This is a genomic window from Bizionia sp., assembly GCF_048259285.1.
Classification (GTDB): Bacteria; Bacteroidota; Bacteroidia; order Flavobacteriales; family Flavobacteriaceae; genus Algorimicrobium; species Algorimicrobium hallyeonense.
Genome location: NZ_JBLXHU010000008.1, coordinates 1 through 57671, shown reverse-complemented (window position 1 = coordinate 57671; position 57671 = coordinate 1). Strand labels below are relative to the sequence as shown.

Annotated in this window: 45 protein-coding genes and 1 riboswitch; of the genes, 15 read left to right on the top strand and 30 right to left on the bottom strand. The window is 34.6% G+C overall.

The annotated features are described in order from the left end of the window. Positions 1 to 26: 26 nt before the first annotated feature. Complete coding sequence (locus tag ACN0QX_RS05965; protein WP_417195872.1) at positions 27 to 3266, bottom strand: VPS10 domain-containing protein; 3240 nt, start codon at positions 3264 to 3266, stop codon at positions 27 to 29. A gap of 97 nt (positions 3267 to 3363) precedes the next feature. Here ACN0QX_RS05965 and ACN0QX_RS05960 point away from each other — a divergent pair, with 97 nt between their 5' ends. Further along, entirely contained in the window at positions 3364 to 4491 is a 1128-nt protein-coding gene (locus ACN0QX_RS05960) for a vWA domain-containing protein (RefSeq protein ID WP_417195871.1), read from the top strand. Between the two features lie 78 nt (positions 4492 to 4569). Next, a complete protein-coding gene (locus ACN0QX_RS05955; RefSeq protein WP_417195870.1) occupies positions 4570 to 6036 on the top strand; it encodes a magnesium chelatase in 1467 nt (488 codons plus the stop codon). 31 nt (positions 6037 to 6067) lie between these two features. On the opposite strand, the gene ACN0QX_RS05950 is transcribed toward ACN0QX_RS05955, so the two are convergent. From ACN0QX_RS05950 to ACN0QX_RS05905, 10 genes are all read right to left on the bottom strand, one after another. Next, positions 6068 to 6622: a PepSY domain-containing protein gene (locus ACN0QX_RS05950; RefSeq protein ID WP_417195869.1), complete on the bottom strand. Its 555-nt coding sequence runs from the start codon at positions 6620 to 6622 to the stop codon at positions 6068 to 6070. 91 nt (positions 6623 to 6713) lie between these two features. Next, the gene (locus tag ACN0QX_RS05945; RefSeq protein WP_417195868.1) at positions 6714 to 8348 is read right to left on the bottom strand and encodes a M1 family metallopeptidase; all 1635 of its coding nucleotides are present in this window, start codon (positions 8346 to 8348) and stop codon (positions 6714 to 6716) included. Between the two features lie 90 nt (positions 8349 to 8438). Beyond that, positions 8439 to 10250: an acyl-CoA dehydrogenase family protein gene (locus ACN0QX_RS05940; protein WP_417195867.1), complete on the bottom strand. Its 1812-nt coding sequence runs from the start codon at positions 10248 to 10250 to the stop codon at positions 8439 to 8441. 103 nt (positions 10251 to 10353) lie between these two features. Continuing rightward, positions 10354 to 11544, bottom strand: coding sequence for an acetyl-CoA C-acyltransferase (locus tag ACN0QX_RS05935; protein WP_417195866.1), 1191 nt, complete (start codon positions 11542 to 11544; stop codon positions 10354 to 10356). A 4-nt stretch (positions 11545 to 11548) separates the two neighbouring features. Further along, entirely contained in the window at positions 11549 to 13957 is a 2409-nt protein-coding gene (locus tag ACN0QX_RS05930) for a 3-hydroxyacyl-CoA dehydrogenase/enoyl-CoA hydratase family protein (protein ID WP_417195865.1), read from the bottom strand. 1 nt (position 13958) lies between these two features. Then, entirely contained in the window at positions 13959 to 14414 is a 456-nt protein-coding gene (locus ACN0QX_RS05925; RefSeq protein ID WP_248400478.1) for a MarR family winged helix-turn-helix transcriptional regulator, read from the bottom strand. Between the two features lie 116 nt (positions 14415 to 14530). Further along, positions 14531 to 16300, bottom strand: a complete 1770-nt coding sequence (locus tag ACN0QX_RS05920; RefSeq protein ID WP_417195864.1) for an AMP-dependent synthetase/ligase — start codon at positions 16298 to 16300, stop codon at positions 14531 to 14533. A gap of 120 nt (positions 16301 to 16420) precedes the next feature. After that, positions 16421 to 20110, bottom strand: coding sequence for a phosphoribosylformylglycinamidine synthase (gene purL, locus ACN0QX_RS05915; RefSeq protein WP_417195863.1), 3690 nt, complete (start codon positions 20108 to 20110; stop codon positions 16421 to 16423). A 165-nt stretch (positions 20111 to 20275) separates the two neighbouring features. After that, complete coding sequence (locus ACN0QX_RS05910) at positions 20276 to 22117, bottom strand: endonuclease (RefSeq protein ID WP_417195862.1); 1842 nt, start codon at positions 22115 to 22117, stop codon at positions 20276 to 20278. 12 nt (positions 22118 to 22129) lie between these two features. Further along, positions 22130 to 23341, bottom strand: coding sequence for an RsmB/NOP family class I SAM-dependent RNA methyltransferase (locus tag ACN0QX_RS05905; RefSeq protein ID WP_417195861.1), 1212 nt, complete (start codon positions 23339 to 23341; stop codon positions 22130 to 22132). A 158-nt stretch (positions 23342 to 23499) separates the two neighbouring features. On the opposite strand from ACN0QX_RS05905, the gene ACN0QX_RS05900 reads away from it, so the two are divergent. Beyond that, positions 23500 to 24552, top strand: coding sequence for a WD40/YVTN/BNR-like repeat-containing protein (locus ACN0QX_RS05900; RefSeq protein WP_417195860.1), 1053 nt, complete (start codon positions 23500 to 23502; stop codon positions 24550 to 24552). Positions 24553 to 24584: 32 nt separating this feature from the next. On the opposite strand, the gene ACN0QX_RS05895 is transcribed toward ACN0QX_RS05900, so the two are convergent. From ACN0QX_RS05895 to ACN0QX_RS05865, 7 genes are all read right to left on the bottom strand, one after another. After that, the gene (locus tag ACN0QX_RS05895; RefSeq protein ID WP_417195859.1) at positions 24585 to 25034 is read right to left on the bottom strand and encodes a sensor of ECF-type sigma factor; all 450 of its coding nucleotides are present in this window, start codon (positions 25032 to 25034) and stop codon (positions 24585 to 24587) included. A gap of 16 nt (positions 25035 to 25050) precedes the next feature. Beyond that, positions 25051 to 25545: a hypothetical protein gene (locus ACN0QX_RS05890; RefSeq protein WP_248400468.1), complete on the bottom strand. Its 495-nt coding sequence runs from the start codon at positions 25543 to 25545 to the stop codon at positions 25051 to 25053. Between the two features lie 31 nt (positions 25546 to 25576). After that, complete coding sequence (locus ACN0QX_RS05885) at positions 25577 to 26119, bottom strand: RNA polymerase sigma factor (protein ID WP_248400466.1); 543 nt, start codon at positions 26117 to 26119, stop codon at positions 25577 to 25579. A gap of 123 nt (positions 26120 to 26242) precedes the next feature. Continuing rightward, positions 26243 to 28072, bottom strand: a complete 1830-nt coding sequence (locus ACN0QX_RS05880; RefSeq protein ID WP_417195858.1) for an ABC transporter ATP-binding protein — start codon at positions 28070 to 28072, stop codon at positions 26243 to 26245. Next, positions 28073 to 29803 carry a phospho-sugar mutase gene (locus tag ACN0QX_RS05875; protein WP_417195857.1) on the bottom strand — a complete coding sequence of 577 codons (1731 nt, stop codon included), beginning with the start codon at positions 29801 to 29803 and terminating at the stop codon, positions 28073 to 28075. A gap of 60 nt (positions 29804 to 29863) precedes the next feature. Next, the gene (locus tag ACN0QX_RS05870) at positions 29864 to 30805 is read right to left on the bottom strand and encodes a glycosyltransferase family 2 protein (RefSeq protein ID WP_417195856.1); all 942 of its coding nucleotides are present in this window, start codon (positions 30803 to 30805) and stop codon (positions 29864 to 29866) included. Positions 30806 to 30848: 43 nt separating this feature from the next. Beyond that, on the bottom strand, positions 30849 to 31379 hold the full coding sequence (locus ACN0QX_RS05865; protein WP_248400458.1) for a DUF4199 domain-containing protein: 531 nt from the start codon (positions 31377 to 31379) through the stop codon (positions 30849 to 30851). Between the two features lie 285 nt (positions 31380 to 31664). On the opposite strand from ACN0QX_RS05865, the gene ACN0QX_RS05860 reads away from it, so the two are divergent. Further along, positions 31665 to 31916, top strand: a complete 252-nt coding sequence (locus tag ACN0QX_RS05860; protein ID WP_248400456.1) for a type B 50S ribosomal protein L31 — start codon at positions 31665 to 31667, stop codon at positions 31914 to 31916. A 77-nt stretch (positions 31917 to 31993) separates the two neighbouring features. Further along, entirely contained in the window at positions 31994 to 33169 is a 1176-nt protein-coding gene (locus ACN0QX_RS05855) for a GlmU family protein (RefSeq protein ID WP_417195855.1), read from the top strand. A 30-nt stretch (positions 33170 to 33199) separates the two neighbouring features. On the opposite strand, the gene ACN0QX_RS05850 is transcribed toward ACN0QX_RS05855, so the two are convergent. Beyond that, entirely contained in the window at positions 33200 to 34783 is a 1584-nt protein-coding gene (locus ACN0QX_RS05850) for an ABC transporter substrate-binding protein (protein WP_417195854.1), read from the bottom strand. Positions 34784 to 34838: 55 nt separating this feature from the next. Here ACN0QX_RS05850 and ACN0QX_RS05845 point away from each other — a divergent pair, with 55 nt between their 5' ends. Then, entirely contained in the window at positions 34839 to 35750 is a 912-nt protein-coding gene (locus ACN0QX_RS05845) for a T9SS type A sorting domain-containing protein (protein WP_417195853.1), read from the top strand. A gap of 121 nt (positions 35751 to 35871) precedes the next feature. Here ACN0QX_RS05845 and ACN0QX_RS05840 read toward each other — a convergent pair whose 3' ends face one another. Further along, positions 35872 to 36168: an N-acetyltransferase gene (locus tag ACN0QX_RS05840; protein WP_248400439.1), complete on the bottom strand. Its 297-nt coding sequence runs from the start codon at positions 36166 to 36168 to the stop codon at positions 35872 to 35874. 117 nt (positions 36169 to 36285) lie between these two features. On the opposite strand from ACN0QX_RS05840, the gene ACN0QX_RS05835 reads away from it, so the two are divergent. From ACN0QX_RS05835 to cls, 3 genes are read left to right on the top strand one after another with little or no spacing between them, the layout of a single operon-like run. Then, a complete protein-coding gene (locus ACN0QX_RS05835) occupies positions 36286 to 36966 on the top strand; it encodes a YqiA/YcfP family alpha/beta fold hydrolase (protein ID WP_248400437.1) in 681 nt (226 codons plus the stop codon). Between the two features lie 34 nt (positions 36967 to 37000). Beyond that, positions 37001 to 37930, top strand: coding sequence for a lytic transglycosylase domain-containing protein (locus tag ACN0QX_RS05830; RefSeq protein WP_376860625.1), 930 nt, complete (start codon positions 37001 to 37003; stop codon positions 37928 to 37930). Beyond that, the gene (gene cls / locus ACN0QX_RS05825; protein WP_417195852.1) at positions 37930 to 39384 is read left to right on the top strand and encodes a cardiolipin synthase; all 1455 of its coding nucleotides are present in this window, start codon (positions 37930 to 37932) and stop codon (positions 39382 to 39384) included. Before ACN0QX_RS05830 ends, cls begins: the two co-directional genes overlap by 1 nt. A gap of 1 nt (position 39385) precedes the next feature. Here cls and ACN0QX_RS05820 read toward each other — a convergent pair whose 3' ends face one another. Next, entirely contained in the window at positions 39386 to 39952 is a 567-nt protein-coding gene (locus tag ACN0QX_RS05820; protein WP_248400432.1) for a DUF2892 domain-containing protein, read from the bottom strand. Next, the gene (locus ACN0QX_RS05815) at positions 39942 to 40838 is read right to left on the bottom strand and encodes a DUF6263 family protein (protein ID WP_417195851.1); all 897 of its coding nucleotides are present in this window, start codon (positions 40836 to 40838) and stop codon (positions 39942 to 39944) included. The genes ACN0QX_RS05820 and ACN0QX_RS05815 overlap by 11 nt, the downstream gene beginning before the upstream one ends. Before the next feature lie 167 nt (positions 40839 to 41005). On the opposite strand from ACN0QX_RS05815, the gene rpmH reads away from it, so the two are divergent. The 3 genes from rpmH (at position 41006) to ACN0QX_RS05800 (ending at position 45053) form a co-directional block, all read left to right on the top strand. Then, positions 41006 to 41167, top strand: a complete 162-nt coding sequence (rpmH, locus tag ACN0QX_RS05810; RefSeq protein WP_066252696.1) for a 50S ribosomal protein L34 — start codon at positions 41006 to 41008, stop codon at positions 41165 to 41167. Between the two features lie 95 nt (positions 41168 to 41262). Next, positions 41263 to 44115: a carbamoyl-phosphate synthase large subunit gene (carB, locus tag ACN0QX_RS05805; protein WP_417195850.1), complete on the top strand. Its 2853-nt coding sequence runs from the start codon at positions 41263 to 41265 to the stop codon at positions 44113 to 44115. Positions 44116 to 44201: 86 nt separating this feature from the next. Then, positions 44202 to 45053 carry a T9SS type A sorting domain-containing protein gene (locus ACN0QX_RS05800; RefSeq protein ID WP_417195849.1) on the top strand — a complete coding sequence of 284 codons (852 nt, stop codon included), beginning with the start codon at positions 44202 to 44204 and terminating at the stop codon, positions 45051 to 45053. Positions 45054 to 45103: 50 nt separating this feature from the next. Here ACN0QX_RS05800 and ACN0QX_RS05795 read toward each other — a convergent pair whose 3' ends face one another. The 8 genes from ACN0QX_RS05795 to ACN0QX_RS05760 form a co-directional block, all read right to left on the bottom strand. Next, positions 45104 to 45808 carry a DUF3307 domain-containing protein gene (locus ACN0QX_RS05795; RefSeq protein ID WP_417195848.1) on the bottom strand — a complete coding sequence of 235 codons (705 nt, stop codon included), beginning with the start codon at positions 45806 to 45808 and terminating at the stop codon, positions 45104 to 45106. A 1-nt stretch (position 45809) separates the two neighbouring features. Then, positions 45810 to 46418 (bottom strand): transcriptional regulator, encoded by a 609-nt coding sequence (locus tag ACN0QX_RS05790; RefSeq protein ID WP_417195847.1) that lies wholly within the window; start codon positions 46416 to 46418, stop codon positions 45810 to 45812. A 183-nt stretch (positions 46419 to 46601) separates the two neighbouring features. Then, positions 46602 to 47147: an acyl-CoA thioesterase gene (locus ACN0QX_RS05785; protein WP_248400422.1), complete on the bottom strand. Its 546-nt coding sequence runs from the start codon at positions 47145 to 47147 to the stop codon at positions 46602 to 46604. 1 nt (position 47148) lies between these two features. Next, a complete protein-coding gene (locus ACN0QX_RS05780; protein ID WP_248400421.1) occupies positions 47149 to 47517 on the bottom strand; it encodes a 6-phosphogluconate dehydrogenase in 369 nt (122 codons plus the stop codon). Positions 47518 to 47532: 15 nt separating this feature from the next. Further along, on the bottom strand, positions 47533 to 48930 hold the full coding sequence (gene rmuC, locus ACN0QX_RS05775; protein WP_248400419.1) for a DNA recombination protein RmuC: 1398 nt from the start codon (positions 48928 to 48930) through the stop codon (positions 47533 to 47535). Positions 48931 to 49041: 111 nt separating this feature from the next. Further along, a complete protein-coding gene (locus ACN0QX_RS05770; protein WP_248400418.1) occupies positions 49042 to 49836 on the bottom strand; it encodes an ABC transporter ATP-binding protein in 795 nt (264 codons plus the stop codon). An 18-nt stretch (positions 49837 to 49854) separates the two neighbouring features. Further along, positions 49855 to 50877, bottom strand: a complete 1023-nt coding sequence (locus tag ACN0QX_RS05765) for a FecCD family ABC transporter permease (RefSeq protein WP_248400417.1) — start codon at positions 50875 to 50877, stop codon at positions 49855 to 49857. A 25-nt stretch (positions 50878 to 50902) separates the two neighbouring features. Then, positions 50903 to 52060 carry an ABC transporter substrate-binding protein gene (locus tag ACN0QX_RS05760; protein ID WP_248400416.1) on the bottom strand — a complete coding sequence of 386 codons (1158 nt, stop codon included), beginning with the start codon at positions 52058 to 52060 and terminating at the stop codon, positions 50903 to 50905. Between the two features lie 222 nt (positions 52061 to 52282). After that, a riboswitch (cobalamin riboswitch) is annotated at positions 52283 to 52517 on the top strand. A 116-nt stretch (positions 52518 to 52633) separates the two neighbouring features. On the opposite strand from ACN0QX_RS05760, the gene ACN0QX_RS05755 reads away from it, so the two are divergent. Genes ACN0QX_RS05755 through ACN0QX_RS05745 form a run of 3 tightly spaced genes read left to right on the top strand, consistent with a single transcriptional unit; the run spans position 52634 to position 57443 of the window. Next, complete coding sequence (locus ACN0QX_RS05755; RefSeq protein ID WP_248400414.1) at positions 52634 to 54379, top strand: TonB-dependent receptor plug domain-containing protein; 1746 nt, start codon at positions 52634 to 52636, stop codon at positions 54377 to 54379. A 4-nt stretch (positions 54380 to 54383) separates the two neighbouring features. Beyond that, the gene (locus ACN0QX_RS05750) at positions 54384 to 55463 is read left to right on the top strand and encodes a YncE family protein (RefSeq protein ID WP_248400412.1); all 1080 of its coding nucleotides are present in this window, start codon (positions 54384 to 54386) and stop codon (positions 55461 to 55463) included. A gap of 21 nt (positions 55464 to 55484) precedes the next feature. Then, positions 55485 to 57443, top strand: a complete 1959-nt coding sequence (locus tag ACN0QX_RS05745; RefSeq protein WP_248400411.1) for a DUF5074 domain-containing protein — start codon at positions 55485 to 55487, stop codon at positions 57441 to 57443. Positions 57444 to 57671: the final 228 nt, after the last annotated feature.

Sequence of the window (57671 nt, the reverse complement as noted above, 5' to 3'; positions counted from 1 at the left end):
TTCTTACCTTCATTATATTAATTTCTTTAAAACATTTTAACAGGTTTAAAAGGGTTGAGTTGTAGTTTTTCCATTTCAGATTGATAGGTTCTCCAAGATTCTTTATAGAAAGCATTTGTTTTATTAATAGCTTCGTTAAGGGCGTCTTCTGCGTGTTTTATCAAGGTGTCTTCAGTAGTTGTTATCCCATTTTTACGAGATCTAGAATACCAACCTGCTGTTCCTAATCTACTACTTACGGGAATATCATCTGAATTCGTAATACCTTGACGCTTATCTGGTTTTCCTAAATATAGGTTGATAAGTTCATCTGCCTGTTCAGAAACCTCTTTAGACTGTTTTATGGCATCCTTGTATTTTTCTTTATTTAATTTTTTTAAATCTGATGCATATTTATCGGCAATCTGCTTGCTTTCAACAAGCTGTTTTACAGCATTTGCCATTTTTTCTTGGAGCACTTCTAAACGTTTAGATGTATTATAAATGGCATCCATATTAGCTTGTGTAACATTTAATCGCGGATCTGATTTAACTTCAATATTTTTTTCAGACGTTTCCGTTCCATAAGTCATGACCACACGGTATGTTCCAGGCTTAACCGAAACACCACCCGATTCGCTTGTTTGTTTTCTAATGGATCTGGATGCACGAGGAACACCAGCTTCATCCATATACCACGTCCATTTATGAACTCCTGTTTCTTTAGGTGTTTTACGTTTTAAGGTTCTAATTAGTCTGTCGCCATCATAAAACTGTAAGGTGATGGTGTCCTTGGTGGCCATAGATTTCTCTTCGACTTCTGAAGTATCTTCGTCATCAAGTGAAACTTCTGTCTGATCTTCTGCTTCAGATGATTCTTTTAGTTTTTGTTCTTTTTGTTCTTTCGCTTTAATTGAATCTACTTTCACGAAATAGGAGAGTTCAGCACCATAACTGCGATTTTCACCATGATACGTAGCATCTGCTCCAAAACGACTTCCGGTTGGTTGTTGGTAAGTGGCTTGATAGGCAATTGGAGGACTAAACAATTCTAAATCTGCGTTGAGCATTTGCTTGTTTTTTGCCATGGCTCGTAAGGGTCTAATATCATCCAAAACCCATGCTGCACGACCAAAGGTACCAATTACTAAATCGTGTTCTCTTGGTTGAATCACTAAATCCTTAACCGATACTGTTGGGAAACCTTCGGTCCATTTTGTCCATTTGTTTCCAGCGTCTATAGATATATATAAACCATCATCTGTTCCTAAAAATAGTAAATTGGGTTCTTCTAAATCTTCAATAATTGACAGTGTGTAGCTTTCTACATCGTCTGCATTAACAATACGCGTCCACGTTTTCCCGTAATTAGTAGTTCTATAAGCATAAGGCTCATAGTTAAAACGTCTGTAATCATTCGCAATCAGTAACGCTTCACCCTTATTTTTATTCGATGCTTTAATCTGTGGAATCCAGCTACCAGCTGGTAACCCTTTGATGTTTTTGGATACGTCAGACCAGGTTTCGCCACCATTTAGGGTAATGTGAACACGACCATCATCGGTACTAACCCAAAGCATGTTGCTTTCAATAGGTGAGGGTTCTATTACCAAAATAGTACAATGGTTTTCAGCTCCAGTTGCATCCATGGTTAAACCACCACTTTCATTTTGTTTGAGTTTTTCAGGATCGTTGGTTGTTAAATCGTCTGAAATAATAGTCCAAGTTTCGCCTTTGTCAGTTGATTTGTGGACAAATTGACTGCCAAAATAAATGGTGCTATTATTAAAGGGATCTATGTTAATTGCTGAATTCCAATTGAAACGTAATTTTACATTCGGATCTGGATGGATGGGTTTTACCGTGTAATTACTTCCAGTTTCCCAATCATACCGACTTACGGAACCTTCTTGACTCATAGTCCAACCGTAACGCGAATCGTCTTTGTCTGGCACCACATCAAAACCATCACCAAAACTAATTTCTTGCCAATAACTATTTCTAATGCCTTGTGCACGCCAAACATAAGCTGGTCCACGCCAAGAACCATTGTCTTGCATCCCTCCATATACGTTATAAGGAAAATCATTATCAACATTTATATGATAAAATTGAGCAACGGGAAGATTTCCTATAAAACGCCAAGTGTCACCACCATCATGGGTAATATTCAAGCCACCGTCGTTACCATCAATCATAAAACTACCATCTTCAGGGTGCATCCACCAAGCGTGATGATCTGGATGAACTCCATTATCTACACCATACGTAGGCATGAGTCTTTGAAAGCTTTTTCCACCATCCTGACTGACATTTACATAGGTAAAAACCGAATACACGCGATTTTCATTCTGCGGATCCACATATATTTCAGAATAATAGAATGGTCTATCGCCAATATCATTTTTGTCATTAATTTTGCGCCATGTAAAGCCGCCATCTTCACTTTTGTAAAGTGCATTTTTTTTTGCCTCAACCAAAGCATAAATAACACCTGGTTTACTTGGCGCAATGGCAACACCTATCCTTCCTAAATTCCCGGAAGGAAATCCTTCATCTTCGGTTATTTTTTTCCACGTATCACCGCCATCAAAGGTAATGTGCATGCCCGAACCTTCACCTCCTGAATTAAAAAACCAAGGATCGCGTTTGTGTTCCCACATGGCAGCAATTAATTTGTTGGGATTGGTTGGATCCATAATTAAATCGGCAGCACCCGTTTTATTATTGGCAAAGAGAATGTTTTCCCATGTTTTTCCACCATCCGTCGTTTTATAAACTCCGCGTTCTGGATGTTCACCCCAAGGTGAGCCAATGGCAGCGGCATAAACCACATTCGGATTTGTTGGGTCAATAACCACACGATGAATATGTCGTGTTTTCTCTAAACCCATAGCTTGCCAGTTTTTGCCACCATCCAAAGATTTGTAAATTCCATACCCACCATTTAAACTGTTTCTAGGATTCCCTTCACCAGTACCAACCCAAATAACACTCGGGTTTGATTGCTGAATAGCAACCGCACCAATAGATGCTGTAACTTCATGATCGAAAATAGGATCCCACTTTATGCCACCTGAAGTCGATTTCCATAAACCGCCGGAAGCCGTACCAACAAACATTATGTTTGGATTGGAATGAACAACATCAATAGCAGTTACACGCCCAGACATGCCACCAGGACCAATATTTCTGGGTTTCATGTTTTTTACTAAATCGAGGTTGAAATCTTGCGTAAACCCTGAAATTGATATAAATAGGAATAATAGAAGAAATCGTTTTTTCATAAGTGGTGGTTTAGTTTGCCTTAAAGTTAAGCAAGAAAACTTAAATAGATGTTAAGGCCCTAATATTTGAGTGAAAATTGTCGTAATTTTATGATGCATGAAAAAAGAAAATACACACAGAAAAGGCTTCGTATTTACACAATATGAATCGCCTTCACAAAGTCCGTTTGAGAAACTTTTTGATATTTTTAAAGAGCTGATTACCCATACATCGGGTGATTTTGATGAAGCAATAGATTGGTTAAAACAATTGGATGAAGAATACAAGTTAACAACGCCCGATTACACCATTGAAGACTTTATTGAAGATTTAAAAGCGAAAGGCTACATTCGTGAGGAAATTCGTCTGGATGGTAAAAAAGGGACAGCCATTACCGCAAAAACGGAACGTGCTATTAGACAATCTGCTTTAGCCCAAATTTTTGGAAATTTAAAAAAGAGTGGAAGCGGTAATCATAAAAGTAAAGGTCTTGGAATAGGAGATGAGCATACAGGAGATTTTAGAAATTACCAGTTTGGTGATGGCGTGGATAAAGTGAATATTACGGAAAGTCTTCGGAATGCCCAAATTAATAATGGGATAGGAAATTTTAATTTAACCGAAGATGATTTAGTGGTTGAAGAAACCACGCATAAATCGCAAATGAGCACCATTTTAATGATTGATATTAGCCATAGTATGATTTTATATGGTGAGGATCGGATTACACCAGCCAAAAAAGTGGCCATGGCATTGGCAGAATTAATTACCACACGCTATCCAAAAGATACACTTGATATTTTGGTTTTTGGAAACGATGCGTGGCCAATTAAAATTAAGGATTTACCGTATTTAACTGTGGGACCTTATCATACCAATACAGTGGCAGGATTACAATTGGCTATGAATTTGTTGAGACGAAAACGAAATACGAACAAGCAAATATTTATGATTACAGACGGCAAACCCAGTTGCTTAAGGTTACCAGATGGCACTTATTATAAAGATAGTAATGGTTTAAATCCACACATTACTAATAAATGTTATGCTATGGCGCAACAAGCCAGAAAATTACATATTCCCATTACTACTTTTATGATTGCTCAAGATCCCTATTTAATGCAGTTTGTTGAAGAATTTACAAAAGCAAATCAAGGGAAAGCATTTTATACAGGCTTAAAAGGTTTAGGCGAAATGATTTTTGAAGATTATGAAAGTAATAGAAAGAAACGAATTAAGGGATAATTAAAAGACAAAAAACGAAAAGAGAAAGCATTATTAAACTTAAATAATGTCTTCTTTCTCTAATCTAAACAAAGAAATATGAAAATAGAAAACATAAGTACATTAGGCGCATTAAAAAAATCAGGTTATACATCGCGATCCATAAAAGATGAATTACGAGACAATTTAATTGAAAAAATTAAACGTAAGGAGCCTATTTTTACAGGAATTCATGGGTATGAAAATACAGTTATCCCCGAATTACAACGTGCTATTTTATCACGACACAATATTAACCTATTAGGACTCCGTGGACAAGCAAAAACCCGTTTAGCGCGTTTAATGCTCACTTTGTTAGATGAATATATTCCCGTTGTTGAAGGTTCTGAAATAAATGATGATCCTTTGAATCCAATTTCCCGATACGCCAAAGAATTAATTAATGAAAAAGGTGATAACACCCCAATTTCTTGGATGCATAGAAGTGAGCGTTTTGCCGAAAAATTAGCGACACCTGATGTTACGGTAGCCGATATTATTGGTGATGTAGATCCTATAAAAGCAGCCAATTTAAAGTTGAGTTATGCTGATGATCGTGTCATTCATTATGGCATGATTCCACGTGCAAATCGCTGTATTTTTGTTATTAATGAGTTGCCAGATTTACAAGCTAGAATACAAGTAGCCTTATTTAATATTTTGCAGGAAGGCGATATTCAAATTCGTGGATTTAAATTGCGATTACCTTTAGATATGCAGTTCGTTTTTACCGCAAATCCTGAAGATTATACCAATCGGGGTAGCATTATTACACCATTGAAAGATAGAATTGGTTCTCAAATATTAACACACTATCCAGATGATATTGAAACGGCTAAACGGATTACACAGCAAGAAGCTAAATCCGATTTACGCCAAAAAGAAAATATTCATGTACCAGAATTGGCTAAAGATTTATTAGAACAAATAGTTTTTGAAGCCCGTGAAAGCGATTTTATTGATGAAAAAAGTGGTGTTAGTGCTAGATTGAGTATTACAGCTTTTGAGAATTTATTAAGTACGGCTGAATTACGTGCGCTAAAAGCAGGCGATGCTAAAACAACGGTACGATTATCTGATTTTCTTGGAATTATTCCTGCCATTACAGGAAAAGTAGAATTGGTTTACGAAGGCGAACAGGAAGGCGCAGCCCAAGTGGCTTATAATTTAATTGGTGACGCCGTTAAAAGTTTATTTCCCGAGTTTTTTCCGAAGATAGAAAAACTCCGAAAACAAAATGAAGAAAGCCCGTATGATCCTATTGTATCTTGGTTTTTTAATAACACGGATGAATTTGAATTGCTAGACGATTTACGGGATAAGGCGTATAAATCATTATTAGAATCCGTATCACCTTTAGATGATTTAATAGGTGAACACCAACCAAAACTTTCCAAAAAAGAAAGTTATTTCGTGAAAGAATTTGTGCTTTGGGCTTTAGTGGAACATAAGTTATTGAGCAAATACCGCTTTACAGAAGGACTACAGTTTAAAGATCCCTATGGTAGTTTCATTAGTGATTTATAAAAATAGGTGTTAATTAAAAATGAAAAAGCGGTCAATTTGATCGTTTTTTCATTTTAATCTGTTTCGGTTTTAGCCACAACCAAAATCCCGTAAAAGCTAATAGCATCAAGCCAAATGAGCTAATGGTTGAATAAAATAATTTTATAGGTTTGGACTGATTTCCAAAAAGATAATCCAGAATGGAACCATCATGTATCATTTCAATAATATCAGCCGTTCGAGTTTTGTCTGAAAGAATAGCACCCGAATAACAATCAATTTGAATTTCAGTGAAATGGGTTTCAAAGCGTATTTTGGAAATGCCTTTAGAGGGTCTGTAATCAATTCGGTTTATTTCAGATGGTAAGTTCTGTAAGTTTACATAATTGATGGCAATAGCTTGAATACTATCCAAACTAATCAATTCCAATTGTTGATTTATTGCTTTTTGAGACTTTGGTTTTAGTTGTAACTCATCTTTCCAAGTAAGGAGTAGGCCTGTAGCTCCAAGAATAAACATAAATACAACCAAGGGCATAGCAATAAAGCGATGCATTTTACGATACCATCGTGATTGTTTTGCTAATTTTTTACGTTTTTCTTTCAAGTTTAGTAGTTATGGGACATGCGAAAATAAGTTATTGTTTGCTTCTTTCTCTTAAAGCTATGTTAAGGCAAATTCAAAAAAAATTTAAAACTTATAATTTAGAAACTTGCACGTAAAAATCGTTATCAACTATCAATTTTTCATCGGAAATAGGCGTTGTTTTCCATTCGGTAGTTGGATAAAGCCACTGTTCTTTATTATTAAAAGTTACTTGGATAGGCATATCAAAATTGGCAACAACATGATTCCAGCGGTATTTTAAACTACCATTGCTAATACTATATTCCAAATTAGGAATTTGTGACTGACGTAAATATTGATTAAAAAATGCGGTTAAATCTATTCCAGATTTTTCACTAATATAATCCTCAATCTGTTGGGTTGTTACGGTTTGATGGTAAAACGTTTTGTTTAATCCACGTAAAATATGGCGCCATTTTTCGTCATCAGCAATTAATTGTCGCAAGGTGTGCAACATATTAGCTCCTTTGTAATACATATCACCAGAGCCTTCTTTATTTACATTATAAGTTCCTATTAAAGGTCTATCATTTTGAATGCGTTTTCGGGTACCAATCACGTAATCGGCAGAGGCTTCTTTGCCATAAAAATAATCGACAAATAAATTTTCAGAATAGGAGGTAAACCCCTCGTGAATCCACATATCGGCAATATCTTTATTCGTGATATTATTGGCGAACCATTCGTGTCCCGCTTCATGAATAATGATAAAATCGAATTTTAAGCCCCAACCAGATTCCGATAAATCGTTACCTAAATACCCCATTTTAAAGTGATTCCCATAGGTTACAGAACTTTGGTGCTCCATGCCTAAATACGGAACTTCCACTAATTTAAAACCATCCTCATAAAATGGATATGGTCCAAACCAATGCTCAAAGGCTTCCATCATGCGAGGCGCATCTTTAAAATGTGCTTTTGCTTTTTCTAAATTATCACGGAGTACATAATAATCCATATCCAAAGGCCCATTTTCACCTGAATATACTTCGGAAAAATGTACATAATCACCAATATTTACATTCACACCATAATTATTAATCGGATTTTTTACAGCCCAATTATATGTTGTGGTTGTTTTATTTTGAACAATACTCTGTAAACGACCGTTAGAGACATTCATTAGTCCTTTAGGAACCGTGACACTAATATCCATGCTATCCACCTCGTCATACATGTGGTCTTTGTTCGGCCACCAAATACTAGCGCCTAGACCTTGACAAGATGTGGCTACAAAATGATTGCCGTTAGTATCTTTTTTCCATGAAAAACCACCATCCCACGGTGCACGAATGGCTTCTTTTGGATGGCCTTCGTAGTGTATTTCAATAGCATTGTTGGAGCCAAGAATTTGTTTATCAATCAATCCGATAAAATAGGCATTACCATCACGCGATGCTTTCAATTCCTTGCCATTTTGTGTGACCTTGGTTATATATAAAGGTTCTTGTAAATCGATTTGCATAACGGCATATGGTTTTAAAACGGTGTATTTAACCGTGTTTTTTCCTTTAATAAATTTGGTATCTGGATCTACAGAAATATCTAAATGATAATAGTTTAAATCCCACCATTCGCGTTCTGGTGTTATGGAACCACGAAGCGTGTCTTGATGTGTAAAGGTGTTTTTTTCTTGAAGTAAACCTTGACTGAATAATGTAAATGGGATTAATACTATGGCTAAAAAGTATATGGATGTTTTCATTATGAAAAATTTTCAATAAAAATACATAAAAAGAAAAGCCGTTCCGAATTTCGGAACGGCTTTTCGCTTCTAACTAAACTTAATCTATACTTAAAAACAATATTTCTCTTCTTCTTTTACTTTTTCAGCAATTTCTTTACGTAAATCTACAATATCTGGATAATTTGCATATTTAGTAAAACGTTTTAAGCCCATAAGCATCATACGTTGTTCATCACCTTCAGCAAAAGAAATAATACTTTCTTTTCCTTTTTCTTCTACGATATCCACGGCGTGATATAAATATAATTTGGCCATAGCAATTTGCGCAGATTGGGCGTTTTCACCAAAGCGTTTCGCATTCTTTTCGGTTCTTAATATAGCCGATTCTGCCATATAAATTTCGATTAAAATATCAGCAGCAGCAATTAATAATTGTTGATGTGCTTCTAAATCTGGACCAAATTTTTGAACGGCTCCACCAGCAACCATTAAGAATGTTTTCTTCAGTTTCTTAATCATTTCCTTTTCTTCCGAAAATAATTCAGAATAATCTGGTGTATCAAATGACGGTATTCCCATTAATTCATCCTGTACCTTTTGAGCAGGGCCTAATAAATCAACATGACCTTTCATGGCTTTTTTAACAAGCATACCAACAGCTAACATCCGGTTGATTTCGTTTGTACCTTCGTAAATACGAGCAATACGTGCATCTCTCCAGGCGGCTTCCATAGGTGTCTCTTCCGAGAATCCCATACCACCAAAAATTTGAATGCCTTCATCAGCAGCATTCTGAACATCTTCAGAAACAGCTACTTTTAAAATAGAACATTCAATAGCATACTCTTCAACACCTTTTAATTCCGCTTCTTGGTGCGAATTTCCAGCGGCTTGACGCAAAGCAATACGATCTTCAATGTTTTTAGACGCTCTATATGTTGCCGATTCACCAGCATAAGCACTGGCTGCCATTTCAGCTAATTTCACTTTAATAGCTCCAAAGTCTGAAATACGTGTGTTAAATTGTTTACGTTCATTAGCATACGTAACGGCTGTTGTTAAAATACGACGTTGCGAATCTAAACATGCCGCAGCTAATTTAATACGACCAACGTTAAGAGCATTCATTGCAATTTTGAAACCTTCACCACGACCTGCTAACATATTTTCAGCAGATACAACTGTATCACTAAAGAAAACTTGACGTGTAGAACTGGCGCGAATTCCTAATTTATGTTCTTCTTCACCTAGAGTAATGCCATTTGGGTTTTCTTTGTCATATTCTACAATGAAACCTGTAATATTTTTATCATCCTCTATTCGGGCAAAAACAATCATTAAGTGACAAAAGCCTGCGTTTGAAATCCACATTTTCTGACCGTTAATTTTATACGATTTTCCATCATTAGATAGGGTAGCGGTTGTTTTTCCAGAATTGGCATCCGATCCAGCACCTGGTTCTGTTAAGCAATATGCGCCAAACCATTCACCCGAGGCTAATTTTGGTACGTATTTTTGTTTTTGTTCTTCAGTTCCGTAAAGTGTAATTGGCATTGTTCCAATTCCAGTATGTGCGCCAAATGCGGTACTAAAAGATCCGGTTCCACTTGAAATATAGTCGCAAGTTAAAACAGTAGATACAAAGCCCATGCCCATTCCACCGTATTCTTCGGGAACAGCAACACTTAAAAAGCCCATATCACCAGCTTTTTTCATAACTTCTTCCGTTAAGGCAAAATCTTTTGCTTCAAAGCGGTTTTTATGAGGAATAATTTCTCGGTCATTAAATTCTTTAACCGATTCTTTCATCATTGTTTGTTCTTCTGAAAAATCTTCAGGTGTGAACACATCTTCGCAATTCGTTTCTTTTACAAGAAATTGGCCACCTCTTAGGATGTCTTTATCTTTTTTTGCTTCCATTTTTTTGTTGATTCTAAACAGCTAGTAACTAAATTCTAAACTGTATTTTGTTGATTTAATTTCTGGTTACGTCTAATTTTTTAGACTGGGTTTTATAACGTGTTTATTTCAGGAATTCAAAAATTCCACAAGCACCTTGTCCTGTTCCTACGCACATGGTTACAGCGCCATATTTACCGGCCATGTTGCGTTTGCGCATTTCATCAAATAACTGAACTGATAATTTGGCACCAGTACAACCTAGTGGATGACCTAAAGCAATGGCGCCTCCATTTACATTAATGATATCTGGATTTAAGTCTAATTCTCTAATTACCGCTAATGATTGAGAAGCAAAGGCTTCATTCAATTCTATGAGCTCCAAATCTGACTGTTGTAAACCAGCTTGTTTTAATGCTTTTGGAATAGCTTTTACAGGACCAATACCCATAATACGAGGTTCAACACCAGCAGCAGCATAGTTTACTAAACGCGCAATGGGTTCTAAACCTAATTCTTTAACCATATCCTCACTCATAACCATAACAAAGGCAGCACCATCACTCATTTGCGATGAGTTTCCAGCAGTTACACTTCCACCAGCAGCAAATACCGCTCGTAATTTTGCTAAAGCTTCTTTACTTGTCCCTGCACGTGGTCCTTCATCTTTGGTTACCGTATATGATTTTGTGGCCTTTTTACCATTAGCATCTACATAGGTTTGTTCAACTTCTATAGGTACTATTTGATCTTGAAAGCGATTTTCAGCTTGTGCTCTTAAAGCTTTCATATGTGAATGATATGCAAACTCATCTTGATCTTCACGAGATACGTTGAATTGCTGGGCTACGGCCTCAGCCGTATTTCCCATTCCCCAATAATAATCCTCATGACCAGATTTAACAAGGTCATAATTTAATTCTGGTTTAAAACCTGTCATAGGAACCGAACTCATGCTTTCTGCACCTCCTGCAATAATACAGTCGCCCATTCCAGCTTGAATTTTAGCCGTTGCCATTCCTATTGTTTCTATTCCAGATGAACAAAAACGGTTTACAGTAACACCAGGAACATCAACAATATCTAATCCCATTAAAGAGATTAGTCGTGCCATGTTTAAACCTTGTGAACCTTCTGGCATAGCATTACCTACTATAACATCGTCAATGCGTTTTGGATCTAAATTAGGCAGTTCTTTCATCATGTATTTGATGGTTTCTGCAGCTAATTCGTCTGTTCTTTTAAAACGGAACACACCTTTTGGAGCTTTCCCAACGGCTGTTCTATATGCTTTTACTATATATGCTTGTTTCATTTTTTTAGTTTCTTAATGGTTTTCCTGTTTTCAACATGTGCTGAATACGTTCTAATGTTTTACGTTCCGTACAAAGTGATAAAAATGCCTCACGCTCTAAATCCAATAGATATTGTTCGTTTACTAATGTTGGTTCAGATAAATCTCCACCTGCCATTACATACGCCAACTTATTAGCTATTTTCATATCGTGTTCGCTAATATAGTTGCTGTCTTGCATGGAGTCTGTTCCTACTAAAAACATTCCTAAAGCTTGTTTTCCAAGAACTTTAATGTCTGTACGTTTTACCGGTTGCGTATAACCTGAATCTGCCATTAATTTGGCATGTTGTTTAGCAACGGCAATTTGTCGGTCCTTATTTACCACAACCACATCTTTACCTTTTTGTAGCAGGTTTAAGTCGAAAGCTTCATAAGCAGAAGTTGATACTTTAGCCATACCAATGGTTAAGAAATGCTCTTGTAGAATATTTAATTGGACATCGCCTTTTTCGAAAAGATCTTGAGCTCTTAAAGCCATTTCTTTAGAACCTCCACCACCAGGAATAACACCAACACCAAACTCTACAAGTCCCATATAAGTTTCTGCTGCTGCAACTACTTTATCAGCATGAAGCGATAATTCACATCCACCACCTAAAGCCATACCGTGAGGTGCAGAAATTGTAGGGATTGAAGAATAGCGCATGCGCATCATGGTATCTTGGAAATATTTGATAGCCATATTTAATTCATCATACTCTTGTTCGGCAGCCATCATGAAAATCATTCCTATATTTGCGCCCACAGAGAAGTTAGCGGCTTGATTTCCAATAACTAATCCGTCAAAATCTTTTTCAGCTAAATCTATCGCTTTATTAAGGCCAGCTAAAACATCGCCACCAATGGTGTTCATTTTGCTTTGGAATTCGCAGTTTAAGATGCCATCTCCTAAATCTTCAATAACAACGCCTGAATTTTTAAAGACTTCATTGGATTTTCTAATATTATCTAAAATGATAAAACTATCTTGTCCCGGAATTTTCACCTGCGCTTTCTTCGGAATATCATAAGCGTAAGTAGCACCTTCTTTTACTGTGTAGAAAGATTTGTTTCCTGATGCTAACATGTCATTCACCCAAGCATTAGGCTCTAAACCTTCAGCTTTCATCATTTCAATTCCGTTTTCAACACCAATAGCGTCCCAAATTTGGAAAGGTCCATGTTCCCAACCGAAGCCTGCTTTCATAGCATCGTCAATTTTGTATAGATCATCTGCTATTTCAGGAATACGATTAGAGACGTAAGCGAATAATGCCGCAAAACTCTTACGGTAAAATTCACCCGCTTTATCTTTTCCTTTTACAAGAATTTTAAAACGATCAATAACTTTATCAACGGTTTTGGTTAATTCCAAGGTTGCAAAGTTCGCGCGTTTTTTTTCTCTATATTCTAATGTGTTTAAGTCCAGTGACAGAATTTCTGAAGATCCATCATCTTTTCTTACCTTCTTATAAAACCCTTGACCTGTTTTACTTCCTAACCATTTGTTTTCCATCATGGTATTGATGAAATCTGGTAATTCAAACAACTCTAAACGTTCATCTTTAAGACAATTTTCTCTAATTCCGTTAGCAACGTGTACTAAAGTGTCTAATCCAACAACATCTACTGTACGGAAGGTTGCCGATTTTGGACGGCCAATAACGGGTCCAGATAGTTTGTCTACTTCTTCAATAGTTAAATCTAAATCTTTAACAGCGTGAAATAAACTTTGGATACTAAATATTCCCACTCTATTTCCAATAAAGGCTGGTGTATCTTTAGCTATAACGGATGTTTTACCTAAAAACTTTTCACCGTACTCATTCAAGAAGTCCAATACCGCTTGATCTGTTTTTGGACCAGGAATAATTTCAAATAATTTTAAGTAACGTGCTGGGTTGAAAAAGTGTGTTCCACAAAAGTGTTTTTGGAAATCTTCACTACGACCTTCACTCATAAAGTGAATAGGAATACCCGAGGTATTAGATGTAATTAAAGTACCTGGCGTTCTGTGTTTTTCCAGGTTTTCAAAAACTTGCTTCTTAATATCAAGACGTTCAACAACAACCTCAATAATCCAATCTACATCTTTTACCTTTGCAATATCGTCTTCCAAATTACCTGTAGTAATGCGGCTGGCAAATTTTTGATGATAAATAGGAGAGGGTTTAGATTTTAAAGCGGCTGTTAATGAATCATTAACGATGCGGTTTCTAACTTCTTTATCATTTAAAGTTAGTTTTTTAGCTTCTTCTTTAGCGGTTAATTCTCTAGGAACAATGTCTAATAAAAGGACATCGACACCAATATTGGCAAAATGGCAAGCAATGCCGCTTCCCATAATTCCAGAGCCAATAACTGCTACTTTTTTTATTCTACGTTTACTCATATTATTTAGGATTGTGTTCTTTTTGGTTGTAAATTTTCTTGTTAGATATCATGTTATTGATAATGTCTGCAACTTCATAAAAGCTTTCTAGTTTTTCTGCTGAAACATTTTTACGAATAGCTTCATTAAACGTTAAAACTTTTTCTCTTGAATAGGCCCGTTTTTCACGACCAAATTCGGTTAAGTGAATAATAACACCACGACCATCTTCAGGGTTTGGTTTTCTCTCTATAAGTCCTTTATCCTGCATGATTTTCAAAGTTCTAGAAAGGCTTGTAGCTTCCATGCCCATTTTAGGACCTAATGATGTACTTGCCGTGCCGTGTTCAGGGTCTATACTTAATAATGCAAATCCGGTAGACATACTTGTCTCAAATTTTGCTGCCTCTTCGTTATACATTTTATTAATAGCTAACCATGTGGTTCTAAATATATAATCGATGGTTTTATCCTTCATATTTACTTATTGGAAACCAAATATAGTAAAAATTTATTATGCACGCATAACAAATTGGAAAATTTTAACATTGCTATTGGACAAAAAAAACTCCTAAAGAATTAGGAGTTTGTTATTTAAGGACGGTATATTTTTTCGATGAGGTCTTTATAGATTTCTTTAATAACCTTTCGTTTCATTTTCATGGTAGGCGTTAAGTGTCCGCCTTCTATGGTCCATGCATCGGGTGTTATTTCAAACTTTTTAATTTGTTCCCAATGGCCAAACTTTTGGTTGGCTTCATCTATTTCTTCTTGAATACGATCGCGTAAAATTTGATTTGAAGGAATATCGTCTTTAGATTTTAACGGATGATTATGTCGTTTTGCCCATTCCTCAACAAATTCATAATTGATTTGAATTAAAGCAGCTGGCATTTTTTCACCTTCACCAATAACCATGATTTGCTCAATAAACCGTGATTGTTTAAATTTATTTTCTAATAGTGCTGGAGCTACATATTTACCACCAGACGTTTTAAACATTTCTTTTTTTCTATCTGTAATTTTTAGGAAACCATCTGGATCAATTTCGCCAATATCGCCCGTGTGGAAATAGTCATCTGTCATGACTTCTTTTGTTTTTTCAGGATCTTTAAAATAGCCCATCATCACATTTGGTCCTTTAACTAAAATTTCACCGTCGTCTGCAATTTTCACATGGACCTGATCAATAACGCGACCAACGGTTCCGACGCGAAAACCGCCGTCTCTCATATCGTTTACGGAAATTACGGGAGAGGTTTCTGTTAAGCCATAACCTTCCATGATTGGCATTTCAGCTGCTGCAAAAACACGTGTTAATCGCGGTTGCAATGCCGCGCTACCGGATACCATTAAATCCAATTGACCTCCTAATCCTTCTTTCCATTTACTAAAAATTAATTTTCTAGCTAATTTTAGTTGGGTTTCATACCACCAACCATTAGCGCCATATGGTTCGTATTTTAATCCTAAATCTACAGCCCAAAAGAAAAGTGCCTTTTTAATTCCTGATAATTCACCACCTTTAGCGACAATTTTGTCAAAAACCTTTTCATAAAGACGCGGTACAGCGGTCATTACATTTGGTTTAATTTCTTTGAGGTTATCACTCATTTTCTCGATAGATTCGGCAAAATAAATTTCCACACCACAATATTGGTATAGGTACAAAATCATCCGTTCAAAAACGTGACAAACAGGAAGGAAGCTCAATGATTTAGAATGACCATAATCAAACGGTACTCGTTTTTCACTATTCAATACATTGGAGACTAAATTTTTATGAGATAACATAACGCCTTTTGGTCTTCCTGTAGTTCCCGATGTGTATATTAGAGTTGCTAAATCTTCACTTTTTACAGCCAATTTACGGGCATCAACTTCAGATTGATTGCTGGTGTCCTTACCTAATTCTAAAATGTCATTCCAGCTATTTTCATTCACCACATCATCAAATGTGTAAACCGCCTTTAATTTTGTTTGACCCTTAATGTCATTTAATTTTTCTAAAATATCCCCATCCGAAACAAAGCAATAAGTGGCGCCAGAATGATTTAAAATATATTCATAATCTTCCTTGGAAATCGTTGGATAAATAGGCACATTTTGAGCGCCAATTTGTAAAATACCTATATCCATTACATTCCATTCCGTTCTGTTTGTGGTTGAAATTATAGCAATTTTATCATTAGGTTGTACGCCTAAACGCAGTAACCCACGACTAATAGCATTTGACTGATCCACATATTCTTGTGAGGAAATAGATTCCCATTTACCATTTTTTTTGGAAGTTAATGCCTTATCTAAATTGTATGTTTCCAACTGATGTTGTGGAAAATCAAAAATCCTGGTAATTTGAGTCATGTTTATATGAAGTTTGAAGACTTGCAAATTATGAAAAAAAACTGATATTAAAATGACTACAGAAAAAAAGGAGCTTGAAATATCCAAGCTCCTTGATTAGTAATTAATTATACTTTTAAATTATTTATTCATAATCCATTTTTTAGCATTTTCAAATGCTTCTAGCCAAGGAGACACTTCATCTTTTCGGCCTTCTGGATAATTTGCCCAGTTCCATTGGAATGTTGAGCGCTCAATATGCGGCATGGTTACTAAATGTCTTCCTGTTTTATCACACATCATAGCCGTATTAAAATCTGAACCATTAGGATTTGCAGGATAACCTTCGTAGCCATATTTAGCAACAATGTTATAATCTTTCTCCTTGTTAGGTAGACTAAATTTACCTTCGCCATGAGATATCCAAACGCCTAATTTGCAGCCTTCTAAACTGGATAACATAACAGAATTGTTCTTTTGGATTTCCACAGAAGTAAATGAACTTTCGTGTTTTTTGGAATTATTATACGTTAATTTTCCATGTGTATCATGGTCTGGATTAACCAATTCCAGTTCCATCCAAAGTTGTGCGCCATTGCAAATACCAACAGAAAGTGTGTCTTCACGTTTAAAGAAATTCTTTAAAGCTGTGTTGGCTTTTTCATTGTATTTAAAAGCACCTGCCCAACCTTTAGCAGAACCTAATACATCTGAATTTGAAAAACCACCAACAGCTCCAATAAATTGAATATCTTCAAGTGTTTCACGACCAGAAATTAAATCGGTCATATGAACATCCTTCACATCAAATCCAGCTAAATACATGGCGTTAGCCATTTCGCGTTCAGAGTTTGAACCTTTTTCTCGTAGAATAGCGGCTTTTGGGCGAGATTCTTCACTAGCGTTCTGAATGGCAGGAAGTTTCCCAATAAAATGTTTAGGGAATATATATTCTAATGGTTGGTTTTTATAATTATCAAATCTGTCTTGTGCCAAACCGTTTGCCGTTTGTTTTTGATCCAATAGGAAAGATGTTTTATACCAAACATCACGTAGTCTTGAAATGGTTAATGTGAAAACTTCATCATCATTAATAATGCTTAACACATCACTTTCTTGAATGGTTCCTATATTGAAGAATTCAATATTTGCATCTGTTAATATCTGTTCAATTGAATCATCAGCTGCTTGAAAAACAATTCCTGCATTTTCAGAGAAAAAGAGCTTGATAGAATCTGTTTCAGCCAAGTCCGTTAGATTTAATTCGGCTCCTAAATTCACATCTGCAAAACACATTTCTAAAAGTGTTGTAATTAAACCACCTGAAGCTACATCATGTCCTGCAACAATTTTGTCAGCTTTAATTAAATCCTGAATAGTATTAAAAACGGTTTTTACAAATTCTGGATTTGTTACATCTGGTGTTTCATTTCCAATGGCATTTAAGGTTTGGTTGAATGAACTTCCACCTAATTTAAAATCATCTTGAGAAATGTTGATATAATAGATGTTTCCCGCATTTTTTTGAAAAACAGGCTCTACAACTTTGGTAATATCATTACAATTTCCAGCAGCTGAAATAATAACCGTTCCAGGGGAAATAACGTCTTCATTTGGATATTTTTGCTTCATGGAAAGTGAATCTTTTCCAGTGGGAACATTAATTCCTAAATCGATGGCAAATTCTGAAACCGCTTCAACAGCTTCATATAGCCGTGCATCTTCACCTTCATTTTTACAAGGCCACATCCAGTTGGCAGACAATGAAACACTTTCTAATCCATCTTTTAAAGGCGCCCAAATAATATTGGTAAGCGATTCTGTAATGGCATTTCTACTGCCAGCTTTTGGTGAAATTAATCCTGAAATAGGTGCATGACCAACAGATGTTGCAATGCCTTCTTTTCCTTTATAATCCAAAGCCATAACGCCACAGTTATTCAAGGGCAATTGTAAGGGGCCAGCACATTGTTGCTTGGCTACTTTTCCTCCAACACAACGATCTACTTTATTAGTTAACCAATCTTTACAAGCCACAGCTTCTAACTGTAAAACTTGATCTAAATAGATGAGTACGTTTTTCGATTTATATCTTGGATTCTTATATTTTCTGACAACCGTATTATCTGTCATGATGGTTTTAGGAGAGCTTCCAAACATATCTGCCAAGGCTAAATCCATAGGTTTTTCGCCAGTGGTTTTAGATTCAAACGTAAAACGGTCATCACCAGTAACATCGCCAACCGTGTACATTGGCGAACGCTCACGTTCTGCAATTTTTTGTAAGGTTTCAATATGTTTGTCAGATATCACTAATCCCATTCGTTCTTGAGACTCGTTTCCAATAATTTCTTTAGCCGAAAGGGTAGGATCTCCAACAGGTAATTTATCTAAATTAATTTTACCTCCAGTGTCTTCAACCAATTCACTTAAACAATTTAAGTGACCACCAGCACCATGATCGTGAATAGAAACAATAAAATTCTCATCACTTTCCACCATGCCACGAACTGCATTTGCAGCACGTTTTTGCATTTCTGGGTTGGAACGCTGAACAGCATTTAATTCAATTCCTGAAGAAAACTCTCCCGTATCTGCTGATGAAACGGCTGCGCCACCCATGCCAATTCGGTAGTTTTCTCCACCAAGAATAACTATTTTGTCGCCTTCTTTTGGTGTGTCTTTTATTGCTTGATCTGCTTTGCCATAACCAATGCCACCAGCTTGCATGATAACTTTATCATAGCCCAGTTTCCTTGCTTTTGCATTACTAGATGCTGTGTTTTCTTCGTGTTCAAATGTTAGCACAGAACCACAAATAAGTGGTTGTCCAAATTTGTTTCCAAAATCTGAAGCACCATTAGAGGCTTTAATTAAAATATCCATTGGTGTTTGGTACAACCAAGGACGTGCTTCCATTTTTTCTTCCCAAAATCTCTTTTCTTCCAATCGGGAATAGGCTGTCATATAAACAGCTGTTCCAGCCAATGGTAATGAGCCTTTTCCACCTGCTAATCGATCGCGAATTTCACCACCTGAACCTGTTGCAGCTCCATTAAAAGGCTCAACCGTTGTTGGGAAATTGTGTGTTTCTGCCTTAAGTGAAATAACAGAATCAAATTCTTTTATTTGGTAAAAATCAGGTTTGTCAGCCGTTTTAGGTGCAAACTGTTCTACTCGTGGGCCTTTTACAAAAGCCACGTTATCTTTATATGCTGAAACAATGGAGTTTGGATGTTGTTTAGATGTTTCTTTTATTAATTTAAAAAGTGAGCTTGGTTTTTCTTCACCATCAATTACAAAAGTGCCATTGAAGATTTTATGGCGACAATGCTCCGAATTTACTTGCGAAAAACCAAAAACTTCTGAATCGGTTAATGGTCTGCCTATTTTTTTGGAAACGCCTTCTAGGTATGCTATTTCTTCATCATTTAAAGCGAGTCCTTCTTGATGGTTGTAAGCCGAAATATTATCAATATTTAAAATAGCTTCTGGCTTAATATCAATAGAGAAAGAATCTTGATGTAACCCGTTGTATTTTTCCGAAATCATAGGATCATAATCCTTGAAATCTTCATCAGTTGCTTGAAACTCTTCAATACGGATAATACCTTCAATACCCATGTTTTGCGTGATTTCCACAGCATTGGTACTCCAAGGTGTAATCATGGCAGCGCGAGGTCCAACAAAAAAAGCATCTAGAGATGCTTGTTCTATTTTTGGTTGGTTGCCAAATAACCACACTAATTTAGATATGGTTTCGGTTGATAATTCTTTTGTTGCTTGAACAGCAAATATTTTGCTGTTTTGGTTTCCGAAGAAATGAATCATTATGTATGAGTTATAGTTGCCTTTCTATTCGTCTGGCAGGTTGTTTAAAATGCAAATTTACTTTTTTTCAACGTAATAATTACTATTTCTATTATTGAAAATGCCGAGTTATCCACGCTGTTATTAACCATAAAAAAAGCGACTTGTTAAAGTCGCTTTTTGAAATTATTTTTTAATGAGCTTTTTGCTTATTGTAGTTTCATTTTGTTTAATCCGCACAATGTACATACCACTACTTAACTGTTCGGTATTAATTATGTCCGATTTGTAGATAACTTTAGAGATTACCTTTTTACCAAGTACATTGTAAATGTCTATTTGCGTTTGGTTCGGGTAATTTAAGTTAATGTTTAAACTGTTTTTTACAGGGTTAGGGTACATATTAATATTCGAAATCGTAAAATCGTCCGTGCTTAAATTCGTATAACATGTCCAAGATAAATCATCGAAAGCAACCCTATTATCAGGGCCACTATTATCATCAATAACAATTGAAACAGAACCTTCAATATTTATATTTGGAATAGTAATAGTTTGTGCAACATCTTGATCGCCATAAGGAATAGTGCCTACAATTGTATTATTCACTTTTAAATTGAACGTTCCACTTGTACCTCCAAATACACGTTTTGTGGTTACGGTAAAACTACCTATACCTCCAGTTGTAGTTGGAGCTGTGAGGCTTCCGTCTCTAATAGTTATAGCTCTATTGGTAATAGTTTGATCTGTTCTGGCTTTTGTTGCCGTCCAGTCGCCACCATTGTCACCTGTCCAGGTTCTGGTAACGTAACTACCAGCGTTTGCAGGAATACTCTCAAACGTTTCCGCCATGCAATTAACACCCACACCATTGTCTGTTGTAGTTTCGCAAGCTTGGTTACTAAAACCTGATTCATTTCCTGCTGCATCTTTGGCTTTAATTGTAAAGCAATAGTTGGTGTCTGGTGTTAAACCAGGAACTGTAAAATTGGTGCCCGATGTATTAAAAGAATTAATGCCTTCAACATAAATATCGTAAGAAGTAACGGCAACATTATCAGTTGCAGCGGTCCAGTTTAAATCAATAGTATTATCGGTTGGATTAGATGCAATTAAGTTAGTAGGCATGGAAGGTGCTTCTGTATCTGGCGTTGGGTTCCAGATAGCATTTACATATTCAGGATGATCTACAAACGGGTTTCTATTAGATTGGTGGTTATAGAAAATATTATTATTTCTATCAATTTCTTTTTGGGAAACCGGATCCATAGCGTGCCATTGCAATAATATATTTAAGAAGGTTTCTTCAAAAACCACATCCGATGTCCCATTGAACATGGCGTAACCTCCCCAACCCGCAACTTGATCTTCATAACGGGTTGCAAAATAGAAATGAATACGAGCAATATCGCCTTTAAATTCATCAATTGGTTCAAAAACAGTTCCTGAATATCCCGCAGAATAGCCACTATTTAAATTTCCACCTAATTTGGAGCCGTTTTGTGTTGGATTTGTAATACCATTTTGGTTTGTTAAGTTGGAATCATCCACTCTTCCAAACGGAAAACTACCTCTAAATCCATTAACACGGCCATCAGTTGGTAGTAACTCATGTGCATCACTGCGCATTGGCGTTTGCTCATTAAAAACAGATTGCGGAATTACGTGCTCTTTATTGTAACAGTCACCTTCACTATTATAACTGCCACATTCGTCAGTTCCTGGGGTAAATGTGTATGGGTCTGGGCCATTAGGGTTTTCAGAATATGGGTCTAAAATAGTATTACTTCCCACTTCATAATAATTATCTAATTCATAGGTAGAAATAAAACCATCCATAGCATTGTAGCCTTGGTCATTATGGTAATACTCTGGTGTTAAACCGTCATCTGCTGTGTTAATTATGCGTTTTAATTGGGTTTTAAGCGTGTATCCTGTGCCAGTCGCTGAATTGTAATAATTAGTTGGAATCTGTGCAAAAGCAACGGTGCTTATTAATAAAACGAGTAGGGTGTAAAGTTTTTTCATGCTATTAATTTTTTATTTTTTTTGAAGTAAGGCCATATAAAATCCATCGAAACCAGTTTTCGAAGCTAATACTTTATTCTCTTTTACAAATGTAAAATCTTTTCCAGCTTCGGAAGCTAAAAATGTTTTAACTTGATTCTGATTTTCAGAAGGTAAAATGGAGCAGGTGGCATAAACCATTTGTCCTCCAGGCTTTACAATTCGGGAGTACTGTTGAAGAATTTCTTGTTGAGTAATTTTTATTTTATCTAAAAATGCGGGTTCTAATTTCCATTTCGCATCGGGGTTTCTTCGTAAAACGCCTAAACCAGAACAGGGTGCATCAATTAAAACACGATCGGCTTTATCATATAGTTTTTTAATGACTTTCGTGGAATCAATATGTCTTGGTTCAATATTGTGAGCGCCATTTCGTTTGGCACGACGTTTTAGTTCATTTAGTTTATTGGCATAAATATCTAATGCAATAATTTGCCCTTTATTTTCCATTAAGGATGCTATATGCAATGTTTTTCCTCCGGCGCCAGCGCAGGTGTCTACCACGCGCATTCCAGGCTCCACATTTAAAAATTCCGCAACTAGTTGAGATGATGCATCTTGCACCTCAAAATGTCCGTTTTTAAAGGCATCGGATGTAAACACATTGGCACGTTCTTTTAATCTTAAAGCGTTTGGGTAGTCTTTGATAAATTCTGTGTCAATTTCTAAATCGAATAATTCAGCTTGTAGTTTTTCCTTGGTTGTTTTAAGTGTATTAACACGCAAAACAACATCTGCTTGCTCATTTAAAGCAGCAATTTCTTTAGTCCAAGCCGCTTCGCCTAATTCTTTAACACCTAACTCATCCATCCAATCTGGAATAGATTCTTTAAATTTTCTAATTTTAGACAATTCATCAAAACGGCCTTTAATTTTACGTGAAGGTGTGTTTTCAAAATATTTCCAATCGGGTAATTTAATACCTCTTAAAGTTGCCCATACGGCAAAAACACGCCATAAATCTTCACGGCTATACGGTTCTTTTACCTCTGCGATTTCAGAATATAAGCGTTTCCACCTTACAATGTCGTAGGTTGTTTCTGCTACAAAACCACGATCGCGACTTCCCCAACGTTTATCGCGTTTTAATAATTGCTGTATGACTTTATCAGCATATTTCCCTTCATTAAATATTAGTGTTAAACCATCTATAACGGCAAAACATAAGTTTCTGTGTAATCGCATTCTGTATATATGTATTGCATTCCGAAACTGTTTTCTAAAACGTTTCCAAAATACTTTTTAGTTATTTAAAAGCATGCAAAGGTACACAAAGTTTATTTCTTTAGAAGTTTATCTAAATATTCGTTTAGCTTTTCTATTTTTATACAAAATAACTCATCATGAAAAATTTGTTTCTAGTTTTAATAGTACTAACAATTGTGGCTTGTAAGAATGATTCAAAAAAATATGCGTTGCCTATTTCAAGCGTTGAAATTGAAACGATATTAGAAGATTCTACCTTGAGTATTCGTGCTTTACAGATACTAGATTCTAAAAGCTTGGCCTTTGGCGCAAATAATAATACCTATGGGTTATGTGATATGGAGTCGAATAAATGGTTAATTTCAGAACAGACTCATGACTCATTAAATTTAGAGTTTCGAGCAATAGGGAATAATTCTGAAGATTTTTTTATGTTGAATGTAGGAAGTCCCGCATTAATGTTTAAAACATCTAATTCAGGAATTATGGAATTAGTATATAAAGAGGTTCATGAGAAGGTGTTTTATGATGCTATGGCATTTTGGAATAAACAAGAAGGTATTGCCATCGGTGATGCTACAGATACTTGTTTAAGTATTATTATTACCAGAGATGGTGGTAATACATGGCAAAAAATTCCGTGTGATAAGTTGCCAGATGCAAGCAATGGTTCCGCCGCTTTTGCTGCGAGTAATACCAACATTGTGGTAAAAGGGTCAAAGGCCTGGGTTGCAACAGGTGGGAAGGTAAGTACGGTATTATATTCGGGAGATAAAGGTGAAACATGGGAAGTTTTTCAGACACCTATTATTCAAGGATTAGAGACTACAGGTATGTATTCTATTGATTTTTATGATGACATGATTGGTTTTGCTATTGGTGGTGATTACACCAAGCCTGACAATAATTCAGCTAATAAAATTAGAACAATAGATGGCGGAAAAACATGGGAATTAGTTGCTGAAAACAAAGAACCTGGTTATCGCAGTTGTGTCCAGTATATTCCAAATAGTGACGGTAAAGAATTGCTAGCTGTTGGATTTAAAGGCATGGATTATTCCAATGATAATGGTACAACATGGACACACCTGTCAGACGAAGGATTTTATTCCATTCGTTTTTTAAATGATAGTGTTGCTTATGCATCGGGACAAGGCAGGGTTAGTAAACTTCTTTTTAAACGAAACTAATAAAAAAAGCAGCCAGTTGGCTGCTTTTTTTATTAAGGCGTGTTTTTGGACTTTCCGTGTCGGTTTTTATATTCTTCAAACATTTTACGTTTAAAATCATCTTCTACTTTTTTTAGTAAAACAACTTTTTTAGCCGGTAAAACGGTTTGTAAGTCTTTCATGTATTTCTGATAAGACTGATATCTTTTCTCGTAAAGCAATTCCATTTCCTTAATTAAACTTTTGGCGTTGCTTTCCGTTAAATTTTCCATATCTATATCTTTTCGCCTATCAGATACGTCGTGGCGAAGTTTATTGTGATCTTCCTCAAACTTATTATATATAGGCCAGAATTTCTGTGCTTCGGTTTGGGTCAAATTTAATTTTTCTGTGATATAAGCTACTTTTAAGGTTTTAATTTTTTCATGATGGGCATCACGATTTTGTGAAAAGCCAACTGTGCTAAACAATACAGTTGCTAATATTAAAATTGTCTGTTTCATTTTGTATGTTTTAGTCTTATTCAAGGTCTTCTAATTCTGAATTGTTATACAAATAACTTTCTAATGACACATCGCTTAAAGCGTCTGTGTAAATAGCATCTTCAAAAGCTGAAGGATCAATAATAAGGTTGTTTAAGGTTGATGATTCATAATCATTTGAAAGGATATAATCTTCAATACTTTCGTTATCTAATGATGAAAAACTAACCGGTTTATTAAAATCTGGCAAACTTATCACTAAAATGGCAATAGCAGCAATACTAGCAGCGTAGAGCCAGGTTTTTTTAGAGAAGAGCGGAATAACCTTTGTTTCCGTTTTTTCTTCTGAAACTATATCAAGTTTTGGAACTTGGAACGTTTCAAAATAATTTTCTGGTACCTTAAAACCCGATGCCTTACTTTGTTCCTTAAGAGCTATTTCACTTAAAAGTGTTTCCTCAAAATTCTTGAAGTAGTTATCCGGTGTTTTAAAACCTGTTTTTTTTATAGTATGTAATTTACTGTTTTTCATTACTGTTTAGACTCAAATTTCTTAAAAAGGTTTAATCGTTCAGTAAGTAGTCCTCTACTTTTTTAACCGCAATGTGATATGATGCTTTTAAAGCGCCTTCACTAGTTTCTAAAATTTCAGACATGTCTTTGTATTTTAAATCTTGAAAGTACTTCATATTAAAAACGAGTTGTTGCTTTTCGGGTAACCTAGCAATAGCTCGCTGTAATTTTAGTTGAATATCATCTCCTTCAAAATACACATCAGCTTGTAAATTTGCTATTGCTAAATCCTGAACTTCCTCATTGGTAATTTGCATCTCTTTAGCGCGCTTATTTATAAATGTTAAGGCTTCATTAGTTGCAATCCGGTACATCCAAGAAAATAATTTGCTGTCACCTTTAAAGTTATCAATATTTCGATAAATTTTTATGAAGGTATTCTGCAGAACATCATCTGTATCGTCGTGCGATTTAACAAAATGACGAATATGCCAATATAGTCGCTCTTTGTATTGCGTTACCAAATCGTTGAAAGCGACATGACGTTTGCTTTCAGACTTTAAATCGGCTACTAATTGGGTTTCGGAATTCACAAATCGATTTTTACTTTAGACTAGCAGAAGGTAAAAAAGTTTAATGAGACTTTGTAAAAAAAACGATCGTCTTCAGCGAACCGAAGGATTGGAACAGAAAATATAGCGTAAGAAGACTAGAGTCTACTCAAAACTTTGCATTTCTACCAACCTGCGGTACATGCCATTTTTGTCTATTAATTCGGTATGTGTTCCTTGTTCCACAATCTGACCATGTTGCATAACAACAATTAAATCGGCATTCTGAATAGTGGATAAACGGTGTGCAATAACAATAGATGTTCGGTTTTTCATCATGTTCTCAAGCGCCACTTGCACCAATCGTTCGCTTTCGGTATCTAAAGCTGAAGTGGCTTCATCCAGAATCATTATCGGTGGGTTTTTAAGAACAGCTCTAGCTATACTTAAACGCTGCTTTTGTCCGCCAGAAAAATTATTTCCAGCATCGCCAACATTGGTATTAATTCCATTGGGTAGCTCTTGAACAAACTCCCAAGCATTGGCTATTTTTAAAGCATCAATAACTTCCGTATCTGTTGCACCTGGTTTACCAATTAATAGGTTGTTTTTTATAGAATCGTTAAATAAAATGGAATCTTGGGTTACTAATCCCATTTGGTCTCTTAAGGACTTTTTAGTCATGTTTTTTATATCGATACCATCTATAGTAATATTGCCTTCATTTACATCGTAAAATCGGGTAACCAAATTCGCAATAGTACTTTTGCCACTACCAGATTGCCCAACAAGCGCCAAGGTTTTACCCTTTGCTACTTGCACGCTAAAGTTTTTTAGAACCAGATCATTATCGTATTTAAACGAAATATTATTGATAGAAACTTTATCTTTAAAATCCTTGAAATCTATGGCATCAGGATTATCTTCCATGTTGTCTTCTTCATGTAGAATTTCGAAAACACGATCGGCAGCTGCCATTCCATTTTTAACTTTATAACTGGCCTTACTAATAGCTTTTGCTGGCGTTAAAATACCGTAAGCAAGTAACATGAAACCTATAAATGTTGTACCTTCAATAACTTCATCAATAAGTACTAATTTTCCACCGTACCATAGTAATACGGCTATGGTAATGATTCCTAAAATTTCGCTGATAGGACCAGCAAGGTTATTTTTAAGACCTATACTATTGGATAATTTTAAAAGTTTACTTGCCGAGTTTCTGAAGTTTTCTTTAAAAAGCGGTTCTGCATTATAGCTTTTTACAATTTTTAAACCGGTTAAAGTTTCTTCAACTATAGAAATTAATCTACCAGATTCTTGTTGCGCTGTTAAAGACTCACTTTTAAGTCTTTTTCCAATTCTAGAAATTATAAATCCAGCAGTTGGAATAAACACTAAAACAAAGAGTGATAAGCGCCAGTTTATATAAAACATGGTTCCTAAAGCAAAAATTATGTTTAAAGGCTCCCTTACTATTAATTCTAAAACAATAAATAAGGAGTTTTGCATTTCGCCAATGTCACCTAAAATACGCGCCATGACATCTCCTTTTTGTCTTTTGGAGTAGAATTTTAATGGTAAATTAATAATATTGTCATACATATCGTTACGCAAATCTGTTAACACACCATTTTTAAGAAACATAACATGTTGACTTGCTAGATAACCAAAAAGGTTTTTTAGCGCAAAAGTGCAAATAACAATGGCAATAACGATAACCAAAGCCATTTGGGCATTATTATCATCCAGATAACCGCTTATTTTGAAGTTTAACAAATCATTGGCGTAATTCTTTAAGTCGCCAATACCATTCCAAATTGGTGCTTCTGTTACTCTATTGGTTTTATCGAATAACACATTAAGCATAGGGATTAATGCTACAAAAGAAAGAGTTGTAAATAGGGCATTTAAGATATTAAAAATCACATTTAAAACAACGTGCTTTTTATAAGTCTTAATAAATGGTAATAGCTGGATTATTATTTTTTTCATCTAGTTTAGATTCATCTCCTTCAAAATTGCATCAATTTTGTTTTCCAATTTCTGTTCCGTTGCTTGAAACGCTGACACATTGTCCAGAGTGGTATTAACGCTAATGTAAAACTTAATTTTGGGTTCAGTGCCACTTGGTCTTAAAGCTATTTGACTACCATCTTCCAAATAATAAATAAGCACATTGGATTTTGGCACATGAATTTGTTCAATATAGCCATTGCTTAATTGCCTGGATTGTGATAATTGATAATCTTCAATTTTCATAACTTTAGATCCATTCACCTTTTCTAAAGGGTTTTCCCGTGCATCATACATCATCTGTTTGATTTCTTGAGCACCTTCAATACCTTTTTTAGTGATAGAAACTAAACGTTCTTTATAAAAGCCATGTTCTATATATAAGTTGATTAATGCTTCATAAATGGAGCTGCCTTGTGCTTTTGCTTGGGCTGCAATTTCGCAAGCCAAAAGAGTTGCGGTAACAGCATCTTTATCGCGAACAAAATCGCCAACCATAAACCCGAAACTTTCTTCACCACCACCAATAAAATTAAGTTCTGGAAAGTCTTTTATCATTTTAGCTATCCATTTAAATCCGGTTAAGCCAATTTTACATTCCACCTGATATGCATCTGCTAACTGTTGCATCATAGGTGTGGATACAATGGTAGAGCCAATAAACTCCTTACCTTTAATTTTGTCCGCTTTTTTCCATTGCTTTAACAAAAATTCCGTCATGATTATCATGGCTTGATTACCATTAAGGATAATCATTTCATTATCTAAATCTCTAACAGCTACACCAACCCGATCACTATCGGGATCGGTACCGATAACAATATCAGCTTGTACTTTTTCAGCTAATTCCAAAGCCATTTTTAAGGCTGCTGGTTCTTCAGGATTTGGCGATTTTACCGTAGGAAAATCACCGTCTGGTTTGGCTTGCTCTTCAACAATATGAACTTGATTATAACCCGCTCGTTTTAAGGTTTCCGGAATAATAGTAATAGATGTGCCATGTAAGGAAGTGAAAACAATATTCAGATTATCTTTTGCTTTTTGATGTGTATTAAAACTTCCATTTTTAACGGAAGCATTAATGAATACATTATCTAGAGCTTCACCAATATAATTAATTAACGGTTCTTGCGCTTCAAAATTAATTTCAGCATATTCTAATCGATTAATTTCGGCAATAATTTCAGCATCTTGCGGTGGTACTAATTGGCCACCATCTTGCCAATACACTTTAAAACCGTTGTATTCTGGCGGATTATGAGATGCCGTTAAAACTATGCCGCAGTGGCATTTTAAATATTTTAGGGTGAAGGATAATTCTGGTGTTGGACGTAAATCTTCGAATAAAAAGACTTCAATATTATTGGCTGAAAAAACATCAGCAACCAATTTGGCTAAAGATTGGCTGTTATGTCGGCAATCGAAAGCAATGGCAACTTTTATAATTTCGCCAGGAAAGCTTTGTTTTAAATAGTTGCTTAAGCCTTGTGTGTTTTTTCCCAGTGTATATTTGTTAATTCGGTTGGTCCCGATTCCCATAATACCGCGCATACCTCCAGTTCCAAACTCTAAATCTTTATGGAAAGCTTCCTGCAATTCCGCGGGATTGGTGGCGATTAAGTTTTTTATATATTCTTGAGTCTCTGTATCAAAAGTAGGCGTTAACCATGTGTTTATACGCGCTAATAATTCAGGTTTAATATGTATCATAGTTAAAATAAAGTAGCGTACAATAGTACGAAATTCATAAAAATGTGTGCTAGATAACTGTTAAATAGCATCTTTTATTAAATACCGCTTTCTGTTTTCTTTGGTTCGCAATATAATTTCGCCTAGAAAGCCAGCAACAAAAAATTGCGTACCAATTATCATGGTTACCAAAGCAATAAAAAACTGTGGTCTGTCTGTAATAAGACGACCATCAGGATTTAAAAATAGTTTATCAATTCCTAAATAAAAGGAAAATGCAAATCCAATAGCAAACATCATGACGCCAAGTGCACCAAATAAATGCATGGGTCTTCTTCCAAATCTGGAAATAAACCATATGGTAATTAAATCTAGAAAACCGTGAATAAAACGATCCATTCCAAATTTTGTTTCGCCATACTTTCTAGCTTGATGCTGCACCACTTTTTCACCAATTTTAGTAAAGCCTGCATTTTTTGCTAATACCGGAATATAACGATGCATTTCACCATTTACATCAATGTTTTTTACCACATTTCGTCGGTATGCTTTTAGTCCGCAATTAAAATCATTGAGTTTAACACCCGACGTTTTTCGAGCTGCCCAATTGAACAATTTAGACGGCATATTTTTAGAAAGAACGGCGTCGTAGCGTTTTTTCTTCCAACCGGAAACCATGTCAAAACCTTCCGATAGAATCATATTGTATAAATCAGGAATTTCTTCTGGATTGTCCTGAAGATCGGCATCCATGGTAATTACAACATCGCCTTGTGCTTTTTCAAAACCAGCGTGTAAAGCTTGGGATTTTCCAAAATTCCTTAAAAACTGAATGCCTTTTACTGCGTTATTTCTTTCGGAAAGCTGTTGAATGATTTTCCAAGAATCATCTGTGCTGCCATCATCAATAAAAAGGATTTCATAAGAAAAATGATTGGATTGCATAACTTTTGCAATCCAATCATGTAGTTCTATTAAAGACTCTTGTTCGTTAAGTAGTGGTATGACTACTGATATATTCATGTACGTGATTTCATATGTGAAACACCAAAAGTAACGAAATTATTTAAGCTTGTATATCTTCTTTTTTAACAACCAAAGCTACAATAAGGCCAACGACGCTAAATCCGACTAATTGAAATGCTAAAGCTTGTAAAATATTACCCAAGGAGTACATGTCTTCTTGCTTTTCCATTTCTTCAACTATTTGGGCAATAGATTCTTCTGGCGCACCAAAGCCACGCATCATTTCAACCTGTGAGGCAAGTATTTTTTCTTGTAATATTCCTGACGCTTCTGGATCCACAATATTGAAAATTACATAACTAACAACGGTGCTAATCACTAAACCTATAAGGACTGTGATAAAAAAAGATGTAAAAGCACCTTTAAAGCTAATAAAGCCATTTAGTGCACCTCTTGATTTTGTTGAAGACATAACACCCAAAACAATAACCAAAATCATCATGGCAATTCCAAACCACCATTTCGTAAATAAATCTAGGCTTATGGCATAAGCCATAACAGTTAATAATGATAAAATTCCGCCAAGGTACAGACCGAAATTAATTGCAATTGATTTAGTAGATGTTTCCATTTTGTTAATTTCTTTTAGTTGATTATAAAAAGTTAGTAAACAAATATAGCAAAACGTTACAATAAACTGTATTTTAAATAAGCTCTATTGTGTAATTATGGGAAGTTGTTTACTTTTGCATATTGAAGAGAAAAGTGTAAAAAAGCAATAAGAAAATAGAGGTAAGACTGAATAATTTAGTAATATGACATATTTCATATAAATAAATTAAAAAAGTATTGCATAGTTATTAAAATTGCCTAAATTTGCACTTCGAAAAAAGTTAAGATATTAAAGCATTTAGCGATGAAAAAAGAAATACATCCAGAAAATTATAGAGTAGTAGCGTTTAAAGACATGTCTAACGACGACGTTTTTTTAACAAAATCTACAGCAAACACGAACGAAACTTTAGAAGTGGAAGGTGTTGAATATCCATTAATTAAAATGGAGATTTCTAGAACATCACACCCTTTTTACACAGGTAAATCTAAATTAATTGATACGGCTGGTCGTATTGACAAGTTTAAAACTAAATACGCTAAATTTAAAAAATAAATTTAGTCTAAAATATATTTCTAAAAGCCTTTCAACTATTGAAAGGCTTTTTTTATTTTTACCAAAAAGCATATAACATGAACTACATTCTTTTTGATGGTCCTTCGCGCAATAATTTATTGCCATTTACATACACGCGTCCGGTTGCCGATATTCGTATTGGTATATTAACTATTCGTGAGAAATGGGAACTTTATTTAGGCTCTACAACCACGACAGTCACTGAAGAGTATTTATCGGACAAATACCCAATGGTTGAAATGGAGCAGAATGTCATGATTAATGCATCCTATTTACCTAATGATGAATTGGTAGCCATGATTACAGATTTAAGTGAAAACCAAGCTATTTTTAAGGATGAGGATGTAATTGCTTTTTACACGAAAGAATCTCAAGAGGAGGTTAATTTTGATTCTTATGAGGCCATTGAGTATACTGATTCGCTTTTAAAAGTTGAAAATACATGGGATATTTTTTCTAAAAACGGCGAAGCGATTCAAGATGATTTTGAACTACTAACAACGAATAGAAAATCGCAACCCATTCCAGCAACGGTAAATACCATTCATCCGGAATCTATTTTTATTGAAGAAGGTGCCAAACTGGATTTTGTAACCTTGAATGCTACAAATGGGCCAATATATATAGGTAAGGATGCCGAAGTTATGGAAGGAAGCGTTATTCGCGGACCTTTTGCTTTATGTGATCATGCAACCGTGAAAATGGCTTCTAAAATTTACGGCCCAACAACGGTTGGACCTCATAGTAAGGTGGGAGGAGAGGTTACTAATTCTGTAATTTTTGCATATTCTAATAAAGGTCATGATGGATTTTTAGGAAATTCTGTTATTGGCGAATGGTGCAATTTAGGTGCCGATACTAATAACTCGAATTTAAAAAACAATTATGCGGAAGTGCGCCTGTGGGATTACCAAAAAGAAGGATTTGCAAAAACAGGTTTACAATTCTGTGGACTCATGATGGGTGACCACAGTAAATGTGGTATTAACACCATGTTTAATACGGGAACGGTTGTAGGTGTTAGTGCTAATATTTTTGGGAGTGGATTTCCACGAAATTTCGTGCCAAGTTTTTCTTGGGGAGGAAGCAGTGGGTTTACAACTTATTTAACCAAAAAAGCTTTTGAAGTTGCCGAAGTTGTTATGTCACGACGCGATATAGAATTTACGGAACAAGATGCCGCTATTTTGGAGCATGTATTTGAAGAAACCAAACGATTTAGAAGAGAATAGCGTCTAAAAATTTCACCTCTTTCATTAAATTCAATTAGTCTTTTTCACGTGTTTTAACTCCAATAAGTTAATGGGGTTGATACCCAAACCCGAAATGTTTTTCCTTGTAAATCGGACAACTTCATCATAAAACATAGGTACAACAGGTGCAGAGGCCATAACTAAACTATCCATTTTGGTGTAAAGCCGTTCTCTTTCTAAAGTGTTAGTTTCTGTAAAAGCCTGTTCATACCAAGCATCAAACTGGTCATTTTTATAATGTGTGTAATTAGGACCATTAGGTGCAAAATTTTTGCTGTAGTAGAGTGATAAATAATTTTCAGCATCTGGATAATCTGCTACCCAGCTAGCGCGAAACATATCTAATTTACCATTTGCTTTAGAGTCTTTTAAACTAGAAGCAGGAATTACATTAATAGAAACTAATAGACCAGTTTTTTGGAGTTCTCTCTGGATATACTCGCAAAAACTTAAATAATTACTGGTGGTTGTAATCGTGATTTCAGGGTTTCTATTTCCAGTTTCTGTTTTAAATTGTTCAACCAATTCTTTTGCTTTTTCAGGCTGATAATTAAATCCGGATTTTTGACTATAACCAGGTAAGCCTTTTGGAATGAATCCGCCATGAGCTGGAATACCAACGCCATTCCGCAAGTAAATCATCATTTTCTCTCTGTCAAAACCATAATTTACTGCTTTTCTAATATATTCTGATTGTATTTCCGCAACGTCAGAATCCATATAAAACGCCAAATATTCCGTATTTAAATAAGGACCACGTATCATGTTTACATCATTGGCATAATTGTCACGAAGTGTTCCATTGGCTGTTAGAATTTCATCCTTATATGATGCATCCAAACCAGATACATAGTCTATGTTTCCTTGTGCAAATTGTAAAAATTCACTTTGCTTATCCGGAAGAAATGTTATGGCAATAGCTTCTAAATACGGAAGCTTTTTACCTTGTTTATCAAATTCGAAATAATTAGTATGCTTTCTGAAAACGAGCTTTAAGTTTTCTTCCCATCGTTTAAATTTAAAGGGACCAGTACCAATTGGATGTGCTCTAAAATCAGTGCCATAATGTTCTACAATTTCCTTCGGAACTACGGAACAATACTTCATGGTTAGTAAACCTAAAAAAGCAGGAAAGGGCTGTGTCAGTTTTATTTCGAAAATAGAATCATTAACCGCATAAAAGTCCTCTACTTTATTTAACACCCAGCTACCAGGCGATGCAATTTGTTTGTCTTTTATTCGGTTAAAGCTGTATTCAAAATCGGAAGCCTTTACCGTTCTGGTAGAATCCTCACCAAATAATCCATGATTATGAAAATACACGTCATGACGTAAGGTAAATGTATAGGTTTTAGCACTATCTGAAACTACCCAGTTTTTAGCAATACTTGGTTTAACGTTTAAGCTGTCATCCATTTCCACCAAACCATTAAAAAGCTGATTAGTTGCCCAAATATCTGCCAAATCTTTAGAAAAGGCAGGATCTAAAGAACTGATGTTTTTATGCTCATTATACCTAAATATATTTGTTAGCTCCTGTTTATCAGACGAACATCCTAAAAAGAGCAAAAAAATAACAGTGTAATATTTCATGATTATCAATTAGATTGTCTATATTTAGCGGTTATAAATCTAAAACTTTAAAATTATGAAAAAAAATTACATTTTACCTTTATTGTTATGTTTACTTACTTGGGCATCCCATGCACAAGCTGTAGTTATAGATCAACCTGTGAACGCAGCAGGAAGTGCACTTGTTAGTTTTCAAGGGAACGATGGCGTTGGAGTATATGTTTCAGATGACTTTGTTCTGCCTAGTAATACTATTTTAGGAGAGATTGATATTTATGGACTATTAAGTAATACGGTTAATTTTACAAATTTATTAAGCTTTAATGTTTTTATTTATGCTGATAATGCAGGTGTACCAAATGGTAATCCTAGTGTTCCTGGAACAGGTGTTGTTGAACTTTCTGGAATTTCGGCAACTGACTTCACATTAAATGAAGATGGTGCTGGTGCAGCCAACTTTACAGTCCGTGTTACAGATGCTAATGGAGGAACGCAAATTACATTACCAGCAGGAACATATTGGATTGCGGCATTTCCAACTGTAAATGAAGCTTTTTCTACTACAGGATTGAACAGGTGGAACTGGTTTGGCTCAACTGCTGCGGTTTCTGGTGAAGAACCTGTATTAATAGACCCATCTAATTTATTTGGGGCTGGAGCGACGAATTGGACAAATATTTCTGGTTTACTTGGTGAATCTTTTCCAAGTTCAGGATTTCAAATTAGAGATGAGGCGCCACTTTCTGTAAAAGATTTTTCAATGGAAAAAATCTCTGTAACGCCTAACCCGGCTCAAAATTATATTCATATTAATTTTCCACAGTCAGTTTCTAATTTCTCAACGGAGTTATATGACATTGCTGGAAAATTAGTTTTAAAATCTAATAATATTGAAAGACTAAATATAGGTAAATTACACACTGGTGTATATATTTTAAAAGTAGCTACGGATACTGGTTCAGTTACTAAACGAATTATAAAGAGTTAATATCGTAACTAATAAAACTTAAAAAGGCGTGCTTTAATTAAAGCACGCCTTTTTTGTTGTTTTTCTATCAATTATAAAAAAAAGTGGCGTTGGCAGGAAAAATAAATAGGTATGTTCCCAATTAGATGCGAACACCAACGGGAAGCATACTTTTGTATTGTCTGTTTTTTCTAATAAACCTGGCTATTTCAGGGCTTGTAGGAACAACACTTAAATTACGCTCTTGAATGTTTTTAAAAACGATAATTATAAATTCGTTTTGAAATGCTTCCGAAAATACGTCTTCCGGAATAATAAGCTTTGTTAAAAATATTTTACGTTCCTGAAGTGAATATTCAATTTTTGCAAGTTGATCGTCTATTTTTAATTCAAACTGACGCAAAAAGTCATTGTCAATGAGTTCATGTTCTTCTATCATAATATTCTTTTTTATTCAATGGAATTATAGGGAGTGAAAACTATTTTTATATAGTTTTGTAACACAAATTTACGAAAAAATATTGTCATTATTAATAATAAAGGCTTTTAATACCTTATGAATCAAGATATAATACATGTATATTTTATGCCCGGATTAGCTGCTAGCTCAACCATTTTTGAATATATAAAATTACCCGAATCAGATTTTAAAATTCACTTGTTGGAATGGCAAATTCCTGAAGAAAATGAAACACTTACCAATTATGCTTTACGTATGGTAAATCAAATAACAGAAAAAAATGTGGCCTTAATTGGTGTTTCATTTGGTGGTGTTTTGGTTCAGGAAATGAGTAAGCATTTAAAAATTAAACGATTAATTATTATTTCTAGTATAAAAAGCAAAAAGGAAATGCCCAAACGGATGAAAATTATGCGCGCTACTAAAGCCTTTAAATTGTTTCCGGCTTCTTTAATGGGTAATATGGATGTGTTGGCAAAATACGCTTTTGGAGAAACCGTTAAAAAACGCGTGGCGCTTTATAAAAAGTATCTGTCTGTAACAGACCCACGATATATTAATTGGGCAGTTAAAGAAATGATTTGTTGGAATCAAAATAAAGCTCCAGAAAATATTATCCATATACATGGATCATTGGATAATGTTTTCCCATACAGGCATATTAAAAATTGCATTACAATTGATAAAGGAACACATATCATGATCCTCAATAAATACCGTTGGTTTAATGAACATTTACCAGAACTTATTTTAGAGGGTTCTAGTGAATCATGTTGATTTTTTTTATAACTTTAAACAAAAACTTACAGAGATGAAATTGATGAAAAGAATGTTAATGATGGTAGGATTGTTAAGTTTAACTTTCCTATTTATTTTTGCACAACAGAACGCAAAAACGGATGAAAATTTTGAAAAGCAACTTATAAACGATTATAATGTTTATGCACTTCAAATTCCTGATAATTTGGATTTTGCAGGTGAACCTTTACCATTAAAAGATCCGGATATTTATGAACGCATGGACCGCGAATTATTGGTAAATACCTATTGGCAGTCCAACGGACTACTCATGTTTAAACGTGCTAAAAAGTACTTTCCAATTATTGAACCTATTTTAGCAAAACATGGTGTTCCAGACGATTTTAAATATTTGGCAGTAATAGAAAGTGGGTTAACCAATGCTGTATCGCCAGCAGGAGCCAGAGGTGTTTGGCAAATAATGCCAGCAACTGCACGTGAATATGGATTGGAAGTAAATGATAATGTGGATGAACGTTATAATTTAGAAATGTCTACCGAAGTCGCGTGCGATTATTTGAAAAAATCCAAAGAGAAATTAGGGTCATGGACATTGGCAGCTGCCGCGTATAATGCCGGAATGTCTGGAATATCTAGACGTTTAAGTGAACAGAATGTTACTGGGTATTACGATTTGCTTTTAGGTGAAGAAACAGGACGCTATATGTTTAGAATTGTGGCCTTAAAAGAAATTTTATCCAACGCTGATAAATATGGTTTTAATTTTAGAGACAAAGACTTATATAAAAACATTCCAACCTATAAAGTTGCGGTAGATACAGCGGTTACAGATTTTACTGCTTTTGCAGAAACATATAATATTAATTATAAAATTTTAAAAATTCACAACCCTTGGTTGCGTGAACCTTTTTTAAACAATAAGTCTAGAAAAAACTATTTTATTGAAATTCCGCAAGACGGTTACTACTCCACAAAACCTTAATGTTAGATTTCTTAAAAGATAATATTTGGATCCTTGCAATTATTCTGAACTATGTTTTGGCAATTTCGGCTGCCATTACTATTTTATTTAAAAACATAAACCCCACCAAAACCCTTTCCTTTATAATGGTTTTGGTGGTTTTTCCATTTTTAGGACTGATAGTTTATTACTTTTTTGGGCAAGAATACCGAAAGAATAAAATTTTCAATCGAAAAAATGTTCTCAACGAACAAATTATACAGAATCTGGGGAGAGATTTTGAGTTAAGTGAAAGCCAACTTCATAATTTAGATGATTATTTAGACGAAAAAATTAAACTCGTTTACCTCCTTAACAACAATAAAAACACGCCTGTAACATTACATAATGACCTTCAAATAATTAAAAATGCGAAAAAGAAATTTGAGTTATTATTTGAAGATCTAAAAAGTGCCAAACATCATATTCATTTAGAATACTACATTTTAAAAGACGATAATATTGGAACAAAACTTATTGATATTCTTTGTGATAAAGCGAAGGAAGGTATTAAAGTCCGCTTAACTTTTGATGATGTGGGAAGTAAAATGTCATGGCGAACTAAAAGAAAAATGCGCCAAAGTGGTATAGAATTTTATGCGTTTATGCCTGTTTTGTTTCCCAATTTCACGGGTAAAATGAACTATAGAAACCATCGGAAAATTGCTATTATTGATGGAAAAATAGGCTATGTGGGCGGTGTAAATATATCGGATAGCTATGTGAATTATAAAGATGGCGATTCCTATTGGCGCGATACCCATTTACGAATAGTAGGCGAAGCCTTAAAACCACTTCAAGTACATTTTTTAATGACCTGGGACTTTGTATCTAATTCTAGTTGTAAAATTTCTTCAGAGTTATTCCCTCATGTTCAAATTGAATCCACCAAGGCCGTTCAAATTGCAGCAAGTGGACCCGATACAGATTGGGCAAATATTATGGAAGCTATGTTTGTAGCCATTAATACGGCTGAAGATTATGTATATATCACCACACCTTATTTTATTCCCAATGATGAAATTGTTACTGCTTTGCAGGTGGCAGCAAAGATTGGTTTAGATGTGCGATTACTTATTCCAAAAACGTCCGATTCTTGGACAGCTAAACATGCCACCAACTCACATATTGAGCGCTTGTTAGATGCAAAAGTAAAAGTGTACCGCTACACTAAAGGTTTTATTCATGCAAAAACAATGGTAGTAGATGATTTGTTTTCTACGATTGGAACGGCAAATTTAGATTACAGGAGTTTTAATATTAATTTTGAAATTAACGCCCTTATCTATAATGAAGAAACAAGTGTTGAACTTAAAACTATTTTTTTAGAAGACCTTGAAGATAGTGAAGAACTTATCTTAGAAAAATGGCAACAGCGTTCCAAGTTTTGTAAACTAAAAGAATCCTATTGCCGACTATGGTCTCCGTTACTATAAATTAACGTCTTCTTCCACGCATTTGATTCTGACCATAATGTTGGTTTGGCCCTTGAGAACGTTTCATGTTTTCTTTCATCATTTTAATCTGATCTGCTAGCATGTTACGCTTATCTAATTTTTCGGCTTCTTTAAGCAGTAATTTAGATTCGTTTTTTCTGTTTTTAGTAAAGGCAATTCCAGCTAAATTTAATTTGGCCATGGCTAAATCATGATCCATAGATAACCCTAAAGAAATAGCTTTTTTAAAGTGTTTCTCGGCTTCATTCATGTTAGATTGGGACACCATTATGCCATGTAAATAGTAATAATAACCTTCTTGTTTCTGAACTAAAGCACTACTTGGATTTTTAATTTTATCAAGCCATTTTTTTGCACCTTCAAAATCTTGCTTTCTAAGTCTTAAGAATGCTAATAGAATAAATTCATTTTTAAAATATAGAAACACAAAAATTGATGATAGTAATATAAACATGATACCATTACCAATGTTGCCTTCTACAAATTGATAAATGGCATACGCAATGATGCCTATAGCTATGATTAATTTTATAATTTTATTGTACATAAAGTTTCGTTTTATAGGTTGTAACCGAATTTATTGTTGTTGGTATTTTTACTGAATTATTTTGCAAAGATACAGTGTTACCTTGAGTTTTAGAAGTCACAGACATAGTTTTTACAATACCTGTCTTAATATCTGCAGAAATAAGCGTTTTTTGTTCGCCCTTTAAAATCATATTGTAATTTTCTTCTTCAGACTCTAAAGAAACTTGTGCTGTTCCTAAAATGTCAATCGTTGGACGTAATGCTTTAAGAGTCCAAGTGTTTTTAGCTTCCATTTCACCCGAATAGAAGTTTTCCCAACTATCATTAACAGCTACTTTGTTTAACGGATAAATAAAGGTAAATTGTTCAAAACTATCAGAAAGGCTTTGGCTACCAAATTCTTTCTTCATTTCCTCAATCATGATTTGTTTTGTGAATTCGTCTTCAATTCCCGCGTGTTTCATCATATTATTAATTAGGCGTGTTGTACCACGAACACTAATAATATCACCAGTTTTTAAAAGTTCAATCTTCAGTTTAGATTGTGTTAGTCCAGAGAAAATAGCCGCTTCGGTATCGCCCTTTTCTATGGGTGCATCTGTATTAATAGACATAATTTCGCCATATAAATTGGAGTTTGACTGCAGTTTAAAAAGTTTGTACGTAAAATCTAAAATATAGGAGCTATCTGTGACAGTTTTAACCGCTAAAACAAACTTACTTTCCAAAATATTAGTCATTTCATGCGTCGTTCCATCAATATCTTGAGTAATTTTTTGATTAGCTTTTTGGTGAACAGCCATGCTATCACCAATTTTTAATTTATATTGCAACTGCGTTTGTGCGTTGGTATTACTACCTAATAGGGTGAATAGTAATATAATAGTTGCTAAAATTCTCTGCATTTTTTTACCTTTTTTAAGGACTGCAAAGAAACTAAAATTTTATCTAAAAAATATTTTTAAAATAAGGTTTGTTAAATAAAAAAGGGTTTGTATATTTGCACGCAGTTTTAGGGATAGAACTCTAAACAAGGTTAAAAGATATTAAGAAGACTTTAAAGATATAAGTAATGAGTAAAAGAACATTTCAGCCGTCAAAAAGAAAAAGAAAAAACAAGCATGGTTTCAGAGAAAGAATGGCTAGTGCTAATGGAAGAAAAGTCCTTGCTCGTAGAAGAGCTAAAGGTAGAAAGAAAATATCTGTATCTTCTGAGTTAAGACATAAAAAATAATGAATTAACAATTGTTAATATATAAAGGTGTTCCAAATTGGTAACGCCTTTTTTTATACCCATTCGTTAACTACTTTTGCACAAAATATTTCAACATGCCTAAAAACAAAAACATAAAATCTGTTCTGCTTATAGGTTCAGGACCCATAGTTATTGGTCAAGCTTGCGAATTTGATTATTCAGGAACCCAAGCATTACGATCATTAAGAGAAGACGGAATTGAAACTATTCTAATCAATTCTAATCCCGCAACCATCATGACAGATCCTTCCATGGCAGATCATGTTTACCTGTTGCCGCTTACCACGAAATCCATCATTAAAATTCTAAATGAACATCCACAAATTGATGCTGTTCTACCAACAATGGGTGGACAAACGGCATTAAATTTAGCGATTGAAGCAGATGAAAAAGGAATATGGGATGATTTCAATGTTAAATTAATAGGTGTAGATATTGAAGCTATTAACATAACCGAAGATCGTGAGAAATTTCGTGAACTTATGTTAGAAATTGGAGTTCCAATGGCGCCTCAAGCTACAGCAACCTCTTACTTAAAAGGTAAGGAAATTGCTCAAGAATTTGGTTTTCCTTTAGTAATTAGGGCGTCCTACACACTTGGTGGAGCAGGAGCTTCCATTGTTTATAAAGAAGAAGATTTTGATGAATTATTAACTCGCGGATTGGAAATTTCTCCAATTCATGAGGTAATGATTGATAAAGCACTTTTAGGATGGAAAGAATATGAATTAGAGTTATTACGCGATAGAAATGATAACGTTGTTATTATTTGTACCATTGAAAATATGGATCCTATGGGAATCCATACGGGCGATTCTATTACGGTTGCACCAGCAATGACATTGTCCGACAAAACCTTCCAACGCATGCGTGATATGGCTATCCATATGATGCGTAGTATTGGCGACTTTGCAGGTGGTTGTAATGTGCAGTTTGCGGTAAGTCCAGATAACAATGAAGATATTATTGCTATTGAAATTAACCCACGTGTATCTCGTTCTTCAGCATTAGCGAGTAAGGCTACAGGCTATCCAATTGCTAAAGTAGCATCCAAATTAGCCATTGGTTATAATTTAGATGAATTAACCAATCAAATCACCGGGTCTACTTCCGCTTTATTTGAGCCGACCTTGGATTATGTAGTCGTGAAAATTCCACGATGGAATTTTGATAAGTTTGAAGGGTCTGATAGAACATTAGGACTTCAAATGAAATCAGTGGGTGAGGTTATGGCAATTGGTCGTTCATTCCAGGAAGCTTTGCATAAAGCAACACAATCGCTTGAAATTAAACGTAACGGTTTAGGAGCAGACGGAAAAGGTTATAAAAATTACGATCAAATTATTGAAAAGCTAACCAATGCAAGTTGGGATCGTGTTTTTGTTATTTATGATGCCATTCAAATGGGTATTCCATTAAGTCGTATACATGAAATTACAAAAATTGATATGTGGTTCTTAAAACAATATGAAGAATTACATCATTTGGAGAAAGAAATTTCTAACTTCTCTATTGATACTATTGAACGTGATTTGCTATTAGAAGCCAAGCAAAAAGGATATGGTGATCGACAAATAGCCCACATGTTAAAATGTTTGGAAAGTCAAGTTTATACAAAGAGAGAAGAATTTAAAATTAAACGTGTTTATAAATTAGTTGATACGTGTGCTGCCGAATTTAAAGCACAGACGCCTTATTACTATTCCACTTTTGAAAATGAAGTAGAGTTAGAAAATGGCAACATAGCATCCTCTAACGAAAGTGTCGTTACAGATAAAAAGAAAATTATAGTTTTAGGATCTGGACCTAACCGAATTGGTCAAGGTATTGAATTCGATTACTGTTGTGTTCATGGTGTTTTAGCAGCTGCGGAATGTGGTTACGAAACCATAATGATTAACTGTAATCCGGAAACAGTTTCAACTGATTTTGATATTTCTGATAAGCTATACTTTGAACCTGTTTTCTGGGAACATATCTACGATATTATTCGTCATGAAAAACCAGAAGGGGTTATTGTACAATTGGGGGGACAAACAGCTTTAAAATTAGCAGAAAAATTAGACCGCTACGGTATTAAAATTATTGGAACAACCTACAAATCTCTAGATTTAGCTGAAGATAGAGGAAGTTTTTCAACTATTTTAAAAGAAAATAATATTCCCTACCCAGAATTTGATGTGGCAACAAATGCTGATGAAGCTTTAGCAATTGCAGATGTTTTGGATTTTCCAATATTAGTTAGACCGTCCTATGTTTTAGGTGGTCAAGGCATGAAAATTGTCATTAATAAAAAAGAACTAGAAGAGCATGTGGTAGATTTATTACGCCAAATGCCTGATAATAAATTGTTACTGGATCATTATTTAGATGGTGCTATTGAGGCGGAAGCCGATGCTATTTGCGATGGTGAAAACGTATACATTATTGGAATTATGGAGCACATTGAGCCTTGTGGAATCCACTCGGGTGATAGTAATGGTGTGCTGCCACCTTTTAATTTAGGTGATTTGGTGTTGCAACAAATAAAAGATCATACTAAAAAAATTGCATTAGCCTTAAATACGGTAGGATTAATAAATGTACAATTCGCCATTAAGGACGATGTGGTATATATTATTGAGGCCAATCCAAGAGCATCCAGAACAGTTCCTTTTATTGCAAAAGCCTATGGTGAACCCTATGTAAATTACGCAACAAAAGTTATGTTAGGCCAAAAGAAAGTTACCGATTTCAACTTTAATCCAAAGTTGGAAGGCTACGCTATTAAACAGCCTGTGTTCTCTTTCAATAAATTTCCAAATGTTAATAAAAAGCTTGGGCCAGAAATGAAGAGTACAGGTGAAAGTATTTTGTTTATCGATAGCTTGAAAGACGATCAATTTTACAACCTATATGCAAGACGTAAAATGTACTTAAGCAAGTAATTACTAGAATTTTAGTGCCTATTAGTAACGCTTTTTTGTAATTTATTTTCAAAAAAGCGTTACTTTTGTTTTGTAAATAGCCTATTATGATTAGAAAACTACTTCTTATACCTTTTTTAACCGTCTCTTTTTGGACATTCGCTCAAGTATCTGCGGGGCAAGTAGATGATTTTGAGGATGGAACCGTTCAGAATTGGATTATTGGAACTACTTCTGGAGCACCAGAAAACATTACCACTGGTGGACCAAACGGTGTTGATGATAATTTTTTAGAATACACATCTAACGGTGGTAATGGAGCAGGAGGTAGAATGGTGTTTTTTAACTCTTTTTCGCAATGGTCTGGTAATTTTATTTCGGAAGGAATTGTCGAAATTCAATTTCAAGCGCAAGCGTTATCAAACGATTTAAATTTACGTTTAGCGTTTCAAGGACCTATGGGTACACGAATGGTTTCTACAAACCCTGTGTTTCTTGGTGCTGGTACAGGTTGGACAAGTGTTGCTTTGTCTCTAGATGTTTCAGATTTTACGGTTGTTCAAGGACCTGCTTCTGTTGCAGATGTGTTAGGAGATGTGTTAACCATGCGTATTTTAAGTCATTCTTCAATTGACAATTGGAAAGGTGAAGTAATTGCAGCTACATTACGTGTTGATAATATTACAGCCTCTACAACATTAAGTCGTTCTAATGTTACAAAGGAATTGGGTTTTACTATATATCCAAACCCAAGTAAGTCTAAACTAAACATCCGTGTGCCTGCATCCAATAGTTTTTCTAAAGTTGAAGTTTATAATATTTTAGGATCTCGTGTGTATCAAGGTCGTATTAATGCTATAAATACATCCATAAATGTGAGTCAGTGGAATAGTGGTGTTTATTTAGTGCGAATTTCAAATGCTAAAGAAACTATTTCAAAGCGCTTTGTAAAGCAGTAACTTAATTTTTATATAATATATACAACCACTAGATTTATCTGGTGGTTTTTTTATACTAGTATTTGAAATATGATACCGGTAATGATGGCAATTCCGAAGCTAATAAGCGTGCCAATTAAAATGTATTCCGTGAGTTTTCGGTGTTTACTTTCTTTTAAATCACCAAATCTAAAAACGGACTTTGCGGTAATTAAAAAACCTACAGCTTCCCAATGATTCATAACAATAAATATGAATACCAGAAGACGCTCAAGAATTCCTATATATTTGCCTGCATCCTTTAATGATTCGTTGCCCTTGGTGAGTTTCTCTATATTCCATTTGCTAAAAATAGCCTGCATGATTATAGAAACAGGTTTGGTTAAAAACAGCAAACAGGTAAGTAGAAGTAGAGCAGATTCAGTAGGTATTTCAGAAGTTGTAAACCATGTATTTGTGTAGATGAAATAAGCAGCAAAAATACTGATGAGGTGTAACAGCTGATCAATAAAAAACCATTGACGTTTGGTTTTTTTATTTTGAAAAAACAGTTTGATAGCATCTATAATAAAATGCAATACTGTAATAATTAGTAGTAATGGCCAATAGGATACATCCCAAACGAGAATAAATAACAACGCCATATGAATGGCAACATGTAAGTAGAGTTTAGGCGATTTTAGTTTTCTCTTTTCCTTACTTTTTACCCAAGATTTTGGTTGAAGGATAAAATCTCCAATTAAATGTGCTAAAACAAGTTTTATCAATAAAATCATCCTACAAGTTACTTATTTTAATGATATACAAGTTGTTCAGTTCTAATATTTCTTCAAGATTAGCGCGTTTCATTCGTTTGCTTACGGCTTCTTGATTAATACCAATTAGTTGTGCAATTTCACTTTGAATCTTATGGGGATTTTCAATCTGTGTTTTTATAATTTCGGCAGAATTTACGGTCCAATTATCCATGCTCATCAAGGCTAATTTAAAGTATAAATTTAGGTCTCTATTTAAAATAGGATCCGGGGTTTTTAGCTTTAAATTAATCTTATCCTTTTTTAGGTTTTCTAATGTTTCACCAGAAAATTGAAAGGCTTCTCCATTTGATTCGGTTACGGTGTCACCTTGATATGTTTTAGTACCAATTCCTATTGCTATGCGTACATCTAAGCCTTTTATCATTTTAACACAAGCTTTGATATAAACAGCATGTAAAAAGCCGTTTTGAGGGTTTTTTAGTTCTATTTGAAAGCTATCACCTCTGTATATTTCCCATAAGCGCGTGTCAGACTCTAAAAAGGTTAGCGCATCCTTGAGCTGCGGCAACCAAATAGCTGGTTTGACGTTTTTAGAGTTTATTATGTCGCCTGTAATAACGCTAGTCATATTTGTTGATATTGTAATTGTATGCCTTTATTTATGAATAATTTAAAATATTCCATAATTAAGGAATAATTTAATATATTCCTTTTAAAAGGAATAATCAAATATCGAATATTTAATTGAAATATCCAAATACTTGGTAATCAAAACAAATTTAGAAAGGGTGTTTGGGCTATATAACTAAGATTATAGGTCAATTTTAATATTGTAATCGGCTAATTCTTCCAAATAATTTTCTAAAACAAAATCGGTACTATTAAACTCAATAAGCCTATTTTTCTTGGTTTTATTACGTTCAATAGCCTTTAAAAATCGCCTTACTTCTTCTAAAGAAGATAAAATGAGTCCAGGAACCGGCGACGATTTTCCCTCATCATCTTTGGCAACCATGGTAAAATAGGATGAGTTACAATGTTTAACATGTCCTGTTCTAATATTCTCCGCTTCCACACGAATTCCAACAACCATAGATGTTTTTCCTACATAATTAATAGAAGATTTCATGGTAACAAGCTCACCAATTTCCACCGGTTCTAAAAAATTTACGGTATCCACAGAAGCAGTTACACAATAGTTTTCTGAATGTTTGGAAGCGCAGGCATATGCAATTTGATCCATTAGGCTCAACATATAACCACCATGAATTTTACCACCAAAATTAGAATGCGATGGCTGCATTAATTCTGCAATGCTAATACGCGAACATTCTACAGTTTTATAAGGTTTCTTCATATTAATAGCGCCTGTTATTGCGTTCTTTATCCAATACTACTTTGGTAATAAAATATTTGGTGTCACCTAACCAAAATAGGGTTTTATACCGTTCAAAATAATGTAATTTTACATATTTACCTTGCATTTCTGTTAAGTCCTTTATGACTTGCTCCTCGTTATCTTCCACAGAGAATTCAAACAATTGGGCTTCTGAAACACCTTGACTTATTTCGCCTTCCCAAGTTTTTATAATAACGCCTTTACTACTAAATTTCACCAGTTCGCCGGCGCGAATACCTTCACTATATGTGGCAAAATAAATAAAACAGCCATAACCAACTATGACTAGGACTAAAGCAATTATTAATTTAGTTACTATATTTTTCATCGTATAATTTGTTTGTTATTCGTCGTCATCAGCAGACAGTTTTGCTCTTTTTAAAATAGCTTCGGGTAATGCTTTTTTAGCTTTAGCACCTAATTTTTTAATTTTTTCTACACTGGTAATAAGGTTTCCTTTTCCTTCCACGAGCTTATTCATGGCCGATGAATAGTCTTTTTTAGCATCGTCAATTTTCTTTCCTACACCTGTTAGGTCTTTTACTAAACCTTCAAATTTATCATATAAAGCACCAGCTTGCCTGGCAATTTCAATGGCGTTTTGTTGTTGTTTTTCGTTATTCCACATACTATCTACCGTTCGTAAAGTAGCTAAAAGGGTAGAAGGTGTAACAATAACTATATTTTTCTCGAATGCCTTATTGTAAATGGAATTGTCTGCATTAATGGCTACCGCAAAAGCCGGTTCTATCGGAATAAAAAGCAATACAAAATCAGGACTTTCTATATCGTATAAATCTTCATATTTCTTTTCAGAAAGTTGGTCTACGTGCTTTCTAATAGAATTTATATGCGCTTTAAGATAAATTTCACGTTCATCATCTTCAGCGTTTACATAGCGTTCGTAATCTGTTAATGACACCTTACTGTCAATAATCATTTTTTTATTATCCGGTAAATGCAATACAATATCCGGAAGCACTCTGGTACCATCTTCCCTTGTAAAGTTTTGCTGAACAAAATACTCTCTATCTTTTTCTAAACCAGATTTTTCTAAAACGCGTTCTAAAACTAATTCGCCCCAATTTCCTTGCATTTTACTATCCCCTTTTAAAGCTCTAGTTAGATTTGTAGCTTCAATAGTCATTTGCTGATTTAAATCTTTTAAACCCAACAATTGTTCTTTTAAAGCCGAATGCATGCTGATACTTTCCTTTTGTGTATCGTCTACTTTTTTCTCGAAAATTTGAATTTTTTCTTGAAGCGGGTTTAAAATATTTTTAATGTTCTCTTTATTCTGAAGGGTAAACTTCTCTGTTTTTTCGTCTAAAATTTTAGTAGCTAATAGCTCAAAATCCTTACGTAATTGTTCTTGGCGAAGTTCTAATTCTTCATCGCGTTTTAAAAGTTGTTGTTCCAGGTTTTCGTATTCTGAATTACGTCGTGCTAATTCTGAATTTAGAAGTTCTTTTTCCTTTCTAATGTCATCTCTATCAATTTCAATTTTGGATAGGAGTTCTTTTAAATCCGTTGTTTGTTGATTAAAATAGGATTGTTGTTTTTGAGTTTCTTCATCAAAAGAAACCTTTAAATTAGATAGCTGTTGTTGCAAATTAGTGTTTCGCTCCTCAAGAGTACTTGTGTCACTTTTGTTTTTTAGTTTGGAAATAGTCAGACCAATATAGGCGCCAATAGCACCCGAAAAAATAATAGCAATAATGAGAATAAGGCTGTCAATCATTTTTAAAAAGAGAATTTCACCAAAGATAATTTTTTTTAATTGGAACGTGAAGAATTCTTAAGATGAACTTACAGCACAAAAACAATAAAAATGAAATACGGATTGATCCAATTATTTTCGAACCCGAAAGCTTCCCGATTTTTTATCAAAAGCAATTAAATCTTTAGGAAAAAGGGTTTCAAAAACACCTTCAGAAATCAGGTTGCAAGGCGTATCGGTTATAACCGTATTGTTTGTCATGACCACCATAGTGTCACACAATTGAATAGCCAAATCTATTTCATGCGAAGAAAACAGAATGGTTTTATGGGTTTCTTTAACCAACTTTTGAAGTAATTTTAATATGTAAGCTTTGTGATACATATCCAAATGCGTCGTTGGTTCATCCAGAATAATTAAATCGGTATCTTGAGCCAAAGCACGTGCAATCATGACTTTTTGTAATTGACCATCACTTAATTCAAAGCACTTTTTATCTTTTAATGCTTCAATATTGGTTTGGTTTAAAGCCCGATTAACAACTTCCAAATCATTTGCAGATAAATTCCCAACCCAATTGGTATACGGTTGTCGGCCTAAAGCCACCAATTCAAAAACAGATAGATTTTTAGAAGCAATTTTTTCAGTTAATACCAAACTCATGGTTTTAGCTAAATCAGCATTTGTATAGGTTTCTAGATTTTTTTCATTTAGAAAAACCGTTCCTGATAATTTATCTTGCACATGAGTAAGCGTTCGTAAAAGTGTGGATTTACCAATACCATTAGCACCAACTAAACCAATTAACTGCCCTTTTTTTAAAGCCATATTAATATTGGAAGTCACAATGGTGTTTGCTTTCTTGGAAGCGTAACCAATGGTGAGGTTTTCCGTTTTAAGAATAGTATGTGGGTTGCTTTTAGTCACTTTCTATATTCTTTATTATTAAAATAACATTTTACGTTTACGAACTAACAACCAAATAACCACAGGAGCTCCCATTAATGACGTAATTGCGTTAATTGGCAAGGTATAATCACTAGTTGGTAATTGCGCAATACTATCGCAAATAAGCATGATAATGGCGCCAAATAAAAACACGGCTGGAATTAATATTTTATGATTAGATGTTGTAAAAATTTGACGTGTAATATGAGGAATAGCTAAACCAATAAAAGCAATAGGTCCAGCAAAAGCGGTTATGGTTCCCGCTAATAAACTAGTAGCAATAATAATAATAAGTCGCGTTTGCTTGATGTTTAATCCAAGACTTTTCGCATAATTTTCACCTAATAAAAGTGAATTTAAACCTTTGATTGAGAAAATTGTCAACAGCATGCCGAGGCTATAAACGATAAAGAAAATACCCAATTCTTGCCATGATAGGTTTCCTAAACTTCCAAATCCCCAGAAAATATATTGCTGAAGTTGTTCTGCGCTACTAAAGTAGGAGAGGACACTAACCACAGCAGCAGTAATGCTGCCAAACATAAGTCCTATAATGAGGATAGCCATGGTATCTCGTACTTTTGAAGACACCACTAAAACTGCTGAGAGCACGAGAAAACTCCCTAAACTAGCCGCAATAATAATACTCCATTTGGATACAAAAATTGTGGCAAATGCGCCACCAAAAACTCCAGCTCCTAAAATAACGAGTGCCACACCCAAACTAGCGCCGGAACTGATACCCAAAACAAACGGACCAGCCAATGGGTTTCTAAATAAGGTTTGCATTAATAATCCAGAAATACCTAATCCAGAACCGACTAAAACCGCTGTCAGTGCTTTTGGTAAGCGGTAGTCTTTAATAATATAGGACCAAGATTCGTGGTCTAAAGTGCCAACAAAACTTTCAAAAATTGCCGATATGGGAATAGATACCGAACCCAAACTAATATTTGCTAAAATGCAAATTACCAGCAGGATTATGAGGGTAATAAAAGCGTATGTATAGTTGGTATGCATAAAACGGATTCGTGCAAATATCGGTTTATTCTAGGCGTTTAAAAAACTGTAGTTCATAATTTTCAAGTAATTCAGGATGTGCTATTTTTACCAAGTCCTTCAATACCAAATCAGGTCTGGCCGTTCCTATTTCATAATAGGTAACACCGCCTGTTTTACCAGCAGTATTAACAAAAGAATACATGTTTTTATTTTTGAAAGCATCAAATTGGGTGTAGTGTGAATTAGCTTTTTCTAAAGCTTCCAATGAATTATAGTAGGAAGGGCTAATCCAGATATCTGCATCTTTGGCTTTATTAAATACCACTTCAAAATTTAAAGCTAGGCTTCCTTTGCTTTCCGAATTTGCCCATAAATAATCTACGTTGGCATCTTTTAAAAGTTGCGCTTCTGGACTTGTTCCGCTTGGCAAATACCAAATGTCTTTATGCATGGCACCACTTAAAACCCTAGGTTTGCTGCTGGCATTTTCAGCTAAACTTTTAGCTTCTAAATAATCGGTTTCAATCGCTTTAAAAATAGATTCCGCTTGGTTGCTTTTATTATAAAGTGCTCCAAAAAATTTAACCCATTCTGCTTTTGCTAATGGCGAAGTTTCTACCCAATCACCATTGTAAATAACAGGAATTCCTGATTTTCTGATGGTTTCAAAACTTTTATTATTGCCGTCAATACCAAAACCAATCACCACATTTGGGTTCAGTTCCAATAATACTTCGGTATTAATGCCTTCATTTTTTCCGAGTTCTCTAATAGCACCCGAATCAATTAATTGTCGCGTTTTTTCGGAAGAAATATAATCGGTTCCTGGAAATCCAATTAAGGTGTTTTCAACCTCTAATAATTCCAATGCAGGAATATGGGTTGTTGATGTAACTACCATTTTTTCAACAGGAATAGTAATTATGCCATCGTAATCACTTTTGTTATATGTGCTTACAGCAGCCTGCGCTTTAGTAAGCAAAAGATAACGGTAGTTTTTATCAGAATCTGGCCAAGGATTGTTAATGGTTAGTAGTGTGGAATTTTCATAATTTGTAATGGCAAAACCTGCGGCATAATCAATTTTTATAGATGATTTGCTGGTTTTGGGTAGGCTAATTTCTTGCTTGGTTTTGTCTTGACAATTCCAGAAAAATAAACTCAATAGAAGCGTAATGAAAACTATCTTTTTATGTAACATTTGTAACGTTTGAAGAATTAAAAATCACGTAAATTTATAGAAAATTTTTAACTATGCGTGACGGTTCAAATGTAACATTATATATAGTAGCTGGCGTTGTAATCTTTCATTTTTTAGCAGGATTTATTTATTTACTTTATAAAATGACCAAGAAAAAATAAGGTTCATGGTGCTAATCTGAAAAGAATAATTACTTTTGCCGTGAATTTGGTTTGATAGTAAATCAGCATGTTTTTAAGTGGTATTTAAATCCTGTTAAAAATGTTCACGATTGCTTCAATTAAAAGGGAATCTGGTTAAAATCCAGAGCTGTTCCCGCAACTGTAAGTTTATACTCAACGCAATTGAGTATCTCTATTTAGAGATGTTATTACTTCAATAACCACTGGTTTTATTACTGGGAAGGTTTAATAGCATAAAACAAGTCAGGAGACCTGCCAATTTTATAACCTTAAAAATAAAAGCTTTCGGGTAAAGGGCTCATTGATTATGAATCGATTTTTCACATTGTTGATATTTTTGTTCTGTTGTGCAATTTTTGCGCAAGTCAGTCCGGTTACGGAATTGAATACTGTGAATTTGAAATACATCAAATTAAAAGATTCGGTTTATACAACAACGCAAACCGTTTTAAATGATAGTGTTTTAAAACGCAACCAAACATCACTTACCAGTCTTTTAAATTATAATACCACTATTTACTTAAAAGAAAATGGTTTAGGTATGGTTTCTTCGCCTAGTTTCAGGGGGACAACGGCACAACAAACGGCGGTTTTATGGAATGGCATTAATATAAATTCACAAACAACGGGTCAGACAGATTTTAATACTGTTAATACCCGTGGATTTGACCGTGTTGTTGTCAAGTCTGGTGGCGGTGGCGTTGTGGATGGTAGTAATGCTATTGGCGGCAGTATTTATTTGGAAAATAATATTAAGTATAATGCAGGTTTTGAAAATGATTTTTTTTTAAAATACGGCAGTTATAACACCTACGGATTAGACTATAAAACGGGGTATTCAACGAAAAACACGAGCTTTTCATTAGGTATTTCACGTCAAGGTTCTGATAATGATTACGAATATTTAGGAACAAACAGAACCAATGAAAACGGTCAATTTAATAATACGAATATCAGTTCGACTTTTGGTTTTAAGTTGGATAAGAAAAATGCCATTAATCTTTATACTAATTTATATGATGGCAAACGAAATTTCTCCCTTCCAACGCCAAATGCTTTAGAAACAAAATACTACGATTTTAATACGCGAAGTATGGTGGAATGGGTGTCCAAATCCTCGTATTTTACGTCTAATGCTAAAGTTGCTTATATCACTGAAAACTATAGATATTATCCCAATATAGCTAGAGATTATAATACCTATGGTGATGTGGGTAGTCTGTTTGTAAAATACAATTTAGATTATGAATTAGGCCGTATGCTTTTCAGCGGTGGCTTTAATTACAACCATAATAATGGCGAAGGTTCTGATATACAACATGAAAACCGGGATTTAGGGTCTGTTTTTTTGGGTTTAAAACATAAATTAAGCAAACGGTTTATGTATGAAATTAGCTTGCGTCAAGAATTAAATGCTAATTATGAAAACCCATTTTTATATTCAGCAGGAATTCAAGCCGAAATCACCAACTTTTATAGTTTGAAATTAAATACTTCAAAAAACTTCAGAATCCCCACTTACAATGATCTATACTGGGAAGGATTTGGTAATCCGAACTTAAAACCAGAGTTATCCTATCAAGGTGAAATGAGTAACGTTTTACATATTCCAAATGCTTCGTTAACCATTAACGGTTACTATAATAAAGTCCAAGATTTATTATTATGGGTACCAGATGTTGCCGGTATTTGGCGACCTGAAAATGCGGAGAACGTTAATATTTATGGTCTTGAAGGCATATTGTCTGCTAATAAAAAAATTGGAGCGCATACTATAAATGTATCGGCAACCTATGCCTACACGGTTTCAAAAAATGAAAAAACAGATAAGCAACTTATTTATGTGCCGTATCATAAACTGACAACTGCAGTTAGTTATAGCTTTAAAAAGCTGTCTACCTATTATCAATTTATAAATAACGGAGAGGTTTTTACTACAACGGATAACGCTGTAGAGCATATACTTAATAGCTATATGGTAGCTAATTTCGGTATAGAATATAATCTTGGTAAAAAAACGAATAAATATATACTAGGTGTACAGGTTCTTAATTTATGGAATGAATCCTACGAAAGTGTGCAAAACAGGCCTATGCCCGGTAGAAATTTTAATATGTATTTGAACTTTAATATTTGAAATTATGAATAAACAGGTGAAATTAGTTGTCATGTTCGCTGCGGTTTTATTGCTGCAGAATTGTACGAGTAACGACCGTGAAATTATAATTGACAATCCGCCACCATCTGGCGATTATGCCAACGGTATATTTGTTTTAAATGAAGGAGGTTATACGTACTCCAATGCTTCGGTATCATTTATAGACAACTCTGGCCAAGTATATAACAACGTATTTTATGGCGTTAATGGTAGAAAATTAGGCGATGTAGCGCAAAGTATGGCGTTTTATGGAGATAAAGCATATATACTAGTCAACAACTCCAACACTATTGAAGTTGTAAATCGCTATACGTTTGAGCTTATTACAACCATTGAAAACGATATTTTAACACCACGTTATATGACTTTTGATGGTGCTAAAGGTTTCATAACCAATTGGGGCGATCCAGCAGATACTACGGATGATTATGTAGCTGTTTTGGACACAGAAACCAACGCTATAATTAGTACTATTCCAGTTGCAGAAGGGCCAGATGGCATATTGAATAATAATGGAACTTTATACGTGGCGCATTATGGTGGCTGGGGTTATGGGAATACAATATCGGTGTTAGATGCGGTTAATGAAACAGTTACTGCTAGTATTGATGTTTCTGATATGCCAGGAAGTATGGTAACTCATAATAACGATTTATATGTTATTTGCGCCGGAAAAGAAGATTACACAGGCGCTGAAACTTTAGGCGGTTTATACAAAATAAACATGGCAACAAACCAGGTTACCGACCAAATTATTTTTGCAGATGGTGTTCATCCAGATTATTTAGAAATTAATAATAATTTACTTTTATATACTTTAAATAGAGACGTTTACAAGGTGGATTTGAATGATTTTAGGCTACCTGCAACTCCCTTATTTACTACAAGCACTCAAAATTTAGGGGTATTGTATGGTTTTACTATTATTAATGAAACTATTTATATAGCAGATGCTAAAGATTTTGTTTCTAACGGTGATGTATTAGTATACAACTTACAAGGAGATTTTCAGGAAAACTATAATGTAAAACTTATTCCTAACGGATTTTATAACAACAACTAATTAAATAATAAACGCAATACAATGAAAAAAAATTATCTATTCTTATTAACATCTATTTTTGCTTTTTTAACCTTTTCCGGCTTTGCACAAGTCGGCTACAATAATGGTGTTTTTGTTTTAAATGAAGGCATGTTTGGTACAGATACAGCATCTGTTTCTTTTATAAGTAATTCAGGAACGGTTAGTAATGATGTTTTTGCAACCGAAAATCCAGGTATGGAAATTGGGCAGTTAGCTCAAGGGATGGGCTTTGATGGCGGTAATTCTTATATCGTGTCAAACGGAAGTCATGAAGTAAACGTGATTGATCGTCTAACATTTGCCCATGTTGCAACCGTTACAACGGGATTAGATAATCCACGCTATATAGTGTTTGATAACGGTTTTGGATATATTACCAATTGGGGTGATCCTACAGACATTACTGATGATTATATAGCGGTAATGGATTTAACAACAAATACAATAACAAGTACCATTCCAGTAGTTGAAGGACCAGAAGAAATTATAAAGCAAAACAATCAATTATTTGTAGCGCATCAAGGTGGTTATGGTCAGGGAAATACGGTTTCAGTAATCAATTTAAGCGATAACAGTGTTTCAGAAATTACGGTTTCCGATGTACCAAATTCTATTGTAGCTGATCATGATTATTTATATGTGCTTTGCGGTGGAAAGGAAGCATGGACAGGTGAGGAAACGTTAGGGAAACTATATAGAATAGATTTAAGCGATTTTTCTGAAATGGATGTTTATAACTTTGCCACAGGGGAACATCCAAATTTTTTACAAGTTGATAATGGTCAAGCCTATTATGTGGTAGATAATAATATCTATAATTTTGATTTTACAGGGGGTTTGCCAAGTACGGAACTCATCAATACAGCATCGGAAGGCGTTGTTTTAGCTTACGGATTATCGCTTCTAGACAATGTGCTTTATTTATCGGATGCTGAAAATTATGTTAATGATGGTAAAGTCGTTACTTACAATACAACAGGAACGTTTCAGAACTCTTATACCGTAGGTATTATTCCTAATGGGGTATACAAATATAACATGCCATTGGGTATCTATCCTCCACCAGCAGGTCAATCAGAAACGACTGCTATTGCCCAAGAGGATGCATTATTTGTAGATTGGGCTTCAGGTGCCGATGTAACAAGAGGTTTAATCAATATTTCTGACTCAGGAAGTGGTTATGCTACTGTAGGTGTAGAGTCTAATGTTATAGGTATTGCTAATAACGCGATTATAAGTTTAGGTGATGGAGGTGATGCTATTTTAACCTTTGATACACCAATTACTGACGGATCTGGATATGATTTTGCTGTTTTTGAAAACTCATTTAGTGATACTTTTTTAGAACTGGCTTTTGTTGAAGTAAGTTCAGATGGTGTTAATTATTTCAGATTTCCAGCACATAGTCAAACGCAAACGGATACACAAGTAGGTGGTTTTGGAGCTGTTGATGCTACTTATATCAATAATCTAGCAGGAAAATACCGTGCAGGTTTTGGAACACCTTTCGATTTAAGTGATATTCCTAACAATCCTTTATTGGATAAAACTAGAATTACACACGTAAAAGTTATTGATGCTATTGGAACTATTGATCCGGCGTTTGCTACTTACGATTCTTATGGGAATATGATAAACGATCCATATCCAACACCGTTTGGTTCTGGTGGTTTCGATTTAGATGCCATTGGGGTTATTAATCAAGCTAGTTTGAGTATGGCAGATAATAAACTAACCGAATTGAAAGTATATCCGAATCCAGCTTCTAATTTCTTTAGCATAAAAGGTGTTAGTAACGTTATGGATATTGAAATGTACGACATAACAGGGACGTTAGTAAAACAACTTAAAAATACGCGTTTAAAAACTATCGATATTTCTAATTTAAAACAAGGTGTTTATTTGGTAAAAATAACATCACAAAATAAAAACGGATTGTATAAACTGATCAAGCAGTAAAACAATTTTTTAATATCTAATTGAAATGCCTCTATACTTAAACGTTACGTTTAAGTATAGAGGCATTTTTTATGAGTTAGAAATTAAATCGCAAAACCAAAACCCTGACGCGGCACCGGCTGAATTTGGTTTTGGATATTCGCGATAAGTCTTTTCACCAATTTCAAAAGCTATAGGTGTTTTAAAAATGGGATCATCAAAACAAAAGGTATGGAATTCACCATTTTC

Coding starts and splice junctions, on each gene's coding strand:
- ACN0QX_RS05870 (WP_417195856.1), bottom strand. CDS start 30,805: ATGAATATATCAGTAGTCATACCACTACTTAACGAACAAGAGTCTTTA.
- ACN0QX_RS05780 (WP_248400421.1), bottom strand. CDS start 47,517: ATGAAAAATATAGTAACTAAATTAATAATTGCTTTAGTCCTAGTCATA.
- ACN0QX_RS05830 (WP_376860625.1), top strand. CDS start 37,001: ATGAAATTGATGAAAAGAATGTTAATGATGGTAGGATTGTTAAGTTTA.
- ACN0QX_RS05905 (WP_417195861.1), bottom strand. CDS start 23,341: ATGCGATTACACAGAAACTTATGTTTTGCCGTTATAGATGGTTTAACA.
- ACN0QX_RS05845 (WP_417195853.1), top strand. CDS start 34,839: ATGAAAAAAAATTACATTTTACCTTTATTGTTATGTTTACTTACTTGG.
- ACN0QX_RS05865 (WP_248400458.1), bottom strand. CDS start 31,379: ATGGAAACATCTACTAAATCAATTGCAATTAATTTCGGTCTGTACCTT.
- ACN0QX_RS05910 (WP_417195862.1), bottom strand. CDS start 22,117: ATGAAAAAACTTTACACCCTACTCGTTTTATTAATAAGCACCGTTGCT.
- ACN0QX_RS05795 (WP_417195848.1), bottom strand. CDS start 45,808: ATGATTTTATTGATAAAACTTGTTTTAGCACATTTAATTGGAGATTTT.
- rmuC (WP_248400419.1), bottom strand. CDS start 48,930: ATGATTGACAGCCTTATTCTCATTATTGCTATTATTTTTTCGGGTGCT.
- ACN0QX_RS05955 (WP_417195870.1), top strand. CDS start 4,570: ATGAAAATAGAAAACATAAGTACATTAGGCGCATTAAAAAAATCAGGT.
- ACN0QX_RS05960 (WP_417195871.1), top strand. CDS start 3,364: ATGAAAAAAGAAAATACACACAGAAAAGGCTTCGTATTTACACAATAT.
- ACN0QX_RS05850 (WP_417195854.1), bottom strand. CDS start 34,783: ATGAAATATTACACTGTTATTTTTTTGCTCTTTTTAGGATGTTCGTCT.
- cls (WP_417195852.1), top strand. CDS start 37,930: ATGTTAGATTTCTTAAAAGATAATATTTGGATCCTTGCAATTATTCTG.
- ACN0QX_RS05835 (WP_248400437.1), top strand. CDS start 36,286: ATGAATCAAGATATAATACATGTATATTTTATGCCCGGATTAGCTGCT.
- ACN0QX_RS05875 (WP_417195857.1), bottom strand. CDS start 29,803: ATGATACATATTAAACCTGAATTATTAGCGCGTATAAACACATGGTTA.
- ACN0QX_RS05965 (WP_417195872.1), bottom strand. CDS start 3,266: ATGAAAAAACGATTTCTTCTATTATTCCTATTTATATCAATTTCAGGG.
- ACN0QX_RS05895 (WP_417195859.1), bottom strand. CDS start 25,034: ATGAAACAGACAATTTTAATATTAGCAACTGTATTGTTTAGCACAGTT.
- purL (WP_417195863.1), bottom strand. CDS start 20,110: ATGATTCATTTCTTCGGAAACCAAAACAGCAAAATATTTGCTGTTCAA.
- ACN0QX_RS05945 (WP_417195868.1), bottom strand. CDS start 8,348: ATGAAAACATCCATATACTTTTTAGCCATAGTATTAATCCCATTTACA.
- ACN0QX_RS05925 (WP_248400478.1), bottom strand. CDS start 14,414: ATGAAGGATAAAACCATCGATTATATATTTAGAACCACATGGTTAGCT.
- ACN0QX_RS05745 (WP_248400411.1), top strand. CDS start 55,485: ATGAAAAAAAATTATCTATTCTTATTAACATCTATTTTTGCTTTTTTA.
- ACN0QX_RS05880 (WP_417195858.1), bottom strand. CDS start 28,072: ATGAAAAAAATAATAATCCAGCTATTACCATTTATTAAGACTTATAAA.
- ACN0QX_RS05930 (WP_417195865.1), bottom strand. CDS start 13,957: ATGAGTAAACGTAGAATAAAAAAAGTAGCAGTTATTGGCTCTGGAATT.
- ACN0QX_RS05855 (WP_417195855.1), top strand. CDS start 31,994: ATGAACTACATTCTTTTTGATGGTCCTTCGCGCAATAATTTATTGCCA.
- ACN0QX_RS05820 (WP_248400432.1), bottom strand. CDS start 39,952: ATGTACAATAAAATTATAAAATTAATCATAGCTATAGGCATCATTGCG.
- ACN0QX_RS05860 (WP_248400456.1), top strand. CDS start 31,665: ATGAAAAAAGAAATACATCCAGAAAATTATAGAGTAGTAGCGTTTAAA.
- ACN0QX_RS05785 (WP_248400422.1), bottom strand. CDS start 47,147: ATGAAGAAACCTTATAAAACTGTAGAATGTTCGCGTATTAGCATTGCA.
- ACN0QX_RS05765 (WP_248400417.1), bottom strand. CDS start 50,877: ATGCATACCAACTATACATACGCTTTTATTACCCTCATAATCCTGCTG.
- ACN0QX_RS05940 (WP_417195867.1), bottom strand. CDS start 10,250: ATGGAAGCAAAAAAAGATAAAGACATCCTAAGAGGTGGCCAATTTCTT.
- ACN0QX_RS05750 (WP_248400412.1), top strand. CDS start 54,384: ATGAATAAACAGGTGAAATTAGTTGTCATGTTCGCTGCGGTTTTATTG.
- ACN0QX_RS05935 (WP_417195866.1), bottom strand. CDS start 11,544: ATGAAACAAGCATATATAGTAAAAGCATATAGAACAGCCGTTGGGAAA.
- rpmH (WP_066252696.1), top strand. CDS start 41,006: ATGAGTAAAAGAACATTTCAGCCGTCAAAAAGAAAAAGAAAAAACAAG.
- ACN0QX_RS05760 (WP_248400416.1), bottom strand. CDS start 52,060: ATGTTACATAAAAAGATAGTTTTCATTACGCTTCTATTGAGTTTATTT.
- ACN0QX_RS05815 (WP_417195851.1), bottom strand. CDS start 40,838: ATGCAGAGAATTTTAGCAACTATTATATTACTATTCACCCTATTAGGT.
- ACN0QX_RS05840 (WP_248400439.1), bottom strand. CDS start 36,168: ATGATAGAAGAACATGAACTCATTGACAATGACTTTTTGCGTCAGTTT.
- ACN0QX_RS05790 (WP_417195847.1), bottom strand. CDS start 46,418: ATGACTAGCGTTATTACAGGCGACATAATAAACTCTAAAAACGTCAAA.
- ACN0QX_RS05800 (WP_417195849.1), top strand. CDS start 44,202: ATGATTAGAAAACTACTTCTTATACCTTTTTTAACCGTCTCTTTTTGG.
- ACN0QX_RS05900 (WP_417195860.1), top strand. CDS start 23,500: ATGAAAAATTTGTTTCTAGTTTTAATAGTACTAACAATTGTGGCTTGT.
- carB (WP_417195850.1), top strand. CDS start 41,263: ATGCCTAAAAACAAAAACATAAAATCTGTTCTGCTTATAGGTTCAGGA.
- ACN0QX_RS05890 (WP_248400468.1), bottom strand. CDS start 25,545: ATGAAAAACAGTAAATTACATACTATAAAAAAAACAGGTTTTAAAACA.
- ACN0QX_RS05920 (WP_417195864.1), bottom strand. CDS start 16,300: ATGACTCAAATTACCAGGATTTTTGATTTTCCACAACATCAGTTGGAA.